Origin of the sequence: Vibrio sp. Y58_MX_L22 (genome assembly GCF_024181865.1) — a bacterium.
GTDB lineage: Bacteria > Pseudomonadota > Gammaproteobacteria > Enterobacterales > Vibrionaceae > Vibrio > Vibrio alginolyticus.
Genome location: NZ_JAMZAN010000007.1, coordinates 1 through 57,671, shown reverse-complemented (window position 1 = coordinate 57,671; position 57,671 = coordinate 1). Strand labels below are relative to the sequence as shown.

At 46.8% G+C, this 57,671-nt stretch carries 46 protein-coding genes (1 of these 46 running past the window's edge); 28 read left to right on the top strand and 18 right to left on the bottom strand.

Annotated features, from left to right (window positions below; genetic code table 11):
• The 8 genes from NL626_RS16560 to NL626_RS16525 form a co-directional block, all read left to right on the top strand.
• On the top strand, positions 1-307 hold the end of the coding sequence (locus NL626_RS16560) for a TRAP transporter large permease (protein WP_047102426.1). The gene continues 974 nt to the left of window position 1, outside the view; the window shows 307 of its 1,281 coding nt (coding positions 975-1,281); its start codon lies off the left edge, out of view; its stop codon occupies positions 305-307.
• Positions 308-831: 524 nt separating this feature from the next.
• Positions 832-1,806, top strand: a complete 975-nt coding sequence (locus NL626_RS16555; RefSeq protein ID WP_154204066.1) for an ester cyclase — start codon at positions 832-834, stop codon at positions 1,804-1,806.
• Between the two features lie 49 nt (positions 1,807-1,855).
• Positions 1,856-2,851: an ester cyclase gene (locus NL626_RS16550; RefSeq protein ID WP_137282975.1), complete on the top strand. Its 996-nt coding sequence runs from the start codon at positions 1,856-1,858 to the stop codon at positions 2,849-2,851.
• Positions 2,844-4,577 (top strand): sodium/solute symporter, encoded by a 1,734-nt coding sequence (locus NL626_RS16545; RefSeq protein ID WP_005374733.1) that lies wholly within the window; start codon positions 2,844-2,846, stop codon positions 4,575-4,577. Before NL626_RS16550 ends, NL626_RS16545 begins: the two co-directional genes overlap by 8 nt.
• A gap of 217 nt (positions 4,578-4,794) precedes the next feature.
• Positions 4,795-5,802: a LacI family DNA-binding transcriptional regulator gene (locus tag NL626_RS16540; protein ID WP_005374731.1), complete on the top strand. Its 1,008-nt coding sequence runs from the start codon at positions 4,795-4,797 to the stop codon at positions 5,800-5,802.
• 146 nt (positions 5,803-5,948) lie between these two features.
• Positions 5,949-6,593, top strand: a complete 645-nt coding sequence (locus NL626_RS16535) for a recombinase family protein (RefSeq protein ID WP_054576561.1) — start codon at positions 5,949-5,951, stop codon at positions 6,591-6,593.
• Complete coding sequence (locus tag NL626_RS16530; protein ID WP_213915589.1) at positions 6,590-7,774, top strand: multidrug effflux MFS transporter; 1,185 nt, start codon at positions 6,590-6,592, stop codon at positions 7,772-7,774. The genes NL626_RS16535 and NL626_RS16530 overlap by 4 nt, the downstream gene beginning before the upstream one ends.
• Before the next feature lie 77 nt (positions 7,775-7,851).
• Complete coding sequence (locus NL626_RS16525) at positions 7,852-8,496, top strand: START domain-containing protein (protein ID WP_017820098.1); 645 nt, start codon at positions 7,852-7,854, stop codon at positions 8,494-8,496.
• 80 nt (positions 8,497-8,576) lie between these two features.
• Here the strand turns inward: NL626_RS16525 and NL626_RS16520 are convergent, their stop codons facing one another.
• Entirely contained in the window at positions 8,577-10,331 is a 1,755-nt protein-coding gene (locus NL626_RS16520; RefSeq protein WP_253657547.1) for a hypothetical protein, read from the bottom strand.
• Positions 10,332-10,758: 427 nt separating this feature from the next.
• On the opposite strand from NL626_RS16520, the gene NL626_RS16515 reads away from it, so the two are divergent.
• Together NL626_RS16515 and NL626_RS16510 are read left to right on the top strand one after the other, a co-directional pair.
• The gene (locus NL626_RS16515; protein WP_005374721.1) at positions 10,759-11,712 is read left to right on the top strand and encodes a M23 family metallopeptidase; all 954 of its coding nucleotides are present in this window, start codon (positions 10,759-10,761) and stop codon (positions 11,710-11,712) included.
• Positions 11,616-12,068, top strand: a complete 453-nt coding sequence (locus NL626_RS16510; protein ID WP_253657546.1) for a polymer-forming cytoskeletal protein — start codon at positions 11,616-11,618, stop codon at positions 12,066-12,068. The genes NL626_RS16515 and NL626_RS16510 overlap by 97 nt, the downstream gene beginning before the upstream one ends.
• A gap of 88 nt (positions 12,069-12,156) precedes the next feature.
• Here the strand turns inward: NL626_RS16510 and NL626_RS16505 are convergent, their stop codons facing one another.
• A complete protein-coding gene (locus tag NL626_RS16505) occupies positions 12,157-14,907 on the bottom strand; it encodes a pitrilysin family protein (protein ID WP_253657545.1) in 2,751 nt (916 codons plus the stop codon).
• A gap of 364 nt (positions 14,908-15,271) precedes the next feature.
• Between NL626_RS16505 and NL626_RS16500 the strand changes: the two genes are divergently transcribed.
• Positions 15,272-17,158, top strand: coding sequence for a methyl-accepting chemotaxis protein (locus tag NL626_RS16500; protein WP_253657544.1), 1,887 nt, complete (start codon positions 15,272-15,274; stop codon positions 17,156-17,158).
• Positions 17,159-17,275: 117 nt separating this feature from the next.
• Here NL626_RS16500 and fecE read toward each other — a convergent pair whose 3' ends face one another.
• The 6 genes from fecE to NL626_RS16470 form a co-directional block, all read right to left on the bottom strand.
• Entirely contained in the window at positions 17,276-18,040 is a 765-nt protein-coding gene (gene fecE, locus NL626_RS16495; RefSeq protein WP_054575393.1) for a Fe(3+) dicitrate ABC transporter ATP-binding protein FecE, read from the bottom strand.
• Positions 18,041-18,042: 2 nt separating this feature from the next.
• Complete coding sequence (locus tag NL626_RS16490; protein WP_005383459.1) at positions 18,043-19,014, bottom strand: iron ABC transporter permease; 972 nt, start codon at positions 19,012-19,014, stop codon at positions 18,043-18,045.
• A complete protein-coding gene (locus tag NL626_RS16485) occupies positions 19,011-20,048 on the bottom strand; it encodes an iron ABC transporter permease (protein ID WP_042522221.1) in 1,038 nt (345 codons plus the stop codon). The genes NL626_RS16490 and NL626_RS16485 overlap by 4 nt, the downstream gene beginning before the upstream one ends.
• Positions 20,045-20,968, bottom strand: a complete 924-nt coding sequence (locus tag NL626_RS16480) for a Fe(3+) dicitrate ABC transporter substrate-binding protein FecB (protein WP_213866676.1) — start codon at positions 20,966-20,968, stop codon at positions 20,045-20,047. The genes NL626_RS16485 and NL626_RS16480 overlap by 4 nt, the downstream gene beginning before the upstream one ends.
• Positions 20,969-21,069: 101 nt before the next feature.
• Complete coding sequence (gene pvuA / locus NL626_RS16475; RefSeq protein WP_025768677.1) at positions 21,070-23,208, bottom strand: TonB-dependent siderophore vibrioferrin receptor PvuA; 2,139 nt, start codon at positions 23,206-23,208, stop codon at positions 21,070-21,072.
• Positions 23,209-23,328: 120 nt separating this feature from the next.
• The gene (locus NL626_RS16470; RefSeq protein ID WP_025768678.1) at positions 23,329-25,365 is read right to left on the bottom strand and encodes a TonB-dependent siderophore receptor; all 2,037 of its coding nucleotides are present in this window, start codon (positions 25,363-25,365) and stop codon (positions 23,329-23,331) included.
• Between the two features lie 250 nt (positions 25,366-25,615).
• On the opposite strand from NL626_RS16470, the gene NL626_RS16465 reads away from it, so the two are divergent.
• The 5 genes from NL626_RS16465 to NL626_RS16445 are packed head-to-tail and all read left to right on the top strand — an operon-like array spanning position 25,616 to position 32,864.
• A complete protein-coding gene (locus NL626_RS16465) occupies positions 25,616-26,827 on the top strand; it encodes an acetyl-CoA carboxylase biotin carboxylase subunit family protein (protein ID WP_025768679.1) in 1,212 nt (403 codons plus the stop codon).
• Positions 26,824-28,656: an IucA/IucC family protein gene (locus NL626_RS16460; RefSeq protein ID WP_225495730.1), complete on the top strand. Its 1,833-nt coding sequence runs from the start codon at positions 26,824-26,826 to the stop codon at positions 28,654-28,656. Before NL626_RS16465 ends, NL626_RS16460 begins: the two co-directional genes overlap by 4 nt.
• A 6-nt stretch (positions 28,657-28,662) precedes the next feature.
• On the top strand, positions 28,663-29,868 hold the full coding sequence (locus tag NL626_RS16455) for an MFS transporter (protein WP_253657543.1): 1,206 nt from the start codon (positions 28,663-28,665) through the stop codon (positions 29,866-29,868).
• The gene (locus tag NL626_RS16450; protein WP_253657542.1) at positions 29,840-31,669 is read left to right on the top strand and encodes an IucA/IucC family siderophore biosynthesis protein; all 1,830 of its coding nucleotides are present in this window, start codon (positions 29,840-29,842) and stop codon (positions 31,667-31,669) included. The genes NL626_RS16455 and NL626_RS16450 overlap by 29 nt, the downstream gene beginning before the upstream one ends.
• Positions 31,662-32,864, top strand: coding sequence for a type III PLP-dependent enzyme (locus NL626_RS16445; protein WP_253657541.1), 1,203 nt, complete (start codon positions 31,662-31,664; stop codon positions 32,862-32,864). Before NL626_RS16450 ends, NL626_RS16445 begins: the two co-directional genes overlap by 8 nt.
• 74 nt (positions 32,865-32,938) lie before the next feature.
• Here the strand turns inward: NL626_RS16445 and NL626_RS16440 are convergent, their stop codons facing one another.
• From NL626_RS16440 to NL626_RS16430, 3 genes are read right to left on the bottom strand one after another with little or no spacing between them, the layout of a single operon-like run.
• Positions 32,939-34,183, bottom strand: a complete 1,245-nt coding sequence (locus NL626_RS16440; RefSeq protein WP_025553455.1) for an ABC transporter substrate-binding protein — start codon at positions 34,181-34,183, stop codon at positions 32,939-32,941.
• A 2-nt stretch (positions 34,184-34,185) separates the two neighbouring features.
• On the bottom strand, positions 34,186-35,616 hold the full coding sequence (locus tag NL626_RS16435) for an ATP-binding protein (RefSeq protein ID WP_253657540.1): 1,431 nt from the start codon (positions 35,614-35,616) through the stop codon (positions 34,186-34,188).
• Positions 35,606-36,313 carry a response regulator gene (locus NL626_RS16430; protein ID WP_005383484.1) on the bottom strand — a complete coding sequence of 236 codons (708 nt, stop codon included), beginning with the start codon at positions 36,311-36,313 and terminating at the stop codon, positions 35,606-35,608. The genes NL626_RS16435 and NL626_RS16430 overlap by 11 nt, the downstream gene beginning before the upstream one ends.
• Positions 36,314-36,560: 247 nt before the next feature.
• Here NL626_RS16430 and ptsG point away from each other — a divergent pair, with 247 nt between their 5' ends.
• Positions 36,561-38,003, top strand: a complete 1,443-nt coding sequence (gene ptsG, locus NL626_RS16425) for a glucose-specific PTS transporter subunit IIBC (RefSeq protein ID WP_017447155.1) — start codon at positions 36,561-36,563, stop codon at positions 38,001-38,003.
• A 95-nt stretch (positions 38,004-38,098) separates the two neighbouring features.
• Here the strand turns inward: ptsG and NL626_RS16420 are convergent, their stop codons facing one another.
• Positions 38,099-38,545: a DUF302 domain-containing protein gene (locus NL626_RS16420; RefSeq protein WP_025551121.1), complete on the bottom strand. Its 447-nt coding sequence runs from the start codon at positions 38,543-38,545 to the stop codon at positions 38,099-38,101.
• A 227-nt stretch (positions 38,546-38,772) separates the two neighbouring features.
• Between NL626_RS16420 and NL626_RS16415 the strand changes: the two genes are divergently transcribed.
• On the top strand, positions 38,773-40,764 hold the full coding sequence (locus NL626_RS16415; protein ID WP_253657539.1) for a U32 family peptidase: 1,992 nt from the start codon (positions 38,773-38,775) through the stop codon (positions 40,762-40,764).
• A gap of 30 nt (positions 40,765-40,794) precedes the next feature.
• Here NL626_RS16415 and NL626_RS16410 read toward each other — a convergent pair whose 3' ends face one another.
• From NL626_RS16410 to NL626_RS16390, 5 genes are read right to left on the bottom strand one after another with little or no spacing between them, the layout of a single operon-like run.
• Positions 40,795-42,444 (bottom strand): glycosyltransferase family 39 protein, encoded by a 1,650-nt coding sequence (locus NL626_RS16410; protein WP_253657538.1) that lies wholly within the window; start codon positions 42,442-42,444, stop codon positions 40,795-40,797.
• A complete protein-coding gene (locus NL626_RS16405) occupies positions 42,441-43,157 on the bottom strand; it encodes a class I SAM-dependent methyltransferase (protein WP_137282957.1) in 717 nt (238 codons plus the stop codon). The genes NL626_RS16410 and NL626_RS16405 overlap by 4 nt, the downstream gene beginning before the upstream one ends.
• A gap of 13 nt (positions 43,158-43,170) precedes the next feature.
• A complete protein-coding gene (locus NL626_RS16400; RefSeq protein ID WP_130545677.1) occupies positions 43,171-43,548 on the bottom strand; it encodes a GtrA family protein in 378 nt (125 codons plus the stop codon).
• Positions 43,535-44,485, bottom strand: coding sequence for a glycosyltransferase family 2 protein (locus NL626_RS16395; RefSeq protein WP_005383496.1), 951 nt, complete (start codon positions 44,483-44,485; stop codon positions 43,535-43,537). The genes NL626_RS16400 and NL626_RS16395 overlap by 14 nt, the downstream gene beginning before the upstream one ends.
• 8 nt (positions 44,486-44,493) lie before the next feature.
• A complete protein-coding gene (locus tag NL626_RS16390; protein WP_250155371.1) occupies positions 44,494-45,666 on the bottom strand; it encodes a glycosyltransferase in 1,173 nt (390 codons plus the stop codon).
• Positions 45,667-45,932: 266 nt separating this feature from the next.
• Between NL626_RS16390 and NL626_RS16385 the strand changes: the two genes are divergently transcribed.
• The 7 genes from NL626_RS16385 (at position 45,933) to NL626_RS16355 (ending at position 53,594) form a co-directional block, all read left to right on the top strand.
• Positions 45,933-46,178, top strand: a complete 246-nt coding sequence (locus NL626_RS16385; protein ID WP_005374689.1) for a DUF3297 family protein — start codon at positions 45,933-45,935, stop codon at positions 46,176-46,178.
• A gap of 226 nt (positions 46,179-46,404) precedes the next feature.
• Complete coding sequence (locus tag NL626_RS16380) at positions 46,405-47,130, top strand: ABC transporter ATP-binding protein (protein WP_213964025.1); 726 nt, start codon at positions 46,405-46,407, stop codon at positions 47,128-47,130.
• On the top strand, positions 47,117-49,642 hold the full coding sequence (locus NL626_RS16375) for an ABC transporter permease (RefSeq protein WP_253657537.1): 2,526 nt from the start codon (positions 47,117-47,119) through the stop codon (positions 49,640-49,642). The genes NL626_RS16380 and NL626_RS16375 overlap by 14 nt, the downstream gene beginning before the upstream one ends.
• Entirely contained in the window at positions 49,642-50,763 is a 1,122-nt protein-coding gene (locus NL626_RS16370; protein WP_253657536.1) for a lipocalin-like domain-containing protein, read from the top strand. Before NL626_RS16375 ends, NL626_RS16370 begins: the two co-directional genes overlap by 1 nt.
• A 79-nt stretch (positions 50,764-50,842) precedes the next feature.
• Positions 50,843-51,109 (top strand): DUF2999 family protein, encoded by a 267-nt coding sequence (locus tag NL626_RS16365; RefSeq protein ID WP_038135740.1) that lies wholly within the window; start codon positions 50,843-50,845, stop codon positions 51,107-51,109.
• Positions 51,110-51,298: 189 nt separating this feature from the next.
• Positions 51,299-52,198 (top strand): GyrI-like domain-containing protein, encoded by a 900-nt coding sequence (locus NL626_RS16360; RefSeq protein WP_213964023.1) that lies wholly within the window; start codon positions 51,299-51,301, stop codon positions 52,196-52,198.
• Positions 52,199-52,496: 298 nt separating this feature from the next.
• The gene (locus NL626_RS16355) at positions 52,497-53,594 is read left to right on the top strand and encodes an ElyC/SanA/YdcF family protein (protein WP_213964022.1); all 1,098 of its coding nucleotides are present in this window, start codon (positions 52,497-52,499) and stop codon (positions 53,592-53,594) included.
• A gap of 77 nt (positions 53,595-53,671) precedes the next feature.
• On the opposite strand, the gene NL626_RS16350 is transcribed toward NL626_RS16355, so the two are convergent.
• Positions 53,672-54,094 (bottom strand): organic hydroperoxide resistance protein, encoded by a 423-nt coding sequence (locus NL626_RS16350; RefSeq protein WP_064369558.1) that lies wholly within the window; start codon positions 54,092-54,094, stop codon positions 53,672-53,674.
• A 137-nt stretch (positions 54,095-54,231) separates the two neighbouring features.
• On the opposite strand from NL626_RS16350, the gene NL626_RS16345 reads away from it, so the two are divergent.
• From NL626_RS16345 to ahpF, 3 genes are all read left to right on the top strand, one after another.
• The gene (locus NL626_RS16345) at positions 54,232-54,690 is read left to right on the top strand and encodes a MarR family winged helix-turn-helix transcriptional regulator (protein ID WP_253657535.1); all 459 of its coding nucleotides are present in this window, start codon (positions 54,232-54,234) and stop codon (positions 54,688-54,690) included.
• Positions 54,691-54,995: 305 nt separating this feature from the next.
• Positions 54,996-55,553 carry an alkyl hydroperoxide reductase subunit C gene (gene ahpC, locus NL626_RS16340; RefSeq protein WP_005374632.1) on the top strand — a complete coding sequence of 186 codons (558 nt, stop codon included), beginning with the start codon at positions 54,996-54,998 and terminating at the stop codon, positions 55,551-55,553.
• Between the two features lie 335 nt (positions 55,554-55,888).
• Positions 55,889-57,457, top strand: coding sequence for an alkyl hydroperoxide reductase subunit F (ahpF, locus tag NL626_RS16335; protein ID WP_005374617.1), 1,569 nt, complete (start codon positions 55,889-55,891; stop codon positions 57,455-57,457).
• Positions 57,458-57,671 lie beyond the last annotated feature (214 nt).

Sequence of the window (57,671 nt, the reverse complement as noted above, 5' to 3'; positions counted from 1 at the left end):
GCTTGTTGGTACCTTTATGGAAACGCTGGCGGCCATTGTTATTCTCACGCCAATTCTGTTACCCATTACGTCAGCACTCGGCATGGACCCCGTTCATTTTGGGATCGTGATGATCGTGAACTTGGCCATTGGCTTTGTTACGCCTCCTCTGGGTGCCAACCTGTTTATGGCAAGTCAGGTAGGCAAAGTACCGATAGAGTCGCTCTCTAAAGCCATTATGGGCTGGATTGGAGCAATGATAGTGGCCTTGATGTTGATTACCTTTATCCCTGCCATCTCGCTATCGTTGCCTGCGCTTTTATCCTGATCGTTGCACTCATAGAGCGCTTATGACTGTTATAGCCACTAGATAAACACCTTTCTAGTGGCTTATTCGTTATCTACTTCCGATTTAATAAAAAAGCCTTTAAGCATTCGTATGCAAAAGGAAAATTTGAAAGATATAAGGATAATTGACACCAAAATAGCTGAATATTAGCGATAAAGTCTATTTGGGTGCCTTGATCTGCATGATTATCAGTTTTGGCTTAATCATTTGTTTCCATTCAAACAGATCAAAATAAATTAAGCTATTAAAAAACAATAAGATATTAGGAAATTCATACAAAAAACTTTGACCTCCTTTCTTATTAACACGTCTCGATAAGAGATAGCTTCCATCTCACCTGTACTTTTTTAGTTTGTTTTCTGCTCAATTGTTAAAAACCTGATCATCAGCACGCTATTTAAACAATCAAAAAACAATCCATTGACAAAATGGCAACATGATATATTTTGAATACGTAATCAAAACATAATTCAAACATAATTATTCAATTACGGAGGTGATTTATGGCCATGGTTGGCTTCGATGAAAAGTGGCGTGATTTTCCCGACTACATTCTTGGTATCACAAAAGAGATTTGGGAAGACCGAGGTTTAAACACCTTAGAACACTACTACTCTCCCGACATTGTTGTGCGTACTCCACTCTCTATCGTTCAAGGAAACGAAGGGGTGATCAGTGCAACAATGGCGACACTGGCCGAGTTTCCCGATCGCACGCTATATGGCGAAGACGTCATTTGGTCAGGCACCCCGGAACAAGGCATGCTTTCTTCTCATCGAATCATCTCTACTGCAACACACAGTGGCAACGGCTTCTACGGGCAAGCCTCGAACCGCAAACTTCGTTTCCGTATCATCGCGGATTGCCACGCTATCAATAACCAAATCAATGACGAATGGTTGGTTCGCGATCAAGCCGATATCGCGAAACAACTGGGCATGACGTCAGAAGAGTTTGCACGCCAACAAATCGAATTTGAAGGTGGCGTGGAATCAAGCACATTTCCGTTCACACCTGAAATCGACATTCCTGGACCTTATTTGGGCGTAGGCAACGACAACGAATATGGTCAGCGATACGAAGCAATTCTCAGAAGCCTTATGAATGCCGAGTTCTCTATAGTACCGAAAGAGTACGACCGCGCTTGCATCGGCGAATACACTGGCGGTCAAACTGCCCTATCACACTCGGAAGTCGATCATTTTTGGATGGCACTTCGTGCGTCTTTCCCAAATGCTCAATTTACCGTTCACCATCGTATTGGCCGAGATGACGACATGATGTCACCACGCGCGGCAATTCGATGGTCTTTGCACGGTAAGCATGAGGGATACGGGATGTTTGGTAAGCCTTCAGGAAAAGAGGTTTACATCATGGGGATCAGCCACGCTGAGTTTGGCCCTTGGGGTCTTCGTCGCGAATTCACTTTGTTTGACGAGACCGCAATCTGGAAGCAAATCCTGCTTCAGCAAGGCTAACGGCTGACTAAACACTATTTATTAAAATCACAGACAGTAAGGAAGCAACATGTCACTCAACATCATCGAACAGTTCTACCAGAACTACTTCAAAGCCGCAGACATCGAGCAAAAACAGGCCGCTCTGCAAACTTTGAACCCTGACGTAAAATGGTGCGTGGCGCACCCTGTGAACGATCTTAATGGCCCAGATGCAACCCACGAATCTTTCCTCTCACCACTTGTTAATGCTTTGCCTGACGCCGAGCGCCGACCAATAATTGTTATGCACGGCGAATACGAAGGCCGCACTTGGTACAACTCTACCGGCTACTTTATCGGTACATTTGAACAACCACTGTTTGGCATCCCAGCAACAGGGAAAACACTCTACTTGCGTTACACCGAAATGGTGTGTGTGGAGAACGACCAAATCACCGAATCTTACATGATTCCAGACTTCATCGATGCGATGAATCAAGCAGGCTGCAACCCTCTTCGTAAAAGCTTAGGTCACGATGGCTTGGTTCCTTCTCCTGCAACTTCTAACGGTATTCAACAATCTGTTGTGTCTTTGGAAGAAAGTGAAAAGAGCGCCCAGCTGGTTGAAGATATGCTGTCTTGCTTGGGTCGTTTTGATGGCAAAGATCTTTTCTCGATGGATCTTGAAAACTACTGGCACAATGACTTCATGTGGTACGGCCCAGCAGGTATTGGCACGACGCGCGGTGTCAAAGGTTTCCGTAACCACCACCAAGCGCCATTTGTGTTTGCGTTCCCAGATCGAAGTGTCGATATTGAGGTCAATTTTTTGGCCAAAAATGACTACGTATCCACAGGTGGTTGGCCACATATGCATGGTACTCACACTGGTTACAGTGGCTGGCTCGGTCTTGCCCCAACCGGAAAACACATCGAACTTCGCGTTATGGACATTTGGCGACGCGAAGGCGATTTACTGAAGGAAAACTGGGTGGCGATCGACATCGTTCATATCCTGCTGCAACTTGGCTATGACGTGTTTGCACAAATGAAAGAACAGTTAGAAGGACCTAATTATGCATGAGTTTGGCGCACTTAACTGGAGCATCCTTGGGGGATACATCGCCCTCACGCTAGTACTGGGGGCGGTAATTGGAAAGCGAGTCACTTCAGCTAGCCAATTCGCCTTGGGTGATAAGAGCATCCCTTGGTGGGCGATCGGTATTTCTGTCGTTTGTACTTACGTGAGTGCCATGTCGTTCCTTGGCGGGCCAGCTTGGTCTTACAAAGAAGGCCTGTCGGTTATCGCGATTCACCTCAATTATCCGCTGGTGATCTTCTTCATCGTGGCTGTGTTTATGCCGTTTTTCTACAACAACGGTTTAACCTCTATCTACGAGTATCAAGAACGACGCTTCGGTAAGGCTTCACGACTGACTTTGTCGTTTATCTTCCTTATCAAACAAGCATTGAGCTCGGCAGCCGTACTCTACGCGACAGCAATGATTTTGGAGTTCATTACTGGTATCGACGTGATGTACTGCATCATGATCGTCACTGCAATCGCCCTTATCTACACCGTAATGGGCGGTATCGCGGCCGTCATTTGGACCGATGTGATTCAAGCAGTAATCTTATTTATTGGCGCATTCATCATCATTGAAGCTGTATGGAATGGCATGCCAGCCCCGATGACGGAGGTCATGGCAGAACTCAAAGCGAAAGGAATGACCGATGCCCTACAAACAAGTTTTGACCTAAGCCAAGTAACGACTGTATGGGCCGGCGTTATCGCAATGACGATGTTCCACACCACCGTGTATGGCGGTAACCAGATGATGGTACAACGTTGTATGGCCGCGAAAAACATGGGCGATGCGAAAAAGGCAATGTTGATGATGGGTTACGTGGCCTTCTTTATTTACTTTGTCTTTATCTTGCTTGGCGTCCTGTTCAACGCTTATTACGACGGTAAAGAGTTTGAAAACGGCAACACCATCATTCTTCATTATGCGAGTGAATATGGAATGCCAGGTTTGATGGGCATCATTGCCGCTGCGATTCTGGCGGCAAGTATGTCGAGTCTCGATTCCGCATTTAACTCAATGGCGACCGTTTCTGTGGCTGACTTTTACAAACGCTTCTACAAGCAAAACGAGTCGGAAGAGCATTACTTGAAGGTATCGCGTTTCTTCACGGTAGCGTGGGCGATTTTGGTCATCATTCCAGCGATCATGTTTGCCACCAGCACAGGCTCGGTACTGGAAGTGCTGAGTAAGGCAGGCTCTTACTTTGTCGGTGCGAGCTTCTGTATGTTCGTCCTTGGTTTCTACTCAAAACACATTACGGAAAAAGGCTTGTTAATTGGCGTTGCTGCTAGCTTCTTGGTGATTTGGTATGTAGCCGTTGCGACCGATATTGCGTGGCCTTGGTATTGCGTGATTGGAGTCCTTGTGAATGCCGTTGTCGCTTACATTGCTAGCCTTCTCCTGACGGGTAAACAAGATGAAATGCATCTTTACACAGTGAAAGGCCAGCAAGCGGAATATGCTCGTCTAAATAAACCAATCAAGGAAGATGGTTGGTATGTCGTTCCCGGCAAAATCGATGCTCCATGTTATGGCTTACTAGTGATGTTTGTATTCTCGATCGTGATGCTTTGGGGGATCAACGCGTTTACCGACAACGCTCCTATGCTGATTAACTTTATGCGTGGCTGCTCTATTCTTGTCGCTACCGCTTGCATCGGATACATGGGGTATTCACTCCTCTCCCCAAAACGTAAAGTTGCAGTCAAACAAGCAAATTAATGTTCTTTACGTAGATACTGTACGTCCAACAAACGGACAGTATCTACGCTCTAGATCTAGTGCTAGCTCAAAGCAAACCAAATGGGTTAACCCACATTTTGCTTTTTAACACTCCAAAGCCATTATTCTACTTAGGATACCCCGTCAGAACATTTATGAATACGTACCTATTTATGCTAGTCTTATGACCTCAATTACTGGCAACTAAGTTTTATTCATGAAATCAATTAAACACGTAGTCACATCAAAAGATGTGGCAAAGATGGCAGGCGTCTCTCAATCTACTGTATCGCGCGTGTTTGTTCCGGGTAGCTCAGTATCCGAAAAGACCAAGCAAAAAGTCTTTGAAGCGGCTAAAGCCCTTAACTACCGCCCTAACGCCTTTGCACGTAGCCTGACCACAAACGAATCGAAATTGATAGGTTTGGTGTTTCCTGATGCGGATTACCCTATCCATATGAAAACACTGCAATTAATTTCCAGTGAGTTACAGAAAAAAGGTTATTCTGCCGTATTGATTCCATGGCAAGTGGATGAAGAAGAGGGCCACTCAATCCCAAATATCTTCCAGTATCGCGTCGATGGTGTCATTGCTGCTTCCGCAACCTTCAATAAGTCCCTTTATGAAGAATGTGAAGAGTTTAATATCCCAATTGTTCAATACGCACGAGTTGTTGAAGGTACTAGGAGTAGCTACGTTATCAGTGACAACTACGAAGCAGGCCAACAAGCTGCGCAACTTCTGCACAAAAGTGGCGTGAAGAACGCGGTTTATTTGACGGGAGAAGTGCCAACCTTTACGAATGACGAACGTCAAAGCGGCTTCTGCTCTGAATTTGAAGACCTAACCGGCAAGACGCCACGCATCATTGAAGCCAGCTATGACTACGCGAGCTCACTTGATAAAGTCCGTGCCATACTGGCAGACAAAAATCGGCCTGAAGCGGTGTTCTGTGCAACCGATAACCTTGCGATGGCGGTCATGGATATCGCCCGTATAGAATGCGGGTTGAGCATTCCTCAGGACTTACAAGTCATTGGCTTTGATAATATTCCTCAGACAGAATGGTTAAGCTATCAATTAACCACATTCCGCCAGGATTTCCGTCGCCTCGCTCGCGAGTGCGTGAAGATCATTGTTGATCAAATTAATACGAAAAACGGCAGCCTAGTAAAAATGATGGTGCCAGTGAAGTTAATCGAGCGCCAGACAACAAAAGCTTAAATAGCTATAGCCAGCCATTCGGTTGGCTTTTTTATTTGCCTCTGACTCCCAAACGGCTCATTTAGTGTTGTAAGCATTAATGAACCCATGTATATTTATGAGCTATTACACTATATGAACCAAACAAAAAAAGGCTCATAATCCTTATGACCACGTATCTTTACACTCGTTATTCGCCAAAAAATCGAGCTTACCAAGAGCACCTTAATACTCTAAAAGCTTTTGCTCCCGAAGCTCAGCATTTTGAGGATAAGGTTCGTGGTTGCATGCCTCCAACCGAGAGAGAGGCATTCTTACAACTGCTCGATTCCGTCAGAACTGGGGATACGATTGTGCTCTGGTGGCTGACCGCATTTGGTCGCGACTTTAGTCAAGCATTGAACACAATAAAAATGCTACTCGATAAAGGGGTAACATTGAAAACCGTATGTGAATCACTAACTTTTGAGCCAGGTTCTGTTCAAACTCAAACACTACTCACAGTGTTATCTGGATATGGGAAAGTGCAGACTGAACATCGCCTGTTTGCCGCAGAGCAAGGGCGACAGGCCATTAAAGAGCAGCCAGAATTATGGAAACAGAAGTTTCGCGGCCGCCCCGCAAACAAAACCAAACACCAACAGATCGCAACGTTGCTGCTAGAAGGCTACACATTGCAAAACGTAGCAGAGCAATGCGAAGTCAGTCTATCGACTGTGAAGCGGGTCAAAGCAAAGCTAAATGAAGTGGATGACGAAGGCGGCTTAAGATCACGACGCCAAAAAGGTTGTTTGAATGGAGACCAGTCATGAGTCGCCCAATCAACTCTCATACTATACTACTCGCCTGTCTTATTATTAGCGTTGGCCAGTTGAGCATGGGGCTAGTCATGCCCTCTTTGCCATGGATAGCAAAAGACTTTTCCATCTCCCTCGACCAAGCTCAACTACTTGTGAGTATTTATTTGCTCGGCTTTGGCCCCTCTCAATTTATCTACGGGCCAGTGTCAGATGCTTTAGGACGAAAAAGAGTATTACTTACCGGTTTACTCATCGCGATGTCTGGTCTGCTGATGATTATTTTCTTCAGTGACACATTTACAGGGATGGTGATGGGGCGCTTTTTACAAGGGTTAGGTACAGGATGCTGCGCGGTACTCGCGAGGGCGTCGACTCGAGATAGATTTAGCGGGGATGAACTCCCAGTGGCAATGTCTTACATCGCCATGGCGGCTTCAATCACGCCACTTATTGCACCTGTGATTGGCGGCTTTATCAACTTCCACTTCGGTTGGAGTATGGTGTTTATTTCTCTATTGGGCTATGTCTCGCTGGCCTGGGTAATCATCGCCTTTAAGTTCACAGAAACCATCACAAAACGTTCTGTCATTCCGTCACCCCGAAAAATGTTACTCCAATACAAGAGCTTACTTACGTCTCGTTACTTTATGAGTTTCGCCAGTATCAGTTGGTTAAACTTCAGCTTAATGATTACGACAGTCTCTGTGATGCCATTTATCATGCAAGATCAAATTGGCATGACCTCCGCTCAATACGCGATATGGGCGCTCATTCCCGCTTTGGGTATGTTATGTGGTACCACGATTTGTAACCGAGTAAGGCCAATTATTGGCAATAAAAAAATGCTGCTTTGCACCCCATTTCTTCACCTCGCTGCCGCAATATGGTTATTTTTCTGCCCTGTTGAGCCTCTATTTCTGATGCTAGGACAGCTATTAATGATCTTGGGTAATGGTATTGCCCTACCTTGTGCACAAGCGATGGTAATGCAACCTTATAAAAAGCAAGCAGGTGCCGCAGCGGCAATGTCTGGTGGTGGACAAATGGTCGTCTCCTCATTGGTCAGCTTAACTCTGGTGCAGCTTGGATTGAGTCAAGCATGGCATCTAGCGATCGTTATCGTAATATTTGCATCGCTTACCTTCACCAACATTCAACGTGGCTTCAGTGCAGAGCAACCTTCAGAACGATAACAAAAAACATACTATTGTCCTTATAGTTACGACAAATCGTATAAACTTAAATTAAGGAAAAGTTGGCGGATACTAACATGATGTTGCATTTAAGAATGGGCGCCTTAACACTCGCCACATTGATATCCGCTGGTACTGATGCGAGCGCCAACGAGAACTGGCAGTTCGAGAGTGACAAGAATGGAATCACAATTTACTCCCGAGAACATAGTGACGGTTTAGTTGAGATCCGTGCCCGGATGTTCACACCCACCAGCTATGGTGCATTTTTAACGCTACTGGAAGACAGTGACAATATCCCGAACTGGATTGACAATGCCAGTCATAGCCGGGTTTTAAATCAAATATCGGCCACCGAGAACATCGTTTACACCCAGTTTAAAGCGCCATGGCCTGCCAAAAATCGGGATATGGTCACCTACTCAAAGTACTGGGTCGATGAGCTGGGATTCACGATAGAAATCAAAAGCGCACCTGACTCATATCTTGCTGAACAAAATGGTTATGTTCGAATTCGCTCGGTTGATGCGACTTGGGAGTTACAAAAACTCACAAACGATACAACACTCGTGGAATACAAGGCGTTTGCTGATCCCGGAGGTCTATTGCCAAACTGGCTGATCAACAAACTTTCAAAAGAAAGTGCATGGGCGACATTTAGTAACTTAAGAAAAGAGTTACCTGAATATCAGCAATACTCTCATCCTCAAATAGATGAGTAAGCGTCGCTCTTCCCACTCGCTTTTTAATGCGGTACATAATAACAAAAGGCGGCATATGCCGCCTTTTTCTACTCAATGTGTTACTGTTGTGCAACCATCACAGGTTTAGTTGCACCACGGTAATCAAACTCAAAACCAATACCTTGGTCTGTCACGTCCATCGTCATACCACCAACAAGCTCGCCTTGTAAGCTTTTGACAACATCATCCGGAACCGGCTCCCCAGTGATTGACGACGCACTCTCTAACACTTCCAAAATACGCTCTGAATCAAAATCAAAGCTGAACAAGCCATTTGGAGAAAGTGATTGCGCCATCACTTCTTTGCTTGCTTCCGCAGCACTATCACCACTGTAAAGGGTGAAATGGTTTTCGTTTAGACGAGCAAACACGTCCACCTTCACGCCAGTATGCATTTCTAATAGCTCACTGACATTAACAGGTTGGTTATCCGGTTGAATTTGCAATTGAGCAAGTTCAGGAACGAACATTTGCGCAGTTTGAATAAGCATCATTGGATCATTGGCAGAAAGAGACAACATACCATCTAGCTGGCTAAATACTTCACCATGCTGAGCATTAGTATCTACTTTGATATCAAACATTTGCAGGCTTAACCCTTTAAGGCCGTTAACCATGCCTGACCCCATGCTTACAGCGGCTGCTGGATTCTGGCCGCCCATCTCTTGCTGCATTTGTGTCAATAAAGAGCATTGGTATTGAGGCTGAGTCAAGTCAGCCCAAATCTGACCAATCGATGGCGCTAGCGTATTAATGTCTAAACCAAGCGCCATACTAAAGAAACTCTTATCACTTTTAGACTCTGCCAATACACCACGAATCGACTTGAGCGCATCTAGAATCACTTTATTGTTGGACTCAACAACAAAAGAACCTTTAATGAACGCCTGATCGCCTTTCATCTTGTATTCTGCAAACGCGACGGACTGAGGCCAGTTTTCTGCAACTTGAGTAAGCTCAGTATGGCAGGCTGGTGAACGCATTTCCTCAATAGTTGGTTCAGGATCTATTGCATCCAACGTGCTGATTTGACGAGCAAACATATTGCCATCTTTCGTCGTCAAACCTTTAATCACTTCGCGATGATCAAAGTAACCAAAAGAGTTGTTGTTTTCACCGTATTTGGCTTGCAACGCCTCAAGGCGTCCACTGTCAGCAATATTTTGACTTGGTGCTTCAAGCCCTAATGCCATTTTAATCGGGTTTTGAACGCCCAGTTGCGGAACATCAACCGTTAACGTAAGCACGTTATCAACCACGGCTACAACCAAGCCAATACCGTCCTGCGGGTCAATTGAATCAGTCATCTCGTAACGACGATACTCGACTTCACCAAGCTTAACCAACTCATGCTTAGCGCCGCTCATCTGCTCTTCATGATCCAGTGTTTTCCATAACGCGGCAGGGTCTTCAATATCCACCTTGTACACCGGTACCATACCAATTGTGTACAACACAGGATTAATGTTTTCCCCGGTGCCCAAATAAGCTTTTAATGTTTCTGGCGACGCAGCACTCTCTAGGTACCCATCGAATAAGTTAACTGCAAACTGCTGTTGTGGAGACAGTGGTTCATCGGCAAAAAGTTCTGCAATCGAGCCTTGGTTCGCCGTACCGAATGCGTTCATGTATTTATAATGGTTAAAAGGTTCTGTCTGATACGTCACCATAAGTGAATCTGCAGGAACTTGCGTTAACAGTGAGCCTGCATCACTTGCGGTAGTATTGTTTTGGTACAGGTAGCCAGCGCCCCCTGCAGCTGCGACCACTGCTGTAGCCAATAGTAGTTTTTTCACGACCAACTCCGTTGTCATAGTTATGTGTTCCTAAACGAAATGTAACGCTTAGGTTTAAAGCCAATGAATAGTGCTTTATATCAACCGCTATCATAAACAAGTTATCGATGTAATGAATGTCGGTTTGATAAATTATCCAACATTTATAAGGCAAACCGTGAAGTAAGTTGAATTGCGTGCGGATGCTATTAGCAATATTCACAATCCAATTTCTCGGATAACCGCCTTAAAAATCATAATATTCAGTTAAATGAAGCGATTTGGAGTAATTACGACCAAAATCAGCAGAATATTAAATCTTTATTGAGTCTTTTATCTAATATCTGAAAACGCCTCACGACCTGACACTTCTTTCCAATTTGCCTCTGGCAGTCCCTACTCGTTTTCCTTACATTCCTACTAACTCAGTGACGAGACGTATACCAAATACGAGCAATAGAAGACGATGAAAGACCAGTTGACGATCTCTATATCAACTATCAATGGCTCAAGACATTGGTACTTCAGTAAAAGGATGCAACGCAACATAAAAACGTTTTTCGTTTTTTTTGTTGTTGCTCTGGCCGCGACCGTAATCTTAATTCATCACTTGTACACTCGCGTTGATAATGCAGCGTTAAAACAAGCTGAATTGACAGAACATTCACGCACCATGGGTGAAGAGCTCAGCACACTGAAAACACTAAAATCAGAGCTAGAAAATGACCTTTCAGAACGGGAAGAACGGGTACAACTTGTTTCGGAACGTTTGGGTGAATTAGAGAAAGTGCTTGGGGTTGGAGAACATACCTCGACAAATAACTTGGATGCTAGGCTCGATGCAGCGGCGATAACCTCAAACGTTCGCATGGTGTTATTAAACCAAATACCAAGTGGCTCTCCAGTCGGCAACGTACGGCTATCTTCCGGATTCGGTAAGCGTATCCATCCGGTGACAAAAGTTGCCAAGATGCATCGTGGGCTCGATTTTGCCGTAAATATCGGCACCAAAATTTATGCCCCTGCCGATGGGGTAGTGGAAGTCACCCGCCGCAGTAATAAAGGCTCTGGTAACTTCCTCAGGCTGCAACATTCTTTCGGTTTTTCGAGTTCTTATTCGCACTTGAAAGCGTTCAAAGTAAAAAGTGGTCAGTTCGTCAAAAAAGGGCAGCTGATTGCAATTTCCGGCAACAGTGGGCTCTCTTCTGGCCCTCACCTGCATTACGAGGTGCGATTTGTTGGGCGAGCACTGAATCCGAAACCATTTGTCGATTGGAGCCTTAATGATTTCGAAGACATTTTTACTAAGGAGCGAAGAATACGATGGGAATCTTTAATCAAAACAGTGGAACAACGAGTAGCTCAGCAGCTTCAACTCTCATCGCCAAAGGCTGTTCTCTTAGCGGAGAACTCAAAGTAGAAAACGATGTCCAGATTGATGGCATCGTCGATGGTCAAATTAACGTGGAAGGCACTCTCGTTGTCGCAGAAAGCGGGCGAGTAAACGGTGAAATTTACGCTAAACAGCTGATCATTAACGGCATGATGGACGGAAACTGTCACGCAGAACACATTCAAGTGCTTGCCAAGGGACGCGTAAGCGGTAGGATCTGGAGCAATAACCTCAGCATTGAACCTGGTGGCAAATTCTTTGGTGAAGCAGCTGAATTACCTGAAAAAGAAGTGGTAACGCTCAAGGGTAAGGCTCAAGAGAGTGCGAACACAAAAGAAAACAACACCAACAATGAAAAGCGACTTGCGCGTAAATCAGCATAAAACGCTCTGATTAAAGTGCTTAAAAAAGACGGCTTTCACGCCGTCTTTTTTATTACTATTGCCACGATTTTCGTCAGAAACTACGTGATTATTCGGCCGGATTTAAAACCATCACCGAGCGTTTTGCTTGTGGACCAAAAGCTGATTTTGCATGCGCTTTCACTTCATCTAACGTCACACTCTTAGCCACTTTCTCAACGTCAAGTAACACATCGACGCCGTAATCATGCACCAAATAACGAGTATATGCCCATGATCTCTGTGCTGGGTTGTCATCCAATCCTTGCATCGCGACTGCCAGTTGTTTCGCGGCCGTATCCACTTCTTTTTGGGTAATATTTGACGCTAAACCATCAAACACTTTGCCTAGTTTACTCTCTAAAAGTGCCACGTCTTCGGGCTCAACTTGAGACTCCAAGAGCCAATCAGAGATGGGTTCGCGATCTTGTGTCATGGTGTAAATGCTCGGGCTGTAATCAAGGCTAGACTCTTCTCGCACAATATCCAAAACACGTGCATTACTAATACGTTGCAAAATATCTTCGATAACCGTGTCTCTTGCCGTACGTTGGTAATCGCTCGTATTAGTCAAACGCATTACATACAACGATGAAGGTTCATGCCCATCCGCAACCACAGTTCGCTCCGGCACTTCCGGGTTAAACGCAACGTGATAATCAATCGAACGACTCGGTTTCATTTCGATAGAGGCCACATACTTACGCAAAAGTGGTGTAATTTCTTCCGGCTCTACGTTTGCAACAATAACCATCTTAAAGCCATCATTGGTTTTGAAAAGTTGCTCATGCACCGCTAGTATCTGCTCGGAAGTCACTTGTTCAACATCATCACTGGACACTATACGATGACGACTCCCCGGCAAATAAGAATTGCCGTTTGCTTTTTGAATCAGTTTTCCCATCGGTGATTCAAAAAAAGCGCCGCTCTGCTGTTTAAACTCTTGCTTCGCTGCCGCCATCTGGCGCTCGTCGACTTTAATCTCCGTCGCTAGGTTGTATAGTCCATTCAAAGCATCGGTTAGGTGCGTATTTGGCGCCGTAATTTGCGCTCCGTGACTGGTCGCATCAAGCATCGCGCCAAGCGCAATGTTGTTTTTGCGTAAGTAGCTATCTAGCTCTGAACCAGAAAATGCCCCTAACCCACTGCGTATTGCCGTTGTTGCTGCGATTTCATAAGCGGCATACAACGTCGGATCAACAGCGGCTTTACCACCTTGGCTCGCATAGTAAATATACGCTCGACCACCCGCTTTAGTATCTTTTTGGAACCACACTTCGACACCGTTTGATAGCGTATAGACTTGAAAACCACCCGCTTCCTGACGCATGCTCGTGATGCTGCCTTCCTGGGTAGGCTTTAAGAATCCATCCACTTTGTCATACATCTCTAACGGTTTTTCGCCAGTTTGAAGATAGGCACTGTTTAGAGCGGCAAATACACCATTGAACTGTTCTGACGTTTCGCTTTTCCCCAAACCAATAAAAAAGCTTGGCTGCTGAGATAACAAGGCATTCAATTGTGTGTTAATGCTCTCTAAATTCTCGTTGTTGATGAATTCTGCCAAACTCAGGGCATAATTCTCTTTTGATTGGCTGACACTGTCTTGTCCAATTTGAAAAACACGTGCTTCTGCGTAACTGTTTGGCTTACGCTGACTCCAATCTGAATCAATATTTGCAAGTTCACCTTGCCAATTTGACATAACGCTATCTAACTCGGATTGAGTCGCACCATAATCTCTCAACGACGCCAAGGTACGAATGAAAGTCTGGTGCATTTGTTCGCGGCGATCTGGTGCAAACGAAATCCCTGCCGACATCATACGCTGATAGTTAGAGTAATAGGGCTCTGCATAAGCGTATTGAAAAGGTTCAGCGGCATCACTGAGTACACGGATCAAACGCTGTTGAATGAGTTGTGTTGCGACTTCATCACGCCACACTTCATGTTGTTGCTCAATCGTCGTGCCGCCACTTAGACCACGCTCAATCACTAAATGAAGACTTGGTGATTCCATCGTGTTACTTGGCAAGATTCTGTTTTCGTTGTTCACTCGAATATCACGGCGCTTCTCTATTACCGTATCCGAGGTACTTTCCCAGTTCGAGAACTTGCTTTTGATAATCTTGGACAGTGAATCTACGTCGATATTACCAGTCACAATCAACTCGGCATTTTGTGGCTGGTACCATTTGTCGTAAAACGCCTTTAACTTACTTGAGGAAGCATTTTGAATCGCTTCGCGAGTACCAATTGGGTCATGCTCACCATACATAGTGCCTTCAATCGAGGCTTGGTAAGCATGCATAGAAAAGGACTTATCATCCGGATTGGCACGTCGCCATTCCCCGAGAATCACCCCTTTTTCTTTCTCTACTTGCTCAGGAGCAAACTCAAGTCCGTTACCGATATCTCTCATCCACTTCAGGGCATCTTCTAGCTTCGTATTATTCGCAAGGTCAAGTTGGTAAGACGTTTGCTGATAACTGGTAAAAGCGTTGATATCAGCGCCAAAGCTACCACCAGATTGCTCAAAAAGTTTGACAACGTCGTTACCGGTAAAATGCTCACTACCATTAAACGCCATATGCTCAACAAAGTGAGCGTAACCCTTTTGAGAAGATGTTTCTTGGAATGAGCCGATATTCATCACCAAACGGACCGAGACTTCTTGGTCTTCTGTTGGATAGAGATGGTATTTCATACCGTTCGATAACTGGTCCACGTGCCAGTTGGCGTCAGGTTGAATCGGCGTCGACTGTTGTATCAGAGCACACCCTGACACTAATAACGCGGGGACTAACAATATACTGCGCATAACGATTGCCCATAACAATGATTAAGCTAATCAATATATATCCGGTGCTATAACCTTCACATTTTTAATGGATTATCAGACACGCAAATGTGATAAAGATCACCATTTATTGAAATCAATTCTCATTTACAAAAATCGACAAATCCTTACTTTACAAATACATAAATAATATCGTTCCAAATCCTTTTGCTTATTTGGTGTAAAACTCAAATTCGCGACATGGAGTCAGTATTTATTTTGAGCAATAAAATATAATTATTGAACAGATTCGAATCTGACTTTCTGCTGCATATTCAACAGCGCAGAGAGCACTGATGAGAATAAAAACACAACAACTATTATTCAAAGATCTATTATTCGCTTTATGTTCAAAAATCTATCATTAAAAAACAAACTGGCAATCTCTGCCAGTGCCGCCATCATTCTAGGGGGAGTGCTGGTAGAGGGGCTGTCTTTTCGAGATTCATTAAATAGGCTCGATGTCGAAGTCGCACAGCGACTAGAAAGCACTAGCACATCTTACAATCAATACGTAAAGGACTGGCTACTCTCTAAAGAGCGCGCACTAACTTCACTCTCTTCTGATTCAGAGAAACGTTCTCTGGTTACGCATTTGAAACAAGTCCGAGACTCTGGCGCGTTCGATAACGTTTTCCTCGCTTACCCGGACGGGTCACAAGACAACGCTAATGGGGTGGTTTTGCCACCAGGTAATAACGATCCTCGTAAGTGGGGCTGGTACACCAATGCAATCGCCAACCCATCGAAAGTCTTTATGGATAACCCGACCGTCGCAGCTGCCACGGGGGCTAACGTCGTGTCGCTCGGTAAAGCCCTGCAATTGCATGGTCAAACCGTCGTTCTGGGTGCTGACGTAGAGATCGGTGATATCCTGAACAGTCTCAACCAAGTGATCCTGCCGGGTGAAGGTTATATGTTTATTGCCAATGAACAGGGCAATATTTTCACTCATAACAACGGTAAACTGCTGAATCAACCGGTTAGCAAGCTGGGCCTCAACAACAACGACATTACGTCTGCCGCACGTTCAGGTACAGAGCGTCGCGTCTCTATTAACGGCACCGAATATGTGATTTACGCGCGCCACATAGAGGGTACCAAACTCACAACGGTCACAGTGTTAGATCAAAACTCGTTGGTTGCCCCACTTTACGATGCAGTTTGGGATCAAATCATCGCAACCACTATCGTCGTCGTTATCTGTGTGGCTTTGTTTAACCTGCTATGTAACATCTTGTTCCGTCCGCTCTACAATGTTTCGAATGCGCTTGCGCAAATCGCCAACGGTAGCGGCGATCTGACTCAACGCATCAAAGTAGAAAACCGTGACGAAGTTGGTGAGCTGGCTGAAAACTTCAACCAGTTCGTTGAAAGTTTGCAGCAACTTATTGGTCACATTCGTCACCAAGCGGAAGAACTGAGCCAACAATCGGAGCTGAGCACGACTCGCGCGAATCAATCGGTTTCCGATCTGAACCATCAGCAACAAGAAATCACTATGGTGGCGACCGCTGTGACTGAAATGGCATCAGCAACGCAAGAGATTGCAGCACATGCAGAGCAGACGGCTAAAGCCGCTCAAGACTCTTCAGCAAGCACACAAAACGGTCATGAGTTGGTGATCAATTCCAAATCGTCCATCAATAATTTGTCTTCTGAAGTCAACCAAGCGAGCGTTGTCATCGGTGAGCTCAACCAGCACGCGCAAGACATCTCAACCGTGCTATCAACGATTCGAGACATCGCAGAGCAAACCAACTTACTGGCTCTGAATGCGGCGATTGAAGCGGCGCGTGCAGGTGAACAAGGTCGCGGTTTTGCCGTTGTTGCAGACGAGGTTCGCGTGCTATCACAACGCACACACACCTCAACCGAAGAGATTCGCTCGACGATCGAGACCTTGCAGCAAACCACACAACGCGCAGTGGCCATCATGGATACAAGCTCTCAGCTCGCGCAAGGTTCGGTGGAAGATGCTGATCGCGCAGCACTGGCTCTGGATGAAATCAACGCGGCCGTTGCGCTGATCAGCGATATGGCAACGCAAATCGCGACCGCCGCCGAAGAGCAAACGCACGTAACCAATGAAATCACGCAAAACGTCACGTCCATTAAAGATGTGACCGATCACTTGGTAGTTGGTGCCGAAGAATCGATGAATCAATCTGCTGAGCTGAAATCGCAAGCTGAGGATCTCAACTCGAAAGTAGCAACATTTAAACTGGCTTAAACGCCACATTAAGGACGCTCTTAAAAACAACAAACCCCGCTAGCGACTTTGTTACTAGCGGGGTTTGTTTTTATGGATCGACGTTTTTATTGCAGATAGCTTTCGAAAGACGTAAACCTACACCGCCACACACATCGGCGTGCCTGAGATTGGGTCGTTAAATACTCTCGCTTGTAAATCAAACACCGATGCCAACATACCTTCTGTCAGTACCTCTTGCGGTGTTCCCTGCGTGACTAACTGACCTTTTTCCAACACCACCAAATGATCGCAGTAACGGCACGCTTGGTTTAGATCGTGCAGCACTACGACCACTGTTTTGCCTTTGTCGTTCATCTGCCTCATGAGTTTCATCAGCTCAACTTGGTGAGAGAGATCCAAGTAAGTGGTTGGCTCATCAAGCATCACTACGTCGGTATCTTGCGCCATTACCATCGCAATCCACGCCCTTTGCCTTTGACCGCCAGACAGCGATTCAACTGGCTTGTCAGCAAACTCAATCACGCCAGTATCTTGCATTGCTTGCTCGACTAAGGTCTTGTCTTGTTGACTTAACCGGCCCCAATGAGAGAGATAAGGCGAGCGGCCATATTCGACCAGTTTTCTGACGGTAATACCTTCAGGACTGACAAGAATCTGCGGCAGCAAAGACAACGAACGCGCCAAGCGTTTATCACCGTAGCTGCTTAGTGGTTTGTCGTCATACAACACTTGGCCAGAAGCGGGTTTATTGATGCGTACCAAGGTTTTTAATAGTGTCGATTTACCGCAACCATTTGGACCAACTAGTGCGGTAATTTTACCTTGAGGAATCGACAAAGAGAGATCTGGAATGATGGTCTGTTTGCCGTACGCGACGGATAAGTTCTGCGTTCGTAACATGCTTACCAACCTCTATAACGATACAAAAGAAAAATGAAATATGGTGCGCCAATAACAGATGTCAGCACTCCCGCTGGTAGCTCAATTGGTGGCTGTAAGCCTCTCGCTAAACCATCGGCGCAAATCACCAACAAAGCGCCAAGGGTTGCAGCGGCTGGAATCAACAACTTGTGGTTGTGGCCAAACAGCAAACGCGCAAGATGCGGCGCAAGCAGGCCAACAAAGCTGATCGTGCCTGCCACAGACACACTGATACTCGCCAATAGCACGGCAGCAATCAACGCAAGAATTTGGATCTGTCTTGGTTTCGTGCCAAGTGTAGTGGCGCTTTCTTCTCCCAGTCCCATAACATCTAGCCGCCAAGCCAGCCAAAACGCCAATGGTAGTAGCAGCAATAGAGCACTCCAAATAAACGGCACTTGTTGCCAATTTCGTCCCCACAAACTGCCGGTTAGCCATACCATCGCCGTGTTGATTTCGATAGGGTGCACAATCAGAAGAAAATCGATACCGCTGGCTAAAAATGCGCTGACAGCAACACCAATCAGCGCCAAACGTGCTGGTGTTGGTTTCGACCAGTAAGCCAGCACAGCAATAAAGCCAGCAGCAAGCAAGCCTCCCGCCATGGCGACCATCGGCAACATTGCCACTGGCGCATTCGGATACAGCACCAAACAAGCGGTAGCGGCCAGTCCTGCTCCGGCGCTTATCCCCATTAAATCTGGTGAGGCAAGTGGATTACGGATGACGCCTTGAACTAAAACGCCTGACAGCCCCAACCCAGCGCCCACGCCAATGGCGAGCAACATTCTCGGTAATCGATATTGGTGAATCACAAAGTCCGAGTCAGAGAAAGAAAACAGTAATGCAAAAACCTGTTGAGCCGACATGTTCGCCGCACCAACAAACAGCGTGAGAGAAGACGCAATCAGCAACAATCCAACTAATGCAAACAGTTTGGTTTGATTCATCATGATGATTTCCTCATTGCAATCGCGATAAAGCAAGGTGTGCCCAACAGCGCGGTAATCACGCCCACTGGCGTTTCAGCCGGAAAAGCAATCGCTCGTGATAAAGCATCTGACCACGTCACCAATGCCGCGCCACACAAGGCGGAAACCGGAATGAGAATGTGATAGTTGTGACCAACAATCGGGCGTACCAAGTGCGGCACTAACAACCCGACAAAGCCAATTGGCCCAGCAATCGCTACGCTAGTTCCTGCCAACAGCACAACCGCTAAACCACTGATAAATCGCGTAAGACGAATGTTACCACCTAGCCCAACAGCAACTTCGTCCCCCAACGCGAGTAAATTTAAGTTTCGCGCTAAGCCCATGGCGAGCACCAAACCTAAAGTCGCAAAAGGCCACAGTTGCTGCCACTGCTCAGAATCTACCGCGGAGAGTGAACCCGTTAACCAATGCAACACGCTGTAAGCCATGTCATCCGCCAAAATTACCGACGCACGAGTTAACCCTATCAGCAGTGCACTGATGGCAATGCCCGCTAGCACTAAACGCAATGGGTGAGAACGCGCGGAAAAAAAACCGCCCAACAACATGACCGCACCACCACTTAGTAGCGCGCCGAGTACTGCGTTGATGATTGGGTTCAATTGACTAAAGAATGGTACGCCGATGGACGCCAAGGCCATAAAACAAGCCGCACCAGCATTAATGCCGAGAATGGATGGCGACGCCAAAGGGTTACGAGTCAATCCTTGCATCAGCACTCCGGATACCGCAAGCGAAGCGCCAATTAATAACCCAGCATAGGCACGAGGCGCACGCAGCGTCGCGAGGATTTGATGCAGCATATTGCCCTCATCAAACGCAAACCAATAGCTTGTCAGATCATTAACGCTCAAAGAAAAGTTGGACCAGCCAATCATTGAGGCTGCATAGCCTGAGAGCGTACACAACGCCATAGCACAGACAAACAAGCTCGCTTTCCAATGCGATTTGCTAACCGAAGACGCGCTTTCCGAGCTTATCGCCGCACTCATGAGCGCTCCAATAACGCTTCAAGATTGCGGGCAATTTCTTCCGCAGCCAACATGCCGCGATTTAACGACCACAGTTCAGGAGAAACCTCAACAAGTTGCTGTTTTTTCGCAGCAGTTAGCAACTTAAACAATGGATTTTTGCGCCACTCATCCACAATATTTGGTTGAGAGTAAAGTCCAACTAACAACCAATCAGGGTTGGTTTTTAGTAAAAGTTCGAAACTGGTTGGGATATACGCTTTTTGCTCAGATGGAGCCAGCGGGCTTTGGATGCCCAGCGTACTCAAAACGCCCCCAGCGTAAGAAACCGGGCTATGCAACCACATCCCTTTGTCAGAAACCACACCAAACTGAATGGTTTCTTGTGTTGCAAAATGCTGTTTGAACTCCGCCATTGTCTGTTTGTGCTGCTCAATTCGTTGTGTCATTTTCGCTTGTTTGCCAATTGCCACGCCGATTTTGTGTGCGGATTCGAGATTTTCTTGATATGTCTCACCACGGCTTTTTAACAGCAAAGTTGGCGCAATTCGCTGCAAATCTTGATAAATCGCGCGATGACGTTCTGCATCAGCAATGATCAAATCCGGCTTGAGCACCGCAATCGCCTCTAAACTCGGTTGCGAGCGCATGCCGACCGATTGCCAAGGACCAACCTTGGCACGAACAGCAGGAATGACTCGTGTGACATCGTTGTCATCGGCGACGCCTACAGGTGAGACATCGACTGCCGCTAATGCATCGACAAACGAAAATTCTAAAACCACAATACGTTGAGGTATCGCTTCTAGCTCAAAAGTGCCTTGCTCATCTTGCACGCTGCGCGCCTGAGAAAATGCGCTAAATGACATCAAAGCTGAGCTCAACAGCATCAGCAAAACGGTTGAAAAGTGTTTGATCGTAAATTGTTTTTTATTTTTCATCTTGCTTTTTTCCAGTGCTAAGAGTTTTCCATTACCTAAGATCGGCAAAGTCGCCAAGGTAAATTGGCGACTTTTCTTTTCAAACTCGGTGAACGAAACGCTTAAAACTGATAGTTCAGATCCAGTGTGTAAGAGCGTCCCGGAGCTGGGTACCGACCAACTGGGCTTGTATCAATCCCGCGGAAGTAATACTCCTCGTCAAACAAGTTGTTCACCGCAACATTCATGCGTAACTTGCCTTTGTCGTCTTTGTATAAATCCGTCCCCAAATTGAAATTCCACACCATGTAAGATGGTACTTTACCCGTTGCGCCTGTTGCATCTTCGGCACTGGTGTTGGCGTTATCGGTATACGAGTCACTGAAGTAGAAGCCCGATAGCGTGGTGTCCATGCCGTAAAATGCGTAGGTTGCATCCCAACCAAGCTGATGCTTAGAGGTGTAAGGCAGTTGATTACCTTTATTCGCGCCTTCTTCTTCAAGCGTAGCGTCTAGATAGTTGTAGCTTGCGCCTAAACTCAGTGCAGGTAGTGCTTCAGGCACGTAACGAGCAGAAAGCTCTATGCCTTGGTGAAGTGTTTTTCCGATGTTATCGAAGGTCTGCGTTGAGCTTTGCCATTGCAATTGATCCTCAAAGTCGATGCGATAAAGTGCAGCGTTAAAGCTGGTCGCATCTTGGGTGTAACGCGCGCCGACTTCGTAGTTCCAAGCCAGTTCGCTACCTTCTTCACCCAAACCTCGGATGTAGGCAATTTGTGGCGCACGAAGTGATTTTTGCGCGTTCGCATACGTCACCCACTGGTCAGTTAAGTTGTATGCCACCGTCAAACCTGGCAACCATTCCGTCACGGTGTTGTCTGCCGTTTGTTTTTTACCACGATCGGTAAACGTCATTCGAACCGACTCAACACGCAACCCAGGCGTTACCTTCAATGTATCATTGAACAAACCAATTTCGTTGCTAACGTATCCAGCAAACGCGTCCGTATCTAGATGCCAATCACGCGGAACGCTGGTTGCACCACCGGCGATTGGAGTCTGAGTGAGTTTGTAGTCAATGTCTTCATTAACATAACGGGTACCCACGATCCAGTTTTGAGTAACGGATTTACCTTCGCCAAAGTACATCGCCATTTTTGGCTCTATACCATACACGGTAAATTCACGTGGAGAGGTACGAACGTCCGTCGCTGGCAGAGCCGGATCCGCCCAATGGCCACCCGCGCTGTTAAAGCCCCACTTGAAAAGACGCTCTGACTTATGGCCAAACGTTAGCACTTCTAGCTCGGCACTGTCGGCAAATGGCAAATCGTGGATGTACTTAACACTCCAGCGCGTCGACTTACCTTCATAATCATCGTAAGGACGTTTCGATTGGTGACGATCTTGTTCGTAGTCTTGTGGCGAAAGTGCGCCCGGCATTTGCGTTTCAGCATCGTAACGTTGCAGGAATGCTTGAATCTCTTGAGTGTCACTCAGTAGCCACTGTGCTTTGGCTTGGAAGTTCTTCACGTCCGTATCGGAATGTTCACGGAAGCTTTCACCTTTTAGGAAGTTACCTTCCAACTGTAGTGCAAATGTGTCGCTTAACCAGCCGCCCGTGCGCAGGTAAAAATCATTCAGCGGCGCATCACCGCCATCAAACACGGTAAGGCGGTTACTGATTTCAGTTTGCCACGTGTGTGGAATCGGTTTGGTCACTAAGTTGATCACACCACCGACGTTGTTTGGGCCGTACTGTACTGCGGCACCACCGCGTACAATGTCAATACGATCAAGCATCGACAGTGTTGCTGGGAAGATAGACTGACCAGTGTGACCATATGGCGCAAGTGTTAGCGGTACACCATCCATCAAAAACTGAGCATGACCACTACGGCTTGCTTTCAAACCACGTACGGAAATGTTAGGCAATACGCCCGTTCCGCTTTCATCCTGAACTTTAATACCCGGCACGCGCTGCAGCGCGTTATCAATCGAACCTGCGGCGGTTTTCTCAATTTGATCACGGGTAATGACGGTACGAGCACCAGGGTACTCTTTGACGTCTTCAATTTCAGATTTACCAATCACGCTACCAGTGACAACGACAGTTTCCATCGCGGTAGTTTGTTCTGTTTTAGCAGGAGCGGCAACCGCGCTCATGGATGTGGCAGAAGCGATTGCAATCGCAAGCACACTGTAAGTGGTAGACAAACCAGCACGTACACGCACTTTACCATCCAAATTCTGGTAAGACATTAAGATCTCCTTTGCGAGAAATTGAGCCTCGGGCAGAATACATCCCGTAAGCTCTCGGGGCTAAACATCCTCAATATGAGGTAAAAATTGGCTAACAGGCGCTAACTACGCACAAAAAGCCTAGAACTGATATCCGTAGCTGAGCATAAACTCGGCTGGTGCGCCGTAGCCAATCTGGTTTAAGCCAGACGTGCCGTTTGTTGCGCCAAGAATGTATTTCTCATCCAAAATGTTGTAAGCGTTCGCTTGGATTTTATGACGACCAGTGGTGTACGCCGCCATCAAATCCACCGTTGTGTAATCGCCAAGTGCGACAGCTTCGTCGTTACCTGCGTAACGGTCGCCCACGTACTTCACACCACCGCCTAAACGCCAGTTGTCATCCAATTGGTAAGTGCTCCAAAGAGAGAACAAGTGGTCTGATACATCGTTCGGCTTTTTGCCTGTGGCTTTGTCTTCCGCGTCCAAGTAGCTGTAACCCACAGAGATGTCCCACTGTTTGGTGATTTGACCGCGAGCCTCTAATTCAATACCTTGGTGACGCACTTCAATTTTATCGATCACATCGCCGTCCACGTTAGTTTGTGGTTGCTCTTGATCAATCTGGAACAGTGCCGCATTCAACATTAATGCGTTATCCAAAAGGTACGCTTTCGCCCCCACCTCTTTTAAGTCGGTGTGGAAGAATTCCGCCAATTTTGGATTGATGTAGATACCAGCGTACGGTAACTGCCAAGAGCGCGCTAAACTGGCGTATACGGATGTGTCGGAATTGATGCGGTATACCAAACCAGCACGGTAGCTGACTTTGTCATCATCCAATTTTTCCTTATCTGAGCCCGCTTTTTGTTGTTCGAGTTCCATCGAGTCGTAACGCACGTTACCGATCAAAGAAAGGTCACCCCACGTATAGACGTCTTGCACATACAAACCTGTCGTGGTGGTGGTATTGTCACGAAATGGCTTAAAGCCCGGATCAGGCGTTGGACCAACGACTGGGTCGTAGATATTTTGCGGAGGAAGCGTTTTGTCACTTGCCAACGTTAGGTCGATATCGATCTGGTTGAAATCTGCACCCACCATCAATTGATTGTCCCTGGTTTCCCAAACCAACTCAGATTGTAAAGTGGTCGTAGTACGTGGATCGTAACCAAAGTTGTTGACGGTTTGAGACACTTCATTACCCGTCACTTTGCCCTGACGCGTGCCTTTTTGCTCAAGTTCGATATGGTTGAACGCCGCTCGGTTGTTCCATACCCATTGATCATTCAGACGCCATTCGTAATCCACCGCAATACGGAGACTGTCTGACTCCTGATAGTCGTTTGTGCCGCCAAAGTAAGTGCTTACTGGCAAATCAACTGGCTTGCCATTTTTTGATGGCACACCACGATACGGCACTAGTTCTTGATGGGCGTATTCCACGTCAATATCAATGGTGTGACCTTCCGCTGGTAACACACGAATGGTCGGTGCAATGAAGAAATCGTTTGAATCAACATGATCAACGTACGAGTCGGCTTGACGGTATTCCAAGTTAATACGCCCGTTGACCTTATCTGTAAACGCCATTGAGCTGTCGACCTGACCAACATATTGGTTGTTGCTGCCTACACTACCGTTTACGTGAGTAAAATTCTCACCGTTAGCGCGTTTCGTCACCAAGTTGATGATGCCCCCAGCCGAACCACGGCCATACAAAGCACCCGCAGGGCCTTTCACAATTTCAACGCGTTCAACGTTCGCTAAGCTGCGGTAAGACTGCAACGTACCGTCATCTCGCAAGCCATCACGGTACATATCGTTGAGTGAATCAAAACCACGGATCATGAACTGATCGCGGCTGCCTTCGCCCAAGGTGTTATTGACCCCGGCTACCCCATCTAGCGCATCCACTAAGCGCACCGCGCCTCGGTCTTGCATTTCTGTTTTCGTTACTACGGATACCGCTTGTGGCACATCAAGCCATTCCACATCGGTTTTGGTGCCTGATTGAGGCATGTGTTCAGCATAACCTTCGTACTGATGCCCGAAGACTTGAATCGTTTCAGTTGCTGATGAGGTTGAGTTCGTCTCTTCTGAAGCCACTGCGCTTGGTGCTACTAGTGAAGAACCAATCGCGACCGCCAAGGGGGTCAGGGTCAATAATTTATTCATTCCATAATTCCGTTTAGTTGTTATAAAGCCAACGGATGGAAATAAGAACAAATATTATTTCTATTTGCAATATTAATTTTATGCTCTATATTTATTTACCCTAAAAACACAACTAACAACAAAAAAAACCAAACATAATAACAATAAACACTAAAACTTCTGCCCTCCGTCTCGCGAGAGGCACATTGGAAGACGACCGTGAGCGACTTTATCAACGTTAGAAGAAAATGTTAGAAAATTAGGAAAGCTCATGAAATCTACGATGATTATCGTAAGTCATGTCGTTAACGATGCAGTCACTCACGGCTTCGTGCCTGCAGCTAAAGCGATGGACCTTCACGTCGTTCTTATCACCGACCATAAGCTCAGCCATTTAGAGCTGGCGAGTCGTGATAGTCACTTTAATCCGGATACCATTCTAGAATGTGATGTCTTCAACCCATTAGAACTCATCGAAACCATCACGGAGCATGAATTAAAGCCAGACGCTATTTTTAGCAATAGTGATCACTTACAAACTTCCACCGCCATCTGCGCGCAATTTTTTGGCCTCCCATCCAAAGATTGGTCTGTCACGTTAAAGGCCAAAAACAAACACTTAACTCGACAAGTGTTAAATGAAAAATCCTTACCCAACACACAAAGCTGTTTGCTGCATCGCCATTCGAATGTGGCATTAGGCATGGCCTTCCCTGTCGTAGCAAAACCCAAAGAAGGCGTGGCAAGTTTAGATGTACAGCGCTGTGACTCCCAAAGCGAGCTCGATGCTTACTGCGAGGCGTTTTGGCAAAAGCACCCAAACGCCGCCATTCTGGTGGAGCAATTCCTTCAAGGGCCGTTGGTTACGCTCGAAACTTTAGGAGATGGTGAGCGCCTTATCGCCGTGGGCGGTTTTGATGTGTCGCTCTCTGAACCGCCTTACTTTATCGAAACAGCCGCAGACTGGAACGGACCAAACGGCATTGCTCACCGAGAAGCTTGCTTGGCTCAACTGAAAGCGTTCGGCGTTGGCTTTGGAGTTTGCCACAGCGAATTTATCATCACGGAAAACGGCCCAGTTCTGGTGGAAATTAACTACCGCAGCATTGGGGACGGTCGCGAATTCTTACTCAACAATCTCGCTCACTTCGGTTGGTTTAGCACAATTTTGGGTCTGCATTTGGGCCGAAGATTGGATGGCGATTACCAAATTCATGGCTCAGCACACGTGCACTACGTGGTTGCGGAGCACAGTGGTGTGATTGATGGAGATTCGACCTCCTTCATCCAACACGATGGCGATGTCATCACCCAGCAACAGGTACTAAAAACCGCGGGAGAACTCTTCCAACAGAGTTATTCCAACAAGGATTATCTCGCCCGAATTTCGATTGTCTCGCCATCGGGGCGAAACCTCGACCAAGCGCTGCAGAACGCGCTTAGCAATTTCAATCTAGCTCCGACTCGCGAGGTGGCAGCATGAATCACAACGCTTTATACCTGACCCAACGATTGATCGATACTTGCCTGCGCGAAGACATGTTTGGCATTTTGTCGAACGCCAAGTTCAGTAGCGCCGCCCCAAAAGGGGTTATTGTTCCTCAACTCGAGCAAGTCTGGCTAACCTTTGATAATCCGGATTTCACGCTCTATTTACCTGTTGTGCCAACGTATTACATGCAGCATTGGTGTTACGGCCAAGCCAATGGCGAAGCGCCACTAGGTTGGTGGGTGGAGAAAAATGGTCAAGTCGAGCATCAGCAGCATTATCAAGAGTGGATTGCGCTACTAACGACACTGGCGCATGAGAGCTCTCACGAATTATTGGCGGGGTATCTTCAAGAGCTGGAATGCGCAGAGAAACACAAAGCACTGTGTGACCAAGCGTTTCGTCACCACGCCGACCACATTTCTCAACCAATATCCAAGCTTGGTTCTTGGCATCAAAAACTGCTGCTAGCCGACCAGATCGCTTCTTACCTTGACCACCCGTACTATCCAACTGCGCGGGCGAAGTTTGGTCTGAGCGATGAAGACCTTGCTAAGTACGCGCCCGAGTTCGCACAAAGCTTTGCTCTGCATTGGATTGCGATTGAAAAATCACTGGTAACATTAACCAGCGGACAACCTGATTGCTGGCCAACAATGGAGCAAGTGGGGCTTCCTGCTGATTTTGCACTGAGCCACGTTCTGTTCCCTGCACATCCGCTCACCCTGCGATCTTTAGAAGCCTTACCCGAAGGTGTGATAGAAGCGCCTTTAACGTATCTAGACGTGACGCCGACGCTTTCCGTTCGTACGGTGGTCGTCAACGAGGCACCGCACATTCACATCAAGGTTCCGCTGATCATGCGATCGCTAGGCACGAAAAATATTCGCTTAATCAAGCCTTCAACACTGTATGACGGCCACTGGTTTGAACGCCTACTCAGCCACCTTGAACAAACGGACGCCGATTTAAACAGTCGCTTGTTCCATTGCAACGAAAAACACGGTGGACACATCGGCGAGGATAAAACCTTCGCGTACATCGTACGTGAGTACCCACTTACTCATTGCGAAGACAAAGCGTTAGTTCCGGTTGCCGCACTGGCAAGCCCAATGCCTGACGACCGCTTGTTCTTAGAACATTTGGCAGAACATTACTATCAACAAGATTCGCTGGCGTGGTTCCAAGATTACGTCGATCTATTATGCCAAGTGCACCTCACCTTGTGGCTTCGTTATGGCATCGCATTGGAGTCCAACCAGCAAAACGCCATCATTGCATTTGATCAACAGGGCAAAATGACGCTCGCGATGAAAGACAACGACGCGGCGCGAATTTGGCCAGAGCGCTTCCACTTTGCAACAGAGCATGCTGCCCAAAAACACGGCGCAAAACTACTTCCAGTGGATTGCGATGAACTGCTCGATCAACGCATCAAAGTCGACAATGAATTGGCGCTCGGTCAGATGTTTACCACCATCACATTACAATTGGATATCGCAGCGATTGTAGAAGCCATGGCAGCGAAGGGCATTGCCTCTTCAGCATCGCTTTACGCCATCGTGGCCAAAAGCATTGCAGAGCAACTCAACCGATTGGAAGGCGAAGGGTTAGAGACAAAACTGGCTCGCGAGTTACTGCAAGAGGCACCTGATTTGTACGCCAAGTACTTGTTGAGCTCTGGCAGTTTGCTCTCGAAAGAAGCCTCCGGCGCGAGTGACATCAATAAGTTCTATGGTTTGTCGGCCCCGAACTTCTTACTGCTTTCTAGCGAAGAAGCGCAGCGCGCCTACTTAGAAGCCATCAAAAAAAGCGTACGTTAAACGATTATGACCAAACTCATCTACAGTGTGTTGTTGTGCCACTTTATCGCTGCGTTTGCCGCGTTAGGTATGCCGCTATTTCTACCCGTCGTGTTGCCAACGTTAGGCGCAAGCATTGATGCGGACTGGGCAGGGGTATTGTTTATCCTACCTACGTTTTGTACTGCGTTGGCAGCGCGATTTTGGGGCAACTTTGCCGATCGCTACGGTCGCCGCCGCTCACTCTTGCGTGCGCAACTTGGCCTTGCAGCAGGGTTTGCGCTGTGCGGCTTGGCAGACAACCTCGCCATGTTTGTGTTTGGTCTTATTGTTCAAGGAACCTTTGGCGGCACCATGGCCGCCTCGAACAGCTACTTATCTAGTCAAATTAAAGAAGCCAAAACACTCGGCAAGTCACTCAATAAAACCCAACTATCTGCTCGCTTGGCGCTGATCGTTGCGCCTATTGGGCTCGGCTGGAGTTTGTCAGAGACCAACCCGCTCAACGCGTACCTTTGGTTATGCGTTTTGCCTTTGATTGCGATGGGCATCACGCTAACACTGCCAGCGGATAAACCCGCCGACCAAAACCTCGAAAAGCCAAACTCAGAACCTCAGCAAGAAAAACCGGTTGCACAGAAAAACGCAATGCATGCCATTCGTTGGATCTTCTTTGCTCAATTCGGGTTTGCGTTTTCTATGGTGGTGACCTTTCCTTATTTCTCGCCGTTTGTGCAGCAATATGGCATCACTAACCACGCATGGATCGGTTTTTTGTACGCACTGCCGCATGGCGCCTATCTGTTGCTGGCAGGAAAAATTCACGTGTTGTCAGATGGGTTGAATCGCCATCAACCGCTGCGCACGTTGTGGCTTGGGTTTGCATTGCTTGCCGTGAGCTCTGCCTTGCATTTGATTGCGTCCGAAACCGCACTCATTGCTGCGAGAATTATCTTCGGCATCGCGATGGTGTGTTGTTATCACGGATTGCATCAGCATCTTGCGAGCAATCTGGATCGCAAACTCAGTGGCAAAGTATTTTCTCGCTTTGATGCCATGTCCAAATGGGGTGGCGTGGCGGCGGGATTTTGCGCTTCTTTCATTTCTAGCTTGGGGCTACTTGAGGTTCCTTTCCTACTTTCTGCGATATTCAGCGTAATCACCTTGATCGCGCTGGTTCTCCATTCAAAATTTGGAAATCAACATGTTACAAACTCAATCCTCTCAGACTAGCGAGTTGCGCGCGCATGAAGTGCAGCTCAATCGTGAGAAAGCCCAACTCAACACGATAATGGGTGTTCTTAATTGTTACTTACGTGAATTTGCACTGCCGAATCAACAAGTGGAATGGCACTACCAATCAACATCGCTACCCCAAACGTTAAAACGCAACTATTCCGCCAAGCAGCAGGTAGCCGTTCATCTTTCTCAACAAAATGGCGTGCTGGTTTTGCCGATTCACTACGCGAGCAAACTGGGCAAAATCAAATTGGCAGAACTGCCGTGGGCGAAAATGCCGGGATCTGGTTGGGCGAAATTGGATGCCACGCAAACTCTTACGCTTTTGCTTAACTATCTCAAGCAGGTATTGGCGATCCCATTTAACCATGAGCTGATCGAACAACTAGAAAATAGCGTGCTGGTTACCGAGCAGTTTCTCAACGTCGCGCCCAAATCGCATCACAACGAGTTTATCGCTTCGGAACAGTCTCTGATTTGGGGGCATACTTTCCATCCGACCCCGAAAAGTCGTTCGGGCGTCACCATGGATGATCTCTTGGCGTTTTCTCCAGAAGTCGGCGCGCAAGTCCCGTTGTACTGGTTTGAAGTGGATACGTCCTTACTTGATGTGCTGAGTTCCGACGGAGAAGCTAACCCTGCTCAGCACATGCTACAACAGCTCGCGCCACAACACGCCACCAGCAATGGGAAGACCCTCTACCCTTGCCATCCTTGGGAAAGCTACACCATTTTGAGCAACCCAAGCGTGAAGCGTGCCATTGAACAAGGCAAGATCACGCCACTGGGTTTAGGTGGTGAAAAGATGCAGCCGACCTCTTCAGTTCGTACCCTCTACCACCCAGATATGGATTGGTTTGCGAAATTCTCCATCAACGTACGATTAACCAATTGCGTGCGCAAAAACGCGTGGTACGAACTCGACAGCGCCGTGCAGCTCACGTCGATTCTTAAACCAATTAGAGAAAACGAGCAGCTGCACAACCCCGTATTTAAAGTGATGACTGAGCCTTACGCCACCACGTTGAATCTAGAAAGTGTCGCTGAGCACAACTGGGACGACAACACCAAAGCGCGCGAATCGTTTGGGATTTTATACCGCGAAAATTTCTCGCTGAGCGAAGTCGACATCTTAAAACCAACCCTCGCTGGCGCTCTGTTTGCTTACGACAAAAACGGCAACAGTTGCATTGCTCAACGCCTTAAAAACAAAGCGCGTACTACGCAAAATCGCTATTCCGACATCGCGACACTGTGGTTTGAACGCTATTTGCATTGCCTGATCCCGGGCGTGTTTAATTACTACTTCAAACACGGGGTGGCGTTTGAGCCGCATTTGCAAAACACCTTAATTGGCTTTGAGCAAGAGATGCCGTGTTGTGTTTGGATTCGTGATTTGGAAGGCACTAAATTACTGCCGGAGTTCTGGCCAGCAGAAACATTAACTGACTTGTCTGAACGCGCGCGACAATCGGTTTACTACAGTCGCGAACAAGGCTGGAATCGCATCGGATACTGCACCTTTATCAACAACATCAGCGAAGCGATTTTCTTCATCGCAGAAGGTGATGAGCCACTAGAGCAAACGCTGTGGAATGCGGTGCAAAGTGCCATTGTGCGTTGGCAATCAGTGAATGGGAAACAGCCGGAACTAGAAGCATTGCTGAATGGCGGTCACTTCCCAAGCAAAAATAATTTCACCACACGTTTGATGCAAAAAGCCGATAAGGAGTCGGGCTATACCCAAGTCGCCGCACCTTGGCAACAACACGAAAAAGGAGCGCAACATGCCTAACTCACTCTCTCTACCGACACGCGTTAGCCAACAAGTTCACACGCTCGCACAGCAGCAAAATCAGCCCTTGTGCGCGTACTTGTATGACCTAAACGCCTTAGAAAAACACATCAAACAACTGCGTCACGTTTTGCCGAAAAATGTCGAGCTATTTTACGCAGCCAAAGCCAATCCATCGGGCCCGATTCTCAAAACGCTCGCGCCGTATGTCGATGGTTTTGAAGCGGCATCTGGCGGGGAGTTGACACACCTCCACCAGCAACTACTCGATAAGCCGTTGATCTTCGGTGGCCCTGGGAAAATGCCAAGTGAATTGCAACAAGCGATTGAGCTTGATGTTGATGCAATTCATGTCGAAAGCCTCACCGAGCTAAAGCGCATTGGAGCACTAACCGAGCGCCTCAACCGCCCTGCTTCGATCTTTTTGCGTATGAACATTGATATTGGCGACATCACGCTCAGTAAGTTGGCGATGGGTGGCAAGCCGACTCCTTTTGGTTTGGACGAGTCCGAACTGAGCAATGCTTTGATGTTGCTGCGCGATTTCCCGCAAGTGTCACTGAAAGGCTTCCATTTTCACTTGATGTCGCATCAGCTCGATGTTGAACGTCACTTAGCGTTAATGCAGCGCTATTTCCAAGTCGTGAAAGCGTGGCAACAAGAGTTTGAACTCGGTGAGCTGATGATCAACTTAGGCGGAGGCATGGGGATTAACTACCAAAACCCTGAGCAACACTTTCCGTGGATGGAGTTTTGCGACAAGTTGGAATTCCTCATCGCTAAAGAGCAAGTGCAAGATTGGACACTGCGTTTTGAATGCGGACGTTTCATCACGGCGGCATGTGGTTATTACGTGATGGAAGTACTGGATATTAAGCAAAATCTTGGCGAAAACTTTGTCATCGCACGCGGGGGAACTCACCACTTCCGCACGCCAGCAGCGCAGAGCCATGATCATCCATTCGTCATCCTGAAAAGCGAGCAACACCATGAGATTTCTCATCCAATTCAGCATGCACAAGCAACTTTTGCCGGCCAGCTTTGTACGCCCAAAGATGTGCTGGCACGCAATCAACACGTCGCCCACGTCGATATTGGTGATTATGTTGTGTTTACCTTAGCGGGCGCCTATGCGTGGAACATCTCCCATCAAAACTTCTTGATGCATGAACCGCCGATCTTCTACTATTTTTAAACGGCATACTTCGCTTCATTCAAGCCCCAATCATTGGGGCTTTTTTATTCCATCTCGGCACAAATTTATTGCCATTAACCGCTTTGCGAAATAGCAATAATGCGTTTTATCAGCTCGTCGGGTTCCATCTTGGGATTGCGGTAAAAACGGAAGATTTCCGAGTTTATCGCTTGCTGGGCAACCGGATTGACCGCCATCGAATCAATCATACTCGGCACAGCGAGGTTGTGTTTAACGCCGTAGTGAAAGTCTTGATATGACTGGACCTGACACGGATTAAAATCGCTGATGTCGATATCGGTACGTACCGGAATCGAGCCTTTTACCTTATTGAACTTAGCTTGAAACTCGACATCTGCCAGCGCGCTTGCGGTTTGCTGAGCCGCCTCGGCAGAAAACGACTTGCTCGACATAAACACCAAGCTGTCCATGTTGTAGAGGAATACACCATCGCTGTCAGGCGTTGGGTAACAGCCGACCTCTTGCGGGACTGAGACTTGATTGGCGAGCAGCTCACCTAAAATCCAATCTCCACCGATTTGAAACAGCGCTTGACCGTCGGCTAGCGCTTGTGTCGCCGTATCCCACTTACTGTCGGGTAATTGGTTGTCGATCAACAAACTGAGGCGGCGAAATTGCGTCAACGCTTGGCGCAGGGTATCACTGTCGATGCTGTCTCGCTCAAGTTTAACCATTGCATTGGTGTAGAACTCAACGCCGCCAGTGGAGATCACTAAGTTCTCGAAAAGTTGGGCGACTTGCCACGGCTGCTCACCGACCGCGATTGGCACGATGCCATTTTGCTTCGCAAGCTCCATGGCGGCGAACATTTCTTGCCAATTTTTCGGCGCGGAAAGATTCAGTTGTTTAAGCAGCTTGTGGTTGACCCACAGCCAGTTCAAACGGTGCAGCGTAAGTGGCAGGGCGATATAGCCGTTTTGTGTTTTGTTGATTTCAATAGATAGCGGGTAGAGCACCTCGTCCCAGCGCTGCTCATCGGCAACCGCGTTAACGTTGTGCAAAATACCGATGGCATCCCACGCTTTAATACTTGGCCCTTCGATTTGCGCGAAGCTCGGTGGATTGCCCGCCAGCGCGCGAGCTTGCAGTACCGTCATCGCGCTGTCGCCACCACCGCCTAACACTGGGCTTTGCAGCAGCTCTATATCGTGCTGTTTTAGCTGAGCTTTAAGTGTTTGCAGCGCTTGCTGCTCGCCGTCAGAAGTCCACCAATGTAAAAACTCTACCCCTTGTGGCGATTCAGCGTGAGCGACGCAAGGGGCGAGCAACAGTGGGAACAAGAATGCCAGTTTGTTCATAGTCAGTCTCTCGGGAAAGTCAGTGTGGCGCAGAGGCCGCCAAACTGAGAATGGCTCAGCAACAAGTTGCCGCCATGAGCCTTTGCAATACTCTGTGAAATGGTTAACCCTAGCCCACTGCCTTCTCTATCGTTGCTAGCGCGGAAGTATGGCTGGCAGAGCTTTTCAAGTAATAAATCGTCCACACCGTCACCGTGATCTTCAATGTCAATCTGGATCGACTCTGGGCTTTCACTCAGCGTAATGTCCGCTTGATGGCCGTATTTGAGCGCGTTATCGACCAGGTTCTGAATACAGCGCTTAATCGCTAACGGTTTACCAGCAAAGTGGGTGCGGATTTCGCCATGAATACGAATCTTGTCCGGCGCATCGGCGATATTGGAGGAAATGTGCTGAATCAGTTGGGTGAAATTGATCGGCTCGATTTCCTCGTGGATATCGGTCTCTTTAATGCATTGCAATGCGCCTTTGACCATCAAATCTAGGTCGTTACTCAGGCGGATAAAGCGTTCTCGGTCGGCGTCGTTATCTAGCATTTCCGCCCGCAGTTTTAGGCAGGCAATTGGCGTTTTCAGATCGTGGGAAATGGCACTGAACAGCATCTCGCGGTCTTTAATGTGGCTGTCGATGCGTCGATTCATCTTGTTAAACGCACGTACCGCCGCTTTCAGTTCGTTACTGCCTCGCTCAGAGACTTCGGGCACGTCTAGTCGGCTCGACATCAGGGTTGCGGCTTTTGCCAGCTCTCGAATTGGTTGAATTTCTTTGCGAACGATAAACCAGGTACACAGCAACAGCATTAGCGCGGACACCAATAGCGTCAGCCATTGGCGCAGCTCAAAATAGTTAGTCTCTAGGTTGATGTAAGGCGCGGGTAGCACCGCCGCGAGATAAAACCATTCGTTCTGCGCGACTTCGACCTGCATCACCAGAATGGGTGGATTGAGGTCACCAAACGAAAGCGAATAATGCGCCCACAATAGTGGCAGTTCATCAATAGGTAGCTCGTTGTTGAACACTTTGAGTTTGTCGCGCTGGGTGAACTCCACCTCGATATTAGGAATGCCGCTCAACTCGCTTTCTAATACCTCGCGAACTTGGTTGATGACCAACGTTTTGCGTTCGCTTTCTGGCAGCGGGTCGACGTCAATCTGGTGGTTGTTGAGTGAGACGAAAAAGCGCGTGCCGCCCATATTGCGTAGTTGATTGAGCACCAAGTGGCGATATTCAGAAGGGAGGGTTTGAAAGAAAGCGATGGTGGAAGAAGCGCTCAGTGCTAAACTTTTGACCGTGGTGGTCAGGCCTTCTTTATCGCGTTCGCTGGCGTGTTGATACCAGATAATTCCGGATAATACCTGCGCCAAAATGATCACCAGCAACAGGAACACACTGGTGCGAACGACCAGTGATCCCGTCCAGCGTTTAATTCTCATAATGCACGTCCGTGGTTAGCATGTAGCCTTTGTTACGCACCGTTAGGATCAGCGAGCGGTCTTTATCTTCAAGGTGATGACGCAAGCGGCTGATCTGCACGTCAATGCCGCGTTCAAACGGGTCGGCATCGCGTCCCCAGATCTCACGCGCAATATCATCGCGCGACAAGATCGATTGTGCGTGGTTGACGAACAAACCGAGCAGCGACAAATCCGCGCCACTCAGTTGCTTAACCTCGCGGCTAGCAACGTGGGTCAGTTGCCGGGTTACGGTATCTAATAACCAATCGTCAAAACGCACTTTACGCGTCAGTTTGCTATTGGCGGTCGATTGGCTGCGTCTCAGAATCGTTTTGATGCGCGCGAGCAGTTCACGCGGACTGAATGATTTGGTGATGTAGTCGTCAGCGCCCATTTCTAGCCCTGCGACTCGGTCGGCTTCTTCAGTGACGGCGGTCAGCATGATGATCGGGATATCGGAATTTTTGCGCAGTTTCTGGCACAGGGTAAAGCCGTCTTCACCGGGCATCATAATATCGAGGATGATTAAATCAGGATGGTGATCGTTGAGCAGTTGCCACATCACGCCGCCGTTTTCCGCGCAAAGCACTTCAAACCCTGCGCGGCCAAGGTAATCTGACAACGCTTCGCGAAGGTCGAGGTTGTCATCGACGACCAGTATCTGCTTGTTTTCCATCCTACTTTCCCTGTGCCTGTGCTTAGCGCTGGCCAATATGATGCATTCTTAAACGCCCATGCACAATCGAGCCGATTACAATTTTCACTTCTCAGTGTAAGAGATTTGTAAGCGGCCACTTACAAACTGATTGCCTTTTGTAACCTTAGGCGCCGCCTTGCTCGCTATGATCATCCTGACCTTACGTGAAACAACATGACCTGAAGGAATCAGGTCCTACAACACTGGCATTCGTCAGGAGGAAACCATGTTTGCAAGTATATTTGGACAACTACAAAAAATAGGGCGGTCGTTGATGCTGCCTGTGGCGGTGTTACCAGTGGCTGGCTTGATGCTGGGTATTGGTAACGCGGGTTTTGCGTTTATTCCAGACGCGGTCAACAAAGTGATGCTCGCCGCCGGTGAAGGCGTGTTCGGCAACATGCAGTTGATGTTTGCGGTCGGTGTGGCGCTCGGGTTATCAAAAGGCAATGACGGTGCGGCTGCGCTCGCAGGCTTAGTTGGCCTAATTATTATGAACGCATCGCTCGGTATCGTGACTGGCCTGCGCGGCCTAGAAACTGACGCCACGATCATGGGCGTTGAGACGCTGCAAACCGGGGTGTTTGGCGGCATCTTTATCGGTGCGGTGGCGGCAATCATGTACAACCGCTTCTACAACATCAAACTGCCGGAATATTTGGGCTTCTTCGCGGGTAAGCGATTTGTGCCCATTGTCACCGGTCTATCGGCGATCGTCGTTGGTGCGATTCTCGCGTTTGCATGGCCACCTGTCGGACAACTTCTTGATGCATTTTCTCATTGGGCAGCGTACCAAAACCCTGTTCTCGCGTGGGCGGTTTACGGCGCAGGCGAACGTTCATTACTCCCGGTTGGTTTGCACCACATCTGGAATGCGCCGTTCTTCTTCGAAGTCGGCAGCTATGTAGACCCAGAAACAGGCAAAGAGTTTACCGGTGAGCTCACTCGCTTCTTCGCAGGCGATAAAACCGCAGGTTATCTGTCTGGTGGCTTTATGTACTCCATGTGGGCGCTACCAGCAGCGGCACTGGCGATTTACCACTGCGCGTCTCCTGAGCGTAAGAAAATCGTCGGCGGTTTGATGATGTCTGCGGCGTTGACCTCTTGGTTAACTGGTATCACAGAGCCAATCGAATTTACCTTCCTATTCGTCGCGCCAGTGCTGTACGTAATCCATATTTTCCTAACTGGTATTGCGTTTGCGATCACCGCATTTTTGGAAATCAAACACAGTACTGACTTTGCGCACGGCGCGATCCAGTTCTTCCTTTACTACCCAATGTCGAGCAACGCGTGGATGTTCATCATCATCGGTCCAATCTGGGCGACGCTGTACTACGGCTTGTTCCGCTTCCTAATTGTGAAGTTGGATCTGAAAACGCCGGGCCGTGAAACCGACATTGCAGAAGTGAAGATTGCCGGACAACCTGATGAAATTGCGGTGGATGTAGTCGCTGCATTGGGCGGCAAAGCCAATATCAAGTCAGTCGATGCGTGTATCACCCGTCTGCGTGTCTCGGTGAAAGACATTGCCAACGTTGATGTTGCTAAGCTAAAAGCACTCGGCGCGCGAGATGTTTTAGTGATTGGCGACAGTTTACAAGCGATTTTTGGTACGCAGTCTGACTCAATTAAGTCAGAAGTGCACAGCGTACTCGCCACCTCCTGATCTTACCTCCCCCAATCTAGGTAAGATTTGCCAACCTCCTTGTGAGGTTGGCTTTTTCGTTTTCGGAGTAAAAAAAGCGAAGCCAATAACCAGCCCTACTTCGCCGCCGCGTTGGTTAAATTGCCCAGCACGCCGCTGATTTTGTTCAATGCCTCGTCACAGCCTTCAATATGATGGCGCTGCTTTAAATACATAGGATCGTTATAAGCTAACCACGTTTTGCCTTCATCATCTTCATACACCAACACTTTTTGGGGTAAATCGAGCGCCACTTCCTGCGCACAGATCATCAGTGGCGTGCCTACTTTAGGGTTTCCAAACACGATAACTTCGGTTGGTCGCAACGTCATATCGACTTTCGTGGCATTCTCTTGATGGTTAATGCGCGCAAAGACGTTCAACCCTTTTTCTTGCGCGATAGCGACAAATTTATCCGCCGTATTTTTTGCTGAATGCGTGCTCGCAACGGTTACCACACCCTCCCCAGCCAATGCACTCAATGACGTCAACGCCACGACCAACCCAATGATTACTTTTTTCATTTGTCGTCCCTTCCTCTCTCTGAGTCGAAAACTAGATATAGAAAAACCAAGTATAGGAAAACTATAGAAGTCAGATTCCGCTATCGCGAATTGCACTCTACCCACTCAAGAGTCGACCGTGTAACACGGATTAATTGATTCAGATTAATAAAGCATTAACTAGCCGAGCATCAAAAGCGTGAAATACGTAACATTTGCAGCCTATTTTAGTAAGAAAGAGAAAAGTAGTGACACGCGATCAATTTGAGTTATTAGCACCCGGTGGTGATTTAGATTCCATCAAAGCCGCCATTGCCGCTGGCGCCGATGCAATTTACTGTGGGCTCGACCGCTTCAATGCTCGTAACCGAGCGACCAACCTCACCTTAGATAACTTAAATGGCGTGTTAACGTTAGCCCATCAGCACAGCTGTAAGATTTTCCTAACGTTGAATGTGCTGATTTTAGAAAGTGAAATTCCAGCGATTGTTCGCTTACTCAGCCAACTGAACACCACCAAAATCGATGGCGTGATCGTACAAGATCTCGGTCTGGCCTACATTCTCAAACATCACTTTCCCGATTTGGATGTGCACGCTTCAACGCAACTGAACACGCATAACGAAGGTCAGATCCTCTTTCTCAACCAGCTCACCGCAAGCCGAGTAAACTTATCTCGCGAACTTAACATCAGTGAGATAAAACATCTGGCGCAATTTGGTCGCGAGCACAACGTAATGATGGAAGTGTTTGTCCACGGCTCATACTGCATCGGATTCTCCGGAATTTGCTACATCAGTTCAGCTCGCAATGGCGCATCAGGTAACCGTGGACGCTGTAGCCAACCTTGTCGCGAACAGTACGAAACGACCAAAACAGGCAACAACTACCCATTCAATATGAAAGACAACTCCGCCTTTGGGGACTTGAAAGCGCTTGCCGATGCTGGCGTGTATTCCTTAAAAGTGGAAGGACGAATCAAGAAATCGCACTACGTCTATACCGTGGTCGACAATTGGCGTCAGCAAATCGATCGCTTGTGCGAAGGTTTGGAACTCTCTGAAGACACCACAGAGTTATACACGGTGTTCAACCGTGATTTCTCCAACGCATTTTTGCAAGGCGATTTCGGCAAGGCGATGTACATCGACAACCCGCGCGACCACGCTGTAAAGCATTTTTCGAAGGTTTATCAATGCCAGTCTGCTGATGATGTGCAAGCGGTGAAAAAGAAACTCTACGACGACAAAACCGCGATCATTGAGAAAGTGGCAGAGCAAACTAAGTCGTTCGATGTCACTTCGACACAAGTATCCGGCAGCAGCTTGAAAGGATCGATTGATGTGCCAACTCTGCCAACGTTACCTCAACCAGAACCTCGCCAAGGTGCGCCAAAATTATCGGTTCTGATCTCGTCAGCACAGGAAGCCATGCTGTGCGAATACCGCGACATTGATGTTTACTATCAACTGCCAATGGGATTGTCTGGTGAACTGAACGCGATGATTGAGTTGTTCCAAGCCAATCCAATGCTCAAACCTTGGTTCCCAGCCATTTTGATTGGCGAAGACTATCACGCCGTGCGCGTATTTTTGGAAACCATCCAACCTGAGTTGTTGATCACCAACAACTCAGGCGTCGGCATGATCGCAAAAGAGCTCGGCTTAGGCTGGGTGGCAGGCCCACAACTGAACACGGTGAACTCATACGCGTTTAAATGCCTTCAAGACGAGTTCGCGGCAAGTGGCGCGTTTGTTTCTAACGAGCTGAATATGAAGCAGATGCGTCACATAAAGCGTCCGAAAAACATGCGCAGCTTCTACAGCATTTATCATCCAAATACCCTACTCACGAGCCGCCAATGTTTGTTCCAACAAACCGAAGGATGCCGTAAGGTGAAGGTCAACAAAGGTTGTTTGAAACGCTGTGATAAACGCACGTCTATCATCAACTTAAAAGACAATCCTTACGTGGTGCAAAAGCAGAAAGGCAGCCACAATTCGATCTACAGCGAACACAACGTCTTAAACCTGCAAGTGCTGCACGATCTGCCTCAATTATTTACCGATGTGTTGATCGATTTGCGTGATATCCAGACCGAAACGAAAGTCTCAGCAAGCAAACCTGAGTTGATTGACGCGTTCTTAGCTCTACTTGAAGAACACAGCGAACAAACCGTCCAAACGCTGAATGCCATGATTCAACCAACAGCCAACGCGCAGTATTTGAAGGGGTTGTAGGGGAACAAAACTAGGTTCTACAACTTTTTGCTAAGGGCCAAACAAATAGGGGGAACTCTCAGGATTGCTTTGCCTGAGCGCCTCAATGCCAAGGTGAGAAAAATACCAATGAAGAGTACAAGTACCATCTTGGGACATCAGTGTATACGCTCCGGAGTTGAGCCATATCTTGTCTCCGACAGACACACCAACACCATCAATAAAGCAACGGTTCAAGCGATCACTCTCAAGCACGTACCAACCCGAGCGCAATAAATCGCCTCGAACACTAGATTGTGTTTTTAACCCAAGAGTCAGAATAAACGGAGCAATAGATACATAGTGTTGCCGAAGAGCATCACGGTCCTCCTCTAATAACCAATCAGGAATTCGATAACTTTCGACGATGAGTATCGGCTTTACTGCACGAATTTCCTGCCAAACGTCATACTGACCCCGATAGTAGTTGTCTATCTTGATCGCAGATGTTCGCCAATGATAAGTAGATGGACGAAAAAGACCTATTCCTTCATAGGCAAAGACAGCGTCGTCAACTTGCGTGTGCCTTTCTATGAATGTTTGTAGGGCGACTTGGTGCTGATTATTATGTTGTACCGGATAGTGGAGGATACGAGCAATCACAATCAAGAATAGTACGATACAAGTGACGACCGTCCCTTTCGACCACTCCCGAGTAGATGAAACAACGTACTGGATTGAGAACGCAACAAATACCGCAAGTATAGGGTAAAGTGTGACCAAGTTATATGCATGATAGTGGGGGTTAGCCAAAACCGACAACACAGCTAATATAACCAAAGCTATCAAAAACTGAGCTTGCTTAAACGAAAGTACTTTCCACTTACCGACACATATTCCCACTCCTATGAGAGCAAACAGCCAATAAACAATATCATGTAAAAAGTACTGTATCAGTACATCAACCTTCAGAGAGTTTGCGTCACTAACATGCGATGTCGAATACAGAAATAAATCAAACGTCGTGTACAAAAACAGTTCAAGTGAAGAGATTCCAACGGTCGCAACAAACAAAGCCATGCAAGAGATAATGCCTAACAAAAGCGCACTGACATCCAAGACAAAGTCACGTGCGGAGCGCTTTTGAATTAGCCGAATAAGCCCGAAGAGCCCAATCACTACGCCAATCAAAATCGCCTTAAATTTGAAGAGTATCGCAAGCCCGAATAATAACCCCACCCAAAACAATTTATGAGCATCACTTCCTGGGCACACATACAACACAATGATTATTTGTAACCAAAGAAAAAGAATAACGAGGTCAGGACGAAGGTCAATGCCACGCATCACCATCGCAGAAGAGGCAAAGAGCAATAACAATGTAGTGAGTGCAATATTGACTGTAAATATTTGGCGAAGAAGCACATAGACTTGCCAACCTATCGCCAACAAAAACAAAACAAAAAACGAACGAAAAACGTAAATAAGCTCGAATCGTTCGCCAAAGAAAAAGTAAACTGGCGTCATCCAATCAAAAAGCAAAGTATAGCTATCAACATTGAAGTCAAGATTCGGCCGTTTCCCAACGCTCATTAACCATGTGGTATAAAGCGCCATGTAATCATCATTAACGAGCGCGAGATTGAATATGATGTAAACGTAAAAACCGAATAACAGACTTAAGTTAATCCCAAGTAGCCATCTAACTCTTGCTTCACTCATCGCTTCTTAAGTATCCAAACTTGTTTCGTTTTGAGTAAACTCGGCCAAATTGACTCAAGCCATATCAACGGGCGCATTAAAATGCCTGGAATAAAGTTATAGACAAAGCTAGGAAAGAGCAGGATCACTTGAGAGTCTATAACCTCGAAACCGTGTGCATCTGCCAGCTTGTAAATACTAGATGTGCTATTGGTGTAAACATCTCCTCCTAGCTGTTCAGAAAAAAGTCGGGTCCAAGTTCGCGGAGACCACCTTAGGCTATCAAAAATAAGATATCCTTCTGGTGCAATTACCCGTTCAAACTCCGAAAACAACCGATCTTGATCATCGCAATGAAACAGAAAACGACTAGATAATACTACTGAAAACTGCTGCTCTGGATATGTCGTTGAATAGATGTCTTGTTTAGAAAAATGTGTTTTTTGGAACAAAGGGTTCTCGTAACAAACTGCGAGCATCTCATCAGAGTAATCTGCCGCATAAACCTGTTGAAAGCCAGACGCCGTAATAGTTGGAAGCATTCTTCCCGTGCCACAGGGTATATCTAGAATTGACTCTTGCAAGGAGCAGATATTAAGAAACTGTGAAAACAAAGACACTTCAGACTGATGTACAAATTGTCCACCAACATTTGAAAAACGTAGATCTTCATACTTTTTCACCGTTTCAGAATCACTGTAGAAATCTTGTTTTTCTTGCCGATTCGTTTTCATAAGTCACCTCTTTTCAGCGCTGAAACAAATGAGCTTGATTAAAGACGATGCGTTTCATTAATAGATATACAATTGGGAAACGAATCAACACGACCAAAATCTGCGAAATGAGAACATGAATGCCTACAATACTTTTAAAGATATAAAGCAGCAAAACACTCAAGAACAATGATCCTGCCGTTATGGTGATGAATTTAAAAAAGCTTCTTACATTTGTACAAACAGAAAACGTATATATTGAGTTCATGATGTAACTAAAGGCAGAACCCACTAAAAAAGACAAAACAGAAGATGTCAAATAATAGACATCAAAATAAATAAGAACACAAAAAACGAGGTAACTGACCAGAGTATTCATGATACCCACTGAACCAAACTTAACTATCTTCATCGCTACTCTTTATATTCCTTGTGTAACGAATAATGTAGTCGGGTCGGTCTTGACCTTGCTCGAAAATTCGCCCGACGTAAGAGCCGATTAAGGCAATAAAGAACAATAAAATCCCTGAGAAAAAGACTTGGAAAAAGATGATTGATGTCCAACCATCGACAGTTGTGCCAAAAACGAACTTACTTACTAGTGCTTTGGTGAGATATAACAAGCCAAGTGACCACATCAATGTTGAGATAACAAACATCAGTTGAATAGGAAAGCGGGAAAAATTAAGTACCGCGTCTGACGCTAAAGCAAACATCTTGGTAAGTGAATACTTCGTTTCTCCTGCATGTCTACCATCACGTTCATATTGAATAATGGTTTGATTAAATCCGATAATGGCAAAAATACCCCTCAAGTATTTGTGCTTCTCTCGGTAACATGAAATGGCCTCTCTAACTGGCTTAGTAAATGCTCGAAAATCACCGCAATCTTCAATTAAATTAGCGGGAGAAGTGAGGGATAAAAAGCGGTAAAACAATTTTGCACTAATTAGCTTAAAAGCGGTTTCATTTCTTCTCGACAAGCGTTGGGCATGGACGATATCAAAGCCTTTATCGATCTCTTTTAAGAACTGTGTAATAACTTCTGGGGGATCTTGAAGATCAATATCAATGGTAATATTAATATCTCCAGTTGCAGCTTCGATTCCAGCAAACAAAGCGGTTTGCTGCCCTACATTCGCAGCAAGATGCACGATCACTAATCGTTCATCCGCCATAGCCAGCTTGTCTAAAATTACTGCACTTTTATCAACACTAGCATCATTAACTACAACAAACTCAAACAAATACTGATCGTATTGCTTAGCAATTTCGCACAAACGCGAGTAATACTCCTCGATGACAGACTCTTCATTAAAACACGGAGCGATAAAGCTAATTTTATCCATACTCCCTCCTACCCAAGGCCGAGTGTTCGCGTATAGCCAGACACAAAACTTTCTAACGTATAACGAACTTTAAACTGCTCTATTTGATTTCTAGACATCTGGTCAAGTTGACCTAACTTAAAACCGTTCTCTATCGCACTTGCACTCGCTTCTAAATCATCCAGATCAATTTCAATGGCATTAGAACCAAATTGAATAACATCCGATAATTGCTCGAAATCAGGAATCGCAATCGGTAATCCGCAAGATACCGCCTCCACGATTAGGTTAGGTGTTAGGCTCGTTCCGACACATGTCCTTAGTGGTAAAACCAACAAATCTGCACTCGCCATCTCAACTGAAATATCAATGCTCTCTTTAAATTCTATTTGGTGATGTAGCTCATGTTTAGAAACAAGTTTCTCTATATTTGCTTGGTCGCCGAAGCCACTGAGACAGAGCGTTAGGTCAAAATCGATACATTCTCGCTTCTTTAGTATTGCAGCCAATTCAATTAAAGCGTCAACGCCTTTTGATGGCTTAGAATGCCCGATATAAAGTAAAGACATTCTTTGTGTCTGCTTTGCAGGATTAGGTCGCGAAAAGTGCTCAGAAAAAACCCCATTTTGAATGAAATATACTGGCAAATGAGACAGAGAAGATAACTGAAATTTCTGGTAGTTACTGTGCACAATCGCTTGACAAAAATTGTCTAACAAACGCTTGTATAAAGGCGCACTGATAAACGAATTAAATAGAAGTAAATGTAAATACTTAAACCAATTCCGAAAAAAATAATGCTTGTTATTACGGACCTCGTCTAAGGTCAAATATGACTGCCAAATGGATAAAGTCGTCTGCTTTTGATATCGAGATTTTAAAAAGAAAAAAACCACCAATAGTTCTACAGGCGTAGCAATGTGTAGGTTAACCTTCGCACTGTTGGTTTTCTCGAGCAGCCTGTTGAGCTCTCTACATAAGTAAATTAGATTCATCAGCCCCTCAAACAGAGATTCATATCGACTCTCATTACGAAAGGTATGTTGTTCAACCTTAATATGAGAACGAAACTCAGTTGGAGAAACAGTGACAACATGATGTCCATTCTCAGTTAAGCACTGCGCTAAATTGACGAAGTTTTTACTCATTGCTTCTTTTTGATCACTTCGAAATCTAGCGATAGCTAAGATCACAAGTTCCATTTGTTTTCCTAATACTTATCGCACCTAATAACCATAGTATAAACAACGAGAACCTGAGAAACTGTTTACTAGTAAGAGAATCAAAATGATAAAAAGATAATGATTGAATTAGTTTTAAAAGGGCTCACCGAAAGAGCAAAAGGAGATAGATAAAAATCAGGGCTTTATTGCAGTTCGGTCCATTAAAACCAGTCACAATCCTTGAACACTCGCCTTGCACTGACTACAATGACGCACTTTTTTTAATGACTTCAAGGTCACACAAAATGACAGATACAGCTAAACCAGCTCTACCAGATCGCCTAGCGGGTAACCCACGTAGCCCATTCTTCATCAAAGAATGCTTCGAGCACCAAATCGGTATTCGTATCAACGGCCAAGAGCGTACTGACGTAGAAGAATACTGCATCAGCGAAGGTTGGGTAAAAATTGCTTCTCCTAAAGCAAAAGACCGTTTCGGTAACCCAATGCTAATCAAGCTTAAAGGCGAAGTTGAAGCGTACTACGTGTAAGCTGACCACGCTGAATATATTTGAAAGCTCGAGTTTGACTCGGGCTTTTTTAATGCCTGTCATATCCCTTCCTCATTTAATCTCTTCCCTCTTATTTTCAGTACAAGTTATTAAGAAATCGATGTAAATCGCTGTTTTTATCTGATTGTTGTCTAAAGTTTCTAAAGAACGAACTGCAACAGCGATTGCCAAAAGAAACGACACCTTTTGAATACACGGAGAGGAAATGGAAAGCCCACTTGTTACACTCAAACACGCCAGCAAAAGCTTTGTTGATGGCAAAGAGACACACCGCGTGTTGGAAGGCGTCGACTTTACGTTGAACACAGGAGCGAGTGTTGCGCTGACGGGCGCCAGTGGTAGCGGCAAAAGTACCCTACTCAATATCATCGCTGGCTTTGAGCCGCTTTCCGAAGGTGAATTGTGGTTAGATGGCGATAACACGGCGACTTGGAAAGACCCACAATGGAGCCGATTTCGACACCAAAAACTCGGTGTTATCTTTCAGCAATTCAACCTATTAACGCCACTCAACGTGCAGCAAAACATCGCCTTCCCTCTGCATTTGAATCAACAGAAATGGAACGACTGGTGCGATTATTTGGTCGAGACTCTGGGCATCAGCCAACTGCTCGATAGACATGTTTCTGCCCTTTCCGGTGGTCAACAACAACGAGTCGCTATTGCGCGCGCCTTAGCACACAAACCTAAACTGCTACTTGCTGATGAACCCACAGGTAACCTCGACCAAAAAGCGGGGTTAGAAGTGATGAAGCTACTCAGTGAAATCACTACCCAAGGCAATACGGCAGTGCTGTTAGTCACCCACAGCCCTGAATGCGCTGAGTTTATGAAAACCCCGTTACGCTTAAAAGATGGGCGATTGGATAATAGTCAGCTACAGAACAGTCATCAAGTAAACAAACATGAGCTTCGCCATGAAGCAAGCTAAGCAACCAAATACCAGATTCACTCATACTCGACTCGCCCTGAATCTATTTGCAGCGCACTATCGGCAGGCGCCACTGCAAGCCGCCGCAATTCTGATCGGTATCGTGCTGGCTGTGACCTTGTTTGTTGCGGTGCAAGCCATCAACCTTAATGCCAAGCGCAGTTATGCGGAATCTACCGAACAGCTTAGCGCACAAGCTCAGAACTTAATTATTCCACCAGCAGGGCAAAACTATCTACCCGAATCGCTCTATTTCACCCTTAGACAAAACGGGCTCAGTGCGGCGCTACCTGTAATCGAAGGGCGAGTGAGAGATGAACAAGGTCGACGTTGGTCAGTGCAAGGTAGCGAGTTGATTGCCGCCATCTCATCACGTTCGCGGTATTCTGCAAACGGAAAGTCATCAGAAAACCAACAAAACGTGTCTTTGTTCGACAGTGCTTTACCTTTGCCTGAGCTTTTAGCTGGCAAGCCCATCGTGATGATGAGCCAATCTCAACATCAAAATCTAGGAGAGGTACAAACCCTAACTCTGGACGACATTCCAACCCAAGTGGTGGTGCTACCTGACGAATGGCAGTTAGGTAGCCGAATGTTGATGGACATTGGCTTTGCCCAGCAACTGCTCAACAAACAGGGACAGCTCAGTTACATTGCGGTTTTCCATTCGGGTGATAAAGGGAATAAAGACACGCAAGCAAATTGGCAAAGCATCATTGGTGAACAAGGACAATGGATTTCCAACAATCAAAGCACAGACCTTGGCTCGCTGACCGACAGCTTTCACCTCAATCTCACAGCAATGAGCTTACTTGCCTTTTTAGTCGGGCTGTTCATTGCCTACAACGGCGTAAAATACAGTTTGCTGAAACGCAATCGTCTGTTAGTACAAATCCAACAGGCAGGTGTTGCGCCGAGCATTGTGTTCTCTGCGCTGTTAGTTGAACTCTCTCTTCTCGTTACCATCGGTGCTTCCCTCGGTTTTGTATTGGGCATGCAGCTCAGCCATTGGTTGCATCCGACCGTAGCACTGACTCTAGAACAACTTTATGGTGCGACACTGCTGCCCGGCACTTGGCAATGGCAATGGTGGGCGCAAGCCCTGCTGCTCACATTAGCCGCAACCATATTGGCATGTTGGCAGCATTTTAAACAGCGAGTGCGCCAGCCGCTCTCTTCTCATGGCGGATTTTATCAAGCACCTGAAGCCTCTAACGAAAACCAATTGTTCTTGATAGGTGCTGCGTTGACAACTCTCGCTCTCGCAGGGTTATGGCTGAGTGAACACCACCGCTTCACCATGGCGTGGCTCGGCGTGCTTGTGGTGTCGATTCCTTTGTATCTACCCAAAACACTCAGCGTATTAGCCAATTGGTGTGAAAAGCGCACCAGTTCTGGTTTGATGCAGTATCTGTTTGCTGAGCTGCGCGAGCTGATTTCTCCGCTTTCTCTCGCCATGATGGCACTGCTGCTCGCCGTTACTGCCAATATGGGGATGAACACCTTAGTGGGCAGTTTTGAATCCACCCTAAAACAGTGGTTAGAACAAAGGCTGCACGCCGATATTTACGTCAGTCCTGCGCAAGGAGAAATCGCTGATGTAGAGCGCGCATTAGGACAGTTCGACAAGGTTGAGACCGTCTACAAGCAATACTACGTCGACGATAACCTTAAAGGCTTACCGATTTTGCTTGGCACCAAAGACAAAGACACCTTTGAGCAAACCATGGTGTTCAAATCGCATTTGGAGAACTTCTGGCAGCGTTTTTACCAAGGTGAGTTGGTCGCCATCAGTGAACCAACCGCAGTCAAACTGGGTTTATCACTGGGTAGCGAGCTCACGCTTGATGCCGTTCCAAATAAGAACCTACTTGTGGGTGCGATATTCCATGATTACGGCTCACCCAACGGTGAAGTCTTATTAGCACCAAAGTTATGGCAAGAGAGTGGCTTTACCGACCTGCCAACAAGCCTTGGTATTAAAGTCTCGGGGGACCCACAAATCGTCTACGAGCAACTGCGTGAACAATTGAATCTGCATCCAAGTCAGCTCTACGATCCGACGCAAATCAAATCCATCGCGTTGGATATTTTCTCGCAGACCTTCGCCATTACGCGCGCGCTCAACGGTGTGACTTTGCTGGTCGCCGTGATTGGTTTGTTCAGTGCTTGTTTCATGTTACTCGACGCGCGCAAAGCCGCCATTGCAAGGCTGTATGCACTTGGTGTTAGTCGCCGTAAATTAATGGCCATGGTAGTCGGGCAGATCGTCGCTTTGGTCAGTTTTACCCTGGTTATTGCCCTGCCCCTCGGCGCCATGGTGGGTTATGTACTGACAGACATCGTCACCTTACGTGCTTTTGGTTGGAGCTTAAATTATCTGTGGAATTGGAGTGATGCCCTCAGTATTGCAGCGATCACCATATTGGTGGCGGTGATTGCGACCTTGATTCCGCTGTGGCGATTGGTCAGTAAGCCTGTCGTGTCCAGTTTGCAAAGCGAGGTATTGTGATGGTTCGATTAGCAAACAAACTTACTCTGCTCATAAGCGGCTTGATCCTATTTGGATGTGAAGATCCCCAACAAAAAAATATGGGCACGCAAAATATGGGTACGTTGCTGGGCAGTGGAGATACACAAAGCGAGAGCAACCTTTTCACACCCGTAGAAAAAGGGGTTGAACTGACCTTCCCATCAGACCATCAAGCGCACCCGAATTTTCGTCATGAATGGTGGTACTTAACCGCTAACTTAATTGATGAAGATGGCAACCCACTTGGCGTTCAATGGACACAATTTCGCTTTGCTGCTGCGCCGCCGGGCGAAGATGACGTGAAGAAAACCGAGTGGCAAACTCAGCAAATCTACATGGCACACAGCGCAGTCACGACCGCGGACAAACACTACGCCGATGAAAAATGGTCACGCGCTCAAGCCTCTCTCGCTGGCGTCGACACTTCACCATTTCGGGTTTACCTCGATGATTGGCAGTGGACTTCTTCAAGCAACGACCTCTTCCCTGCTACGCTAAATGCCAATTCAGAGCAGTTTGGCTACTCACTAAAACTGACCAGCAGCGCACCGTATCAAAAGCAAGGCGAGCAAGGGTACAGCACCAAAAGCGCCGATGGTCAGGTGGCTTCGTATTACTACAGCCAACCGTTTATTGATGTCTCCGGTGAAGTTACGATCGACGGCGAAATCCATCAAGTGTCGGGCAAAGGCTGGATAGACCGAGAGTGGAGCTCGCAATTCTTACTCGACTCACAACAAGGCTGGGACTGGTTTGCCCTAAGGTTGAGTGACGAAACCAGTTTGGTGGTATTCCAATTGCGGGTTTCCAAAACCGGATCAGCCAGTTACTCCAATGCAAGGCTGATGCACCAAGAGGGCTCTGGCATTGCTATCCCACAAAAAGACATTCAGTTAAAGGCGACTAAGCAATCAAAAATCCAAGGGCGAAAGTATCCAACCCAGTGGCAAGTGTCGATTCCTAACCAGCAAATCGAGCTTACCGTTTCTGCTCTCAACCCGAACGCGAAAATGCCCCTTTCCGTGCCTTATTGGGAAGGCCCAGTACGTATTGAGGGCTCTCATTCTGGAACAGGTTATATGGAGCTAACAGGGTATTGAAATATTGAGCGGAAGCCCCAATTATTCTGCTAGAACAAATACTGGCAACCAAGTCATACACTGATTGAAAGGAAATATGATGAACCCAATTATCGCCTTGCTGAAAGAGAACAACATCAGCGATGAACAGATCAACGAAATCTTCCAGACTCTGACGCAGAACCCGCTTGCGGCAATGGCAACCATCAGCCAACTAGGTCTGCCACAAGAGAAGCTACAAATGCTGATGGCACAAGTGATGCAAAACCCTGCGCTCATCAAAGAAGCCGTCGACGAACTGGGCTTAGACTTCTCTAAAGTTGAAGAAGCAAAAGAGAAACTTCAGAGCCAAAACCAAGGCAACTAATTCTTCGCAATTAAGTCTTAGCCATTTAGCGCTCAATCAAGAAAAAGCCGTTCGCCCGGACATTGGGGTTAACGGCTTTTTGCGCTCTAAGCTCAACCAACTTCTATCACGCATTTCTCACTACCCACTCTTGAAACATTGATTCAATTCGGTAGGCTTTGAGCAACCCTAGCAAGGATGAGCTAACCAATGCGCGTTGATTACCAAAAAAGACTATTGCCTGTTATTCGCTATCTAGAAACGCATTTTAACGAGCCGTTAAATCTGCCAGAGGTCGCCGCGCTTGCCAATCTTTCACCGTATCACTTTCATCGCACCTTTAAAGCAGTTCAAGGTGAAACGCTGGCGGATTTTATTCGCAGACTGCGTTTAGAAGCCGCGGCAGATGAGCTATTTAAATCCAAGCAACCGGTTTTAAATGTCGCACTAGAATATGGATTTTCTAGCTCCCAAAGCCTAGCGAAAGCGTTCAAACAGCATTTTGGCGTGACCCCTACTGCATTTCGAGATTGCGATAACTATCAAGAGTTTGCCTTACTGGCTCGAAACAGCAAGATTGGACACACCTTGCGCAAGAATGGAAACGAAGTATCAACAAGCGATCCATATACTGGCTCTACACCAACAACATGGAGCAGCACAATGGAAACGCAAAACTTTGAAAAATCAAAACTGGCTTACATTCGCGTAAACGGCCCTTACGGCCAAGGTTATGAAGAGCCATCTGGCCGCTTGTATCAATGGGCAGGGATGAAAGGCTTGGCAGGAAATACCTGCATCTTCATCTACCATGACAACCCAGAAATCACCCCTGATGAGAAGTGTCGTACCGACATCTGCTTGATGGTGCCTGAAGATACAGAAGTGCCAAACGGTATTGAACTGCAAGACTTCCCCGGCGGTCAATATGCGGTGATGCGCCAACACATTACTGACCCGAGCCAATACTCAAAAGCGTGGGATGATGTCATGAGCAAGGTAATTGAATCCGGTATTGAGAACGACGATCGTCCTTGCTTTGAGCTTTACCACAGCTTCGACCCACAAACGCACCATGCAGACGTTAGCTTCTGCACTGCCATCAAATAAACCAAAAGCCTGCATCGTTGCAGGCTTTTTCATTTCTTACTCTGGTTGCTTAAATTCGTTCTTCCAAACGCTGTTTATCTTTTAATCCAATTACTTAGAACACGAACGAATACCTCAATATTTTCGTGATCCTACTTCGCGTTTTGACCACGCGCGCTCATTCGCTCGGCTGAGTTGGGATTCATTTCACAGATTATTCATGAAGCGAACCTAGACTGAAAAAATTCTATCGACCCCGTTCGACCTACAACGCTAGGCACAATAAAAACTAGGTACTACAGCACCTCTAGGACATTCCATGAAGAAGAACTTACTTGCTATTGCTCTTGGTAGCGTAATTGCGCTGACTGCTGCCCCATACTCTATCGCGGCTAACGATGCTGCTGTCCAATCTTCCGCCGATTACTCACAGATCGTCACTAAACGCCAGGTTGTCGACCAACTTCTCAACGACGCAGTACAAGCATTCAAATCCCCTGCGCGTATCTCGCATGCGGGTTTTACCGCCAAAATGCCGAGCAACATGGAGATTGTTACCGACCGCTTACTAGAAGCATACAAACTTGAGCCGTACCGTACTGACCTACTGATTTCTGCAGCAAACGCGCAGATCTACAACAAGAATGCAGACCGCGCGATTGAACTGTTTGAACAAGCCCTTTCTGTCGCACCAGACGATGTGGATTTGCACGCTTACTTAGCGGTATGGCAACGCTTTGAGGGCAACCAAGCGGAATCAGCGAAACACATGGCGACGCTCACGAAGCTCAATGCAGGTAAAGCCGCAGACATCCAACGCATCTTCGACACCGTAGACCGCGTACTTGCGACGCCACTAAAAGAGAAAGCCGACAAAGGCAAACTGGATGACAAAGGCGCAATCGTCACGTTGGGATACGCGCTGAACCCAGATGGTTCTATGCACCAGATCTTAGTTGAGCGTTTGGAAACCACGCTAGCAATTGCAAAAGCAAACCCAGACGCGTTGATCGTATTGACGGGTGGCGTACCGAAGAACCACAAAACGGAAGGCAAGTTAATGGCAGATTGGCTGATTGAAAAAGGCATCAGCAAAGATCGAATCATTGAAGAAAACTACGCCACCAGCACGGTAGGTAACGCCCTATTCAGCAGCTACGCATTGGCACGTCATAACATCAAACACGCGACCATCATAAGCTCAGCGAGTCACGTACGCCGTGGTCAAACCTTGTTTGAAATCGCAAGCTGGCAAACTGGACCACAAGACATCACTTTTGACACAGTGAGCTACCCAGACAAGCCACTGAAAGACTTAGCCAAAGCCAGCGATGGCGAACTGCTTGGTATCTACCGCGATGCACTGCGTACTTACGGCATGTGGAGTTACCGCTCTTACCCGCTAGAGTCGCGTTAAGTACTCTCGACTCATACCAATCAAAAAAGCCTGCGTACTTGCAGGCTTTCTTGTCTTTGTGCAGTGATAAGAACCGCTTAAATTGCTTCGCCGTTTACCGTTACTACCACATCAATGTTGCCACGAACTGCGTTTGAATATGGGCAAACTTGATGTGCAATGCGCGTTAGCTCTAGCGCTTGTTCTTGTGGCATGTCTAGCTCTACCGCTAGGCTAACTGTCAGTGCAAAGCCGCCGTTATCGTTAGGACCGATGCCCACTTCCGCTGTTACGGGTGCGCTTTTCAGGTTTACTTTACCTTCACGCGCTACGTGCAAAATCGCGTTAGAAAAACACGCTGAATAACCCGCTGCGAAAAGCTGTTCTGGGTTAGTTGCTGCGCCTGTGCCGCCCATTTCTTTCGGGTATGACAGCTCTAGATCGAGAAGACCGTCATCTGTTTTTACTTGACCATTACGACCAGCCAAAGCGGTAGCTTGAGTTTTGTATAGAGTAGTCATGCGAGTGTCCTTCTTAATTTAAGTTGCGCACAATTTAATTGCTTGCAATCTTAAATCGAAGTAAAGATCGTTTGCAACTATATTGTGCACAATTTATTTTATGACTCTCTTTCTCTATGAGCAGGTAGGCAACGCCAATGAGCCAGTGTTACACCGACAACACCATGACCGACGACGATAAACTCTTACTCGAAAACCAAGTTTGCTTCCCGCTTTATAGTGCAGCAAATGCGGTGATCCGAGCTTACCGCCCGTTGCTGGACGAGCTTGATCTGACTTATTCGCAGTACTTAGTGATGATGGTGCTGTGGGAGAGAGACGGTGCCAGCGTAAAAGAATTAGGGTCACAACTGCATTTGGACTCAGGCACACTTACGCCGCTACTTAAACGATTAGAAGCAAAAGGCTATGTAGAGCGTGGTCGCAGTGAAACCGATGAGCGTGTTCGCGTACTCAACCTAACAGAACAAGGTCGTGATCTTAAGGAACAAGCCAAGTCAGTGCCAAACGCCATGATGTGTAAAATCACCTTAGAGCTAGATGAAATGATCATGCTGAAGAAGTTGTGCGGCAAAGTGCTCGACAATCTGGGCTAAGAAGATAGAAGCATCCGCTTCCACACTTCCTATTAGAAAGAGCCTGCCGAGATGTAGGCTCTTTCGATCTTAGCGAGAAGATCTACTCAAAGTCATCATCGGTATTCTCTATTACTAATCTGCGTTCATCTTCAATAAAACCTATCAAAGCAAACTCACTTACATCGGATTTCCCTATCAAGTGAAATAGGAAATGGCTATCAATAGGATAGCTACAAGCGATTTTCCTTAAACACACTCCGATGAGAATATACTTTCCGAAAGCAACAACAGCTCAGCTTAAAACATTCAAAGGAAAGTAAATTATGATTAATACTCAAATCAAACCATTTGCAGCTACAGCGTACAAAAACGGCGAATTCGTTGAAGTAACAGAACAAGACGTTCTAGGTAAATGGGCAGTATTCTTCTTCTACCCAGCAGACTTTACGTTTGTATGTCCAACAGAACTGGGCGACCTAGCAGACCACTACGAAGAGCTACAAAAACGTGGCGTAGAAGTGTACTCAGTATCAACTGATACACACTTCACTCACAAAGCATGGCACGACAGCTCAGACACAATCGGTAAGATTCAGTACTACATGCTTGGCGACCAAACAGGCAACATCACAAACAACTTCGGTGTGATGCGTGAAGGTCAAGGTCTTGCAGACCGCGCTACGTTCCTAATCGACCCAGAAGGTACTATCCAAGCAATGGAAATCACTGCTGAAGGTATCGGTCGTGACGCAGAAGACCTACTACGCAAAGTGAAAGCAGCTCAATACGTAGCAGCACACCCAGGCGAAGTTTGCCCAGCTAAATGGAAAGAAGGTGAAGAGACACTAGCTCCATCACTAGACCTAGTTGGTAAAATCTAAGCCACTGAAATTTAAGTTCTAATCAGATCCCGATTTCCTTTTTCTGATTAGAACTGAATTAGAGAGCACTTCAGGTTAGATACCTTGACGACCTTCTGCCTGATTTGCTCTCTCCCCCTCAGGTTTTATCTACAGTAACCACTTTTTATTACCTATCTGAATAAGTAGGTGTGCAGTAATTGCGTAGAAAAAATCGTTTAGAACCAGGCATAGATTTTCGATAGCTAGTTACTCTAACTACAAAATCTATAACGCAGTTATCAACGATTTTAGCTAGCAAGAATGAACAAATACTTGTTTTGATTGGTAACTATTTAATTAAGGTAGTAACAACTATGTTAGACCAAGCGATCCAACAACAACTCAAACAATATCTGGCTAATGTAAAAGAAGAAGTTCGTTTAGTGGTTAGTCTAGATGAAAGCAAAGCATCGAATGACATTTTGTCTCTAGCGAACCAAATCGCAGAGATGAGCGACCTAATCACCGTTGAACGTGACGACAACGCAAGCGCACGTAAACCAGTGATGGCGGTAACTAACCCAGCAAAAGGCACAGCACTACGCTTTGCAGGCTTGCCAATGGGTCACGAATTTACCTCTCTAGTATTGGCACTGCTTCACTCTGGCGGTCACCCAATCAAACTAGAACCGGAAGTGATTGAGCAAATCGCAGCACTAGACAAAGATCTAGACGTAGAAATCTTCATTTCACTGTCGTGTCAAAACTGTCCGGACGTGGTTCAAGCGTTCAACATGATGGCGGCGATCAACCCGAAAGTAAAAGCAACCATGATCGACGGTGGTTTGTTCCAAGATGAAGTGAAACAACGCGACATCATGGCAGTACCAAGTGTATTCGTGAACGGTGAGCTATTCGGTCAAGGCCGTATGTCTCTGACTGAAATCCTAAACAAAGTGGATGACGGCGCGAGCGAGAAAGCGGCGAAAGCACTAAGCGAAAAAGACCCATACGATGTACTTGTTGTCGGCGGTGGCCCTGGTGGTAGCGCAGCTGCTCTTTATGCTGCTCGTAAAGGTATTCGCACTGGTGTTGTTGCTAAACGCTTTGGTGGTCAGGTTATGGACACCATGGCAATTGAGAACTTCATTTCGGTAAAACGTACTGAAGGTCCAAAACTGGCAACTGACCTAGCAGAACACCTAAAAGAATACGACGTAGACGTCGTGACTGAGCAACAAGCTGAGAAGCTAATGGGTGCAGCACACACAGAAGATGGTTTGATTCACATCCAACTTGAAAGCGGTGCAACACTGAAGAGTAAGAGTGTCATCTTAAGCCCTGGTGCACGCTGGCGTGAAATGAACGTTCCGGGTGAGCAAGAGTACCGCAACAAAGGTGTCGCGTACTGCCCACACTGTGACGGTCCACTGTTCAAAGGCAAGAAAACTGCAGTTATCGGTGGTGGTAACTCAGGCATCGAAGCAGCTATCGACCTTGCTGGTATCGTAGAGCACGTAACGGTTCTTGAATTCGCAGACGTACTTCGCGCAGACCAAGTGCTTATCGACAAAGCGAACTCACTACCAAACGTAGACATCATCACGATGGCGCAAACAACAGAAGTAGTGGGCGACGGTACTCGCGTAACAAGCTTGAAGTACAAAGACCGCAACACAGATGAAATCAAAGAGATTGAATTATCAGGTATCTTTGTTCAAATCGGTCTAGTACCAAACACAGAATGGCTAAAAGATTCAGAAGTAGCCCTATCTGAGCGCGGCGAGATTGAAGTCGGTAGCCGTGGCGATACTAGCTTAGAAGGTGTGTTCGCAGCGGGTGACGCAACAACCGTTCCTTACAAACAGATCATCATTGCGATGGGTGAAGGTGCAAAAGCAAGCTTAGGCGCATTTGACTACCTAATCCGTAAGCAAGGTTAATCTCCAATTTCTTGAGCACAAAGCGCACGGTGCTGTGTTTTCTTCCCCGGAAAACCAATCGGGGCACCGTGACAGCGATGAGTAACAAGAAATAAAGTAAATTACCACCTTCTAAAGAAGGTGGCTTTGTGTGAGCCCCCTAAAAGGGGGCCTTTGTTTAGTCCAGCGCCAATTGCTGCTGCTCTACTCGCTCTTGCTTCTCTTGATGTCTTAC

Excerpts from the sequence above, each read along its gene's own strand:
- NL626_RS16555 (WP_154204066.1), top strand. The coding sequence starts at position 832 with ATGGCCATGGTTGGCTTCGATGAAAAGTGGCGTGATTTTCCCGACTAC.
- NL626_RS16550 (WP_137282975.1), top strand. The coding sequence starts at position 1,856 with ATGTCACTCAACATCATCGAACAGTTCTACCAGAACTACTTCAAAGCC.
- NL626_RS16545 (WP_005374733.1), top strand. The coding sequence starts at position 2,844 with ATGCATGAGTTTGGCGCACTTAACTGGAGCATCCTTGGGGGATACATC.
- NL626_RS16540 (WP_005374731.1), top strand. The coding sequence starts at position 4,795 with ATGAAATCAATTAAACACGTAGTCACATCAAAAGATGTGGCAAAGATG.
- NL626_RS16535 (WP_054576561.1), top strand. The coding sequence starts at position 5,949 with ATGACCACGTATCTTTACACTCGTTATTCGCCAAAAAATCGAGCTTAC.
- NL626_RS16530 (WP_213915589.1), top strand. The coding sequence starts at position 6,590 with ATGAGTCGCCCAATCAACTCTCATACTATACTACTCGCCTGTCTTATT.
- NL626_RS16525 (WP_017820098.1), top strand. The coding sequence starts at position 7,852 with ATGATGTTGCATTTAAGAATGGGCGCCTTAACACTCGCCACATTGATA.
- NL626_RS16520 (WP_253657547.1), bottom strand. The coding sequence starts at position 10,331 with ATGACAACGGAGTTGGTCGTGAAAAAACTACTATTGGCTACAGCAGTG.
- NL626_RS16515 (WP_005374721.1), top strand. The coding sequence starts at position 10,759 with ATGAAAGACCAGTTGACGATCTCTATATCAACTATCAATGGCTCAAGA.
- NL626_RS16510 (WP_253657546.1), top strand. The coding sequence starts at position 11,616 with ATGGGAATCTTTAATCAAAACAGTGGAACAACGAGTAGCTCAGCAGCT.
- NL626_RS16505 (WP_253657545.1), bottom strand. The coding sequence starts at position 14,907 with ATGCGCAGTATATTGTTAGTCCCCGCGTTATTAGTGTCAGGGTGTGCT.
- NL626_RS16500 (WP_253657544.1), top strand. The coding sequence starts at position 15,272 with ATGTTCAAAAATCTATCATTAAAAAACAAACTGGCAATCTCTGCCAGT.
- fecE (WP_054575393.1), bottom strand. The coding sequence starts at position 18,040 with ATGTTACGAACGCAGAACTTATCCGTCGCGTACGGCAAACAGACCATC.
- NL626_RS16490 (WP_005383459.1), bottom strand. The coding sequence starts at position 19,014 with ATGATGAATCAAACCAAACTGTTTGCATTAGTTGGATTGTTGCTGATT.
- NL626_RS16485 (WP_042522221.1), bottom strand. The coding sequence starts at position 20,048 with ATGAGTGCGGCGATAAGCTCGGAAAGCGCGTCTTCGGTTAGCAAATCG.
- NL626_RS16480 (WP_213866676.1), bottom strand. The coding sequence starts at position 20,968 with ATGAAAAATAAAAAACAATTTACGATCAAACACTTTTCAACCGTTTTG.
- pvuA (WP_025768677.1), bottom strand. The coding sequence starts at position 23,208 with ATGTCTTACCAGAATTTGGATGGTAAAGTGCGTGTACGTGCTGGTTTG.
- NL626_RS16470 (WP_025768678.1), bottom strand. The coding sequence starts at position 25,365 with ATGAATAAATTATTGACCCTGACCCCCTTGGCGGTCGCGATTGGTTCT.
- NL626_RS16465 (WP_025768679.1), top strand. The coding sequence starts at position 25,616 with ATGAAATCTACGATGATTATCGTAAGTCATGTCGTTAACGATGCAGTC.
- NL626_RS16460 (WP_225495730.1), top strand. The coding sequence starts at position 26,824 with ATGAATCACAACGCTTTATACCTGACCCAACGATTGATCGATACTTGC.
- NL626_RS16455 (WP_253657543.1), top strand. The coding sequence starts at position 28,663 with ATGACCAAACTCATCTACAGTGTGTTGTTGTGCCACTTTATCGCTGCG.
- NL626_RS16450 (WP_253657542.1), top strand. The coding sequence starts at position 29,840 with ATGTTACAAACTCAATCCTCTCAGACTAGCGAGTTGCGCGCGCATGAA.
- NL626_RS16445 (WP_253657541.1), top strand. The coding sequence starts at position 31,662 with ATGCCTAACTCACTCTCTCTACCGACACGCGTTAGCCAACAAGTTCAC.
- NL626_RS16440 (WP_025553455.1), bottom strand. The coding sequence starts at position 34,183 with ATGAACAAACTGGCATTCTTGTTCCCACTGTTGCTCGCCCCTTGCGTC.
- NL626_RS16435 (WP_253657540.1), bottom strand. The coding sequence starts at position 35,616 with ATGAGAATTAAACGCTGGACGGGATCACTGGTCGTTCGCACCAGTGTG.
- NL626_RS16430 (WP_005383484.1), bottom strand. The coding sequence starts at position 36,313 with ATGGAAAACAAGCAGATACTGGTCGTCGATGACAACCTCGACCTTCGC.
- ptsG (WP_017447155.1), top strand. The coding sequence starts at position 36,561 with ATGTTTGCAAGTATATTTGGACAACTACAAAAAATAGGGCGGTCGTTG.
- NL626_RS16420 (WP_025551121.1), bottom strand. The coding sequence starts at position 38,545 with ATGAAAAAAGTAATCATTGGGTTGGTCGTGGCGTTGACGTCATTGAGT.
- NL626_RS16410 (WP_253657538.1), bottom strand. The coding sequence starts at position 42,444 with ATGAGTGAAGCAAGAGTTAGATGGCTACTTGGGATTAACTTAAGTCTG.
- NL626_RS16405 (WP_137282957.1), bottom strand. The coding sequence starts at position 43,157 with ATGAAAACGAATCGGCAAGAAAAACAAGATTTCTACAGTGATTCTGAA.
- NL626_RS16400 (WP_130545677.1), bottom strand. The coding sequence starts at position 43,548 with ATGAAGATAGTTAAGTTTGGTTCAGTGGGTATCATGAATACTCTGGTC.
- NL626_RS16395 (WP_005383496.1), bottom strand. The coding sequence starts at position 44,485 with ATGGATAAAATTAGCTTTATCGCTCCGTGTTTTAATGAAGAGTCTGTC.
- NL626_RS16390 (WP_250155371.1), bottom strand. The coding sequence starts at position 45,666 with ATGGAACTTGTGATCTTAGCTATCGCTAGATTTCGAAGTGATCAAAAA.
- NL626_RS16385 (WP_005374689.1), top strand. The coding sequence starts at position 45,933 with ATGACAGATACAGCTAAACCAGCTCTACCAGATCGCCTAGCGGGTAAC.
- NL626_RS16380 (WP_213964025.1), top strand. The coding sequence starts at position 46,405 with ATGGAAAGCCCACTTGTTACACTCAAACACGCCAGCAAAAGCTTTGTT.
- NL626_RS16375 (WP_253657537.1), top strand. The coding sequence starts at position 47,117 with ATGAAGCAAGCTAAGCAACCAAATACCAGATTCACTCATACTCGACTC.
- NL626_RS16370 (WP_253657536.1), top strand. The coding sequence starts at position 49,642 with ATGGTTCGATTAGCAAACAAACTTACTCTGCTCATAAGCGGCTTGATC.
- NL626_RS16365 (WP_038135740.1), top strand. The coding sequence starts at position 50,843 with ATGAACCCAATTATCGCCTTGCTGAAAGAGAACAACATCAGCGATGAA.
- NL626_RS16360 (WP_213964023.1), top strand. The coding sequence starts at position 51,299 with ATGCGCGTTGATTACCAAAAAAGACTATTGCCTGTTATTCGCTATCTA.
- NL626_RS16355 (WP_213964022.1), top strand. The coding sequence starts at position 52,497 with ATGAAGAAGAACTTACTTGCTATTGCTCTTGGTAGCGTAATTGCGCTG.
- NL626_RS16350 (WP_064369558.1), bottom strand. The coding sequence starts at position 54,094 with ATGACTACTCTATACAAAACTCAAGCTACCGCTTTGGCTGGTCGTAAT.
- NL626_RS16345 (WP_253657535.1), top strand. The coding sequence starts at position 54,232 with ATGAGCCAGTGTTACACCGACAACACCATGACCGACGACGATAAACTC.
- ahpC (WP_005374632.1), top strand. The coding sequence starts at position 54,996 with ATGATTAATACTCAAATCAAACCATTTGCAGCTACAGCGTACAAAAAC.
- ahpF (WP_005374617.1), top strand. The coding sequence starts at position 55,889 with ATGTTAGACCAAGCGATCCAACAACAACTCAAACAATATCTGGCTAAT.